Here is a 57671-nt window from a genome sequence, read left to right as displayed (position 1 = left end):
ACGATGAATCCGCTGCCTGTAACGCCCGCAGCTCCCTTAGAGGTTAACATTAATATTAATATTACTGTAATTTGTTGTCCTAGTGTTAAGTCGACACCAAACACTTGCGCCAAAAAGACGACCGCCATTGAAAGATAAATAGATGTACCATCAAGATTAAAGGAATAACCTGTCGGGATTACGAGGCCAACAACAGATTTTGATGCTCCGTAACGCTCCATCTTATCCATCATTCTTGGCAGAACAGATTCTGAAGAACTTGTACCTAAGACGATTAGTATTTCTTCCTTGATGAATTTCAGGTAATTCCATAAGCTAAATCCATTCATCTTACAAATGATATTTAATATGACAAAGATGAATAAAAACATTGTAATATAGACTGACATCATTAATTTACCCAGTGGTACCAGTGAAGTCAGCCCGTAATGACCAATTGTATATGCCATCGCTGCAAATGCGCCAATCGGGGCTGCTCTCATGATATAACCTATAATTTTAAAGAAGACGAGCGAGAGTTTATCCATGAACTCTATAACCAATTTGCCCTTCTCGCCAAGAGCGGCAAGGCCTACACCAAATAAAATGGAGAAGAATAACACTTGTAGAATATCGCCTTTTGCAAACGCATCGACCATATTAGAAGGAACAATCTGAGTGACAAACTCAATCCAGTTAATACTTTGTCCACCTTCAGCAGTATATTTTGATACATCGCCTTTTTCAAGTTCATTGTAGTTGAGTCCTGCTCCTGGTTTTACAAGATTAACAACGATTAACCCAATAACAAGCGCTAATGTTGTAACAACCTCGAAGTAAATAAGAGCCTTACCACCAACTTTACCAACCTTTTTCATATCTCCCATTTTCGCGATCCCAAGTACAATCGTTAAGAATATAATAGGGGCTATGACCATTTTCACAGCATTTATAAAAGTATCTCCTAGTGGCTTCATTTCTTTTCCGACGTTTGGCCACACGAGCCCCACTACTACCCCAATCACAATTGCGATTACTACTTGAACGGTTAAATTCTTAAATATTCTCACCTTTAATCCCCCTTTAAACTGAATACTTCATCATTACTAATTAATACAAATGATAGCGCTTTCAGTAGGGTGTGAGAAGTTTATGGTCATAACGGCTATTTTGGTCTTTTTGGTCTTACTTTTTTTGCTGATTGGATACATAACGATTTATAGGTCTTCCAACCCCTCCGTATTGGACATCGAGGGTAATGCCACCGCTTTTTTCCAGGTAATCTAAATAGCGGCGAGCAGTCACTCTAGCTATTCCGATTGCACCTGCCACCTCTTCGGCGGAGCGCGGACCGTCTTGGTTCTGAACATACATCGTAATTTCATTTAAGGTGAATTCATTCAAACCTTTTGGTAAATTGTTGCCTGTGATTTTCTTTGAATGCTCGGAGTAAATCAGTAAATCAAGCTGTTCTTGTGAGATCACTTCAGATGCATTCAAGCTTGTCCTGTATTTCCGATATTTCTCCAATGCCTGCTGAATTCGCTGAATTTTAAATGGCTTAATAATATAATCCATCGCACCATTTTGAAGCATAAGCTTAATTGTTTCGCTGTCTTTAGCGGCAGATACGACAATCACATCTGCCTCCAATTTTTGTTTTCTGAACTCTTGTAATGTCTTGATCCCGTCTTTTTTGGGCATATAAATATCTAATACTACAAGATCTGGACTTAATTCTTTCAAAAGTCTAATTCCCTCTTCGCCATTACTAGCGACGGCCACTACTCGGAATCCTTTTATACTTTCAATAAACTCTCTATTTACTTCTTGAACCATTGGATCGTCTTCAATCAGTAGTACCTTTATTTCTTCTTTACACGTCATACAACTCATCCTCCACTTCCATTGGGAAGGTAATAATGATTGAAGTTCCTTCACCCTGTTGGGATGAAAGGTCAATTTTGCCTCTCCCTTTATCAACGATCTGTTTTATCAAAAAAAGCCCGTAACCGGTACCTTCAGATTTGTTCATCGTAAATCCTTTTTCATAAAGTCTTGGTAGGTATTCTTCGCTCATGCCAGATCCATTATCCTCAACCAATACGGCACACACGTAAGCTGACTGTTCAAAACTAATATCAATTCTTTTATCCTCAGTCTCAATTTGATCGAACGCCCCAAAAGCATTTTCTAGTAGATTACCTAATAACACAACAAAGTCATGTTGGTCTAGTTGATTGGGAAAGGCGGCAAAATAACTATTTTGATCAACCTCAACAGTAATCCCTAATTCTTTTCCCCTTCTTACTTTGCTTAAAAGGAGACCTGCAACTGCATCATTTTTAATTTTTTCATTCAGAAAACTTGTTACATTTTCTTGCTCTTCCGATGTATTAAAAGCAAGTTGCAACGCTTTTTCAGGTTTCCCGAGCTGAATTAGACCAGCTATCGTATGAAGTTTGTTCATATGTTCATGGCTTTGAACCCGCAATGCCTCTACAAAGTTTTTGACACCTGTTAATTCTTCGGCAAGCTTAGTCACTTCTGTACGATCCTGAAAGATTGCTACAGCACCAATTAATTCGTTATCCTTTTTAATCGGTATACGATTACTTACGATCACTTTTCCGCTTACCTTTATCTCCTCATTATATACCGCCTTATTTCTTTCAACAATTTCAGGAAGCCTTGTGTCCTTCAGTACATCGCGAATTGGTTGACCTATAAAATTTCCTTTTACATTAAATATCATCTTTGCTTTCTCATTAAATATCGTAATAATTTCTTTATTGTCGATTGCAATAACGCCTTCATTCATTGAATGAAAAGTAGCTGTTCTTTCTTCATGCATTCTCTTAATTTCATATGGCTCCAACTGAAACATTTGTTTTTTAATATGATTAGCAAGCATTGCTGAACCTATCAAGCCAAATAATAATGTTAATACAACAATTATAAGAATGTCTGTTGTTAAATCGCCCATAATTTCAATAAAACTCGGGATTTTATTGCCAACGACGACAACACCGATTTGGTTTAAGTCTGAATCCTTAATCGGTACAAATGCCCGAATAACGGTACCAATCTCTCCTTCTGCCTTCGAAAAATAGATATGCTCCGCAAAAGCCGGCTTTTCATCCTCACCTGTCGAGGGTTTTCCTAGCATTTCCTTTACAGGATGAGAATACCGAATTCCATCCATATTCATGACAACAACATAATCCGTATTATTAATGAGTCTTATTTCATCGACAACGGGGTTCACTATTTTCCACCCTATTGGTTCTTGGACTGCTTTTCTTATATCTGATAGTTCAGCTACAGTTCGTGCCGTGTTCATAGATCTGATTCTTAATTCTTTTTCCTCTTTTTGTTGAATGTTAGCAATGATGACAATTCCGCCGATCAACAATGAAAAGATAACTACCGCATAAGATAAAGTCATAATTTTCCAACGTATAGGTAATTGTCTCATTTTCAGTCCCCCTTTCCTACTATTCATCTTTACGAATCGCAATTTTCTGAGTATGCTTACACTAACGAAGTAATAGGAGGCTTACGGTGAAAAACATATTTGTTTATATGCTCCTTTTAGGCACTGGTATTGCTATTGTTTTAGGATACTATAATCTATTTCCTCAGAAAGAACTGGTTTATGACGACGATCAGGAAGGACTCAGTGATCAAATCATTTTTAAATTTAGCCATGTCGTTGCCGAGAATACGCCGAAAGGACGTGCGGCAGACAAGTTTGCTGAGCTCGTTAATGAGAAATCAAATGGTCATATAAAGATCGTCGTCTTCCCAAACGGAAGTTTGTTTTCTGATATAGATGATATTAATGCCTTAAAAGAAGGGCAAGTACATATAATAGCTACCTCCACCTCAAAACTTGGAGTACTTTCTCCTGAATGGGGTGTTCTCGATCTACCATTCGCCTTCCCTAATCATGAAGCTATTCACAAAGGAATACATGGGCCTATCGGTGAACACCTGCTAAACTCATTACAAAAAAATGGCATTATTGGACTCGCCCATTGGTCCAATGGTTTTAAACAAATCACATCAAACAAAGGCCCTATTGTTACACCACAAGATCTAAAAGGGCAAAAAATCAGGATTATGAAAAGTGATGTCATTCAAGCCCAATATGATCTATTAGGCGCTAAGGCGCAACAAGAATCATTTAATTCCACCTATAACTTAATCGAAGCCGGACATGTTGATGGCGAAGAGAATACGATTTCAAATATCCATTCTAAAAAGTTCTATAACGTTCAAAAACATTTGACGATCAGTAATCATGGATACCTAGGTTACGTCGTGATGATGGATCAAAAAGTCTGGGATCAGCAAACAAAAAACACTCAGCAAATCCTACTTGAAGCTATGGATGAGACAACTGCCTGGAACGACCGGCATTCTATACTAATGAACGAAGAGCAACTTGAACTTATCAAACGTAACTCATCTATTCAGATTCATGAACTAAGTGATTTTGAAAAACAGGAATGGATAAAGGAACTGTACCCTGTATACGATATTCTTTCAACTACAATTGGCAGTAAATTGGTTGAAGATATAAAAGAATTAAGAGCTACTTATAGAGGAGCGGATTGAATGAAAACTAAGTCAGTAGGGGCGTCTATCACTTTACTAGCGGGATTTCAGTGGCTGTTCTTTATGTTTGCCAATACAGTCGTTATTCCTATTTCTGTCGGCAGTGCTTTTCAGTTGGAATCCATTGAAATTGTATCCGCCATTCAACGCTCCTTCATCTTCACAGGAGTGGCCTGTATGCTGCAAGGGCTTATCGGGCATCGTTTAGCACTAATGGAGGGTCAATCTGGACTGTGGTGGGGCGTCATCCTAAGCTTGGCTGCTACGGCCAGTACGATGAATCTCGAACTAACTACGATTGGTGGCAGCATTGCAGTTGGGGTTATAATTTCGGGCATTATTGTCGCAGTTTTCGGTATTTTGGGTATGGGAGAAGTGTTAAAGAAATGGTTTACACCAATCGTAATGTTTGTTTTTCTCCTATTACTAGCTAATCAGCTCATCACTATTTTTCTAAAAGGAATGATTGGCCTCAATATAGGTGATTCTATAGATGTAAAAGTCGCCTGTTTTTCATTTACTCTCGCCGCACTGACAATCCTTATCCATGTAAAAGGAAAAGGAATTATTAGCAGCTTGAATTTGCTCATCGGAATGACAGTCGGATGGATTGCTGCCGCCCTGCTGTTTCCTGCGGAAGTAACAGAGACAATTAAAACGACCCCTTTCCTTACCTGGTTTCCTTGGGGGCAACCCGCTTTTGAGTGGGGCATCGTCATTACGGTGGTCATTACTGGATTATTAAACACTACGAATACGATTGCCACATTGAAAGGGGCAGAAGATGTTTTTGAACAGGAGACAACTCCCAAGCAGTACCGTGCCTCCTTCTTCCTAACAGGGATGTTGTCGACAGCTTCAGGCGTGCTTGGACTCGTCCCCTATGCACCCTACGCTTCATCATTAGGATTTTTGCAGTCAACTGGAATTCGCGAAAGAGCACCGTTTTTTGTAGGATCCATGTTATTCATCCTCTTGGGATCGGTTCCACAGTTAAGTGCCTTTTTCTCAACAATTCCGCATAGCGTTGGTAACACAGTACTGTTTGTTGCTTATTTACAGCTGTTCCGCTCAGCAATTCGCAACATAGAAGGCCTGAGATTCGAACCCACTACAGTCTATCGCATCGCTTTACCGGTGTTATTAGGACTATCGATTATGACATTACCGGCAACGGCCTTTACAACGATTCCACAGCTTATACGCCCAATCCTTTCGAACGGCATGCTAATGGGGATTTTGGCTGCACTTTTTATGGAGCTTTTGCATTATCTCGGTCAACAGAAGCGAGTGATGTCGTGATTAGGACTATTTCCGTTATATCAGAAGTTCCAATCTAACCGTTAATAAATGTGGGTACCGGGTATTGGTGAAAAGTAATTTACAGCTGTTTGCCTTCTACAATCTCAACGAATTTTGTTGAGGCTCGTGATAATGGTACACTTTTTAAAAAGCATACGCCTATACTTCTCGTCGGTATCTTTTCATTTAGTTGTACTTCATATAACAATCCTTTATTTAAATACTCTTGAGAAAACTCTTTTGTTACACACGCTATCCCTAAATTTATTTTAGCAAACTCTAATAATAAGTCATGTGAACCTAATTCAAATTCCGGTGAAATCTTTATACCTTTAGAAATCATATAATCCTCTACATACTTTCTCGAGTTTGATTTCGATTCAAGAAAAATTAATGGAAGCTTTACTAATTCATTTAGGCTTAAGGGTTTAGCCAATATTTTCTTAAACCTTTCCCCATAAACAAATGTATCCTGGATATCAATACATGGCTTCAGTTCTAATGTAGGATCGTCAATCGGGAAATTACAAACAGCAACATCTACTCCACCTGATTTTAAAATCGAACAGAGTTCCAATGTCGTACCATTTACAATCGTAAATTTTATATTTGGATATCTAATGTGAAAAGCCTCCAAATAGGGAAGTAGAAAATACCTTGAAATTGTATCTCCTACACCTATCTTTAATTCACCTGTCGTTAAGTTTTTAAACTCTAAAATCTTTTCTTCTCCGACATGAATTAAATTAATAGCCGAATTGGCGTATTCAAATAGCAGACTACCTTCATTTGTCAGAGATACGCCTTTTGGACTTCTATAAAAAAGACGTGTATCTAATTCCCTTTCCAACTGCATGATTGCCTGACTAACTGCTGGTTGCGTCATATAAAGATCTTTTGCAGCCTTGGAAAAACTCTCGCTTTTTCCTACTTGACAAAATATTTTATATAAATCTAATTTACTAACCATATAAGCACCCCTTATACCGACCATTTGTTATATTAATTTTACTTATACCACTAATGCGTTGTATAGTACAGATAGAAAGTTAGTTAATATAAATATACTTTGTAATATTAAGGAGCGATTCCATTGGAAAGAATAGTTGGAACAGTTGCAAGAGGCCTCCGTTGCCCAATAATAAATCGTGGAGATAATATTGAGGATATAGTAGTAGAAAGTGTGTTAAAAGCTTCCGAAGTTGAAGGCTTTACATTTAATGATAAAGATATTGTTTCTATAACAGAATCCATTGTTGCTCGAGCTCAAGGGAATTATGCAACGATTGATCATATTGCTAAAGACGTTAGTTCAAAGTTTGGAGAAGAAACTGTTGGAGTAATATTCCCTATTTTAAGTCGTAATCGTTTTGCAATCTGCCTTCGAGGTATTGCAAAAGGCGTTAAAAAAGTTGTTTTAATGCTTAGCTACCCTTCTGATGAAGTTGGGAATCACCTTGTGGATCTGGACATGCTTGATGAAAAAGGAATTAACCCTTGGACAGACGTTTTAACGGAAGAACAGTTCCGCGGCCATTTTGGTTATAATAAACATGCTTTTACTGGTATTGACTATATTGATTACTATAAATCATTAGTTGAAGAATACGGCATTGAATGTGAAGTTATATTCTCAAACAGTCCAAAAACGATTTTAGATTACACAAAACATGTTCTTACTTGTGATATACACACGAGATTTAGAACGAAAAAAATATTAAAAGCAAATGGTGGCATTAGCGTTTATAGCCTCGATGACATATTAGCCGAGTCTATGGATGGTAGCGGTTATAACGAAGATTATGGCTTGCTTGGGTCAAATAAATCAACTGAAGATGATGTAAAACTGTTCCCACGTAATTGCCAACCTGTCGTTGATAACATACAGCATATACTCAAAGAAAAGACTGGCAAAGATATTGAAGTCATGATTTACGGAGATGGAGCGTTTAAAGATCCAGTCGGTAAGATATGGGAACTTGCGGATCCAGTCGTATCACCAGCTTACACACCAGGGCTTGACGGTACACCTAATGAAATAAAATTAAAATATCTTGCCGACAATAACTTTGCCGATTTAAGAGGCGATGACCTTAAACAAGCTATATCACAATTCATTACCGATAAAGACGATGATCTTGTAGGAGCAATGGAAGCACAAGGTACTACACCAAGAAAACTTACCGACCTTATTGGCTCTCTATCTGATTTAACATCAGGAAGCGGAGATAAAGGTACACCTATCGTCTTTATACAAGGCTATTTCGATAACTTCACAAAATAAAAATTACTCAAACACTAAGCGTCCTGAGTACAGTTGCTTTTAGATCTCTTTGGATTGAACGACTCCTATACCAGTACCGAGATATCTTGCTCAATAGGGATGCGACTTCGTCGCATCCCTATTGAGCTTTTTCGGTAATCAGTATGGTGGTCGTTCATCAGTCGCTCCCCAAAGGATATGGCTACCTTACCAGTATCTTGTGCAAGAAAATAGTCAATCAACAGATGTGATAAATGATAAAAAAAAGCTAGGCAATGAAAGCCTAGCTTTTTCTATGTGTACAGCCAAGTATTTTGAAGTGAAAGTAGCTTATAGCTTTTTAACAAATTCCGTTTTTAATTTCATAGCTCCAATACCATCAATTTTACAATCAATGTCATGGTCCTCGTCAATTAACCGTATTCCTTTTACTTTTGTACCTTTTTTAACGACTAATGAACTTCCTTTTACTTTAAGGTCTTTGATGACTGTTACAGAATCACCATCGTTCAAGACATTTCCATTTGAGTCTTTATAAACTTTTGTTTCCTCACTATTTTCAGCTTCTGCTCCTAAAGACCATTCATGGGCACATTCTGGGCAAACAAAAAGATTACCATATTCGTATGTATATTCAGAATTACATTTTGGACAATTTGGTAAATTAGGCATAATTTCATTTCCTCCATTCGTTATATGCTTATATCCTCTCACAGTCTTCCCGTATTGACAAACCTTCCTTGAAGCTCTTTATTTAAACCTGTCCTATCTAGAATGCTTGGTAAACATTTTGCTCACAGTTGCGAATGCACGACAAGAATAGCCCCTTACTATCTTTCCTGCCAAACCTTTGCAAGTAATTGAATTCCACGAGTAATGTCCTCATTAGAAAGCCCACCATATCCGAGTAAAACTAAATTAGTTGATTTTACATTGACGTAAGAATTTGAAACTGGATAAATACGAATATGAATTACTTTCGCTAATTCAATAGCATCTTCTTCCGTTAAATCAGCAGGTAACTTTAAAACGATATGCAGACCAGAGCTCTCCCCGATAACTTCATATTCGGGCGATAAATAGTGATGAATTGCCTTTAAAATCGTCCTCTGTTTTTGTCGATAAATCGTCCGCATTTTATCGAGATGTCGTCTCCAATAATCTTCCCTCATAAAGTCAGCAAGGGTAAGTTGTTCCATTCGAGAAACCGTTGATTTTTGAAGAGCAAACTTCTGCTCAAATGGCTCAACAAGCTTGATAGGCAAAACAAAGTAACTCATACGAAGAGATGGAATAAGTGTCTTTGAAAATGTACCAAAATAAATGACTCTCTTCATTTCATCAAGCTCAGCAAGTGAGGGTATAGGCTTTCCTTTATAGCGAAATTCGCCGTCATAATCATCCTCAATGATGTAAGCATTGTTTTGATGGGCCCAATTAATTAACTCAATTCTTCGTTGTATCGGTAAAATCATCCCCAGTGGAAATTGATGTGCTGGCGTTGTGTAGAGAAACTGATGTGATTTACTCGGAACAGTCACTCCTAATTCATCTACAGGAATCGCTTCATAAGGTATTCGCTGTTGTTCAAAAACCGCTTTAGCTCGAATAAATCCCGGGTCTTCAATAGCAACAGACGCTGCTTCATAGAAAAACTGACAAATCATATGCAATTGTGTCTGTGTACCACTACAAACGAAGACTTGATTCGGCACGCATGATACACCACGGGATTGTTGAACATAGGCAGCAATTTCTTGGCGTAGGCGCCATTCACCTTGCCAAGGACTCATGGTAAATGAGGCATCTCCTATATGTCGACTCAATAGCTTTTTCCAAGTCTTAAAAGGAAAAACATCCTTCGCTACATGGCCTGAGTGAAAGTCGATGTCGATTTCAGCAATTTCGGGGGGTGAACTATATAGTTGCTGATGTTTCGAAACAAGGCGCTCATAATCATAAGCAGCAACAAAGTAACCAGATCGCTCTTTACTTTCGATATAGCCTTCAGCTATTAGTTGAGCATATGCTTCCTGAATTGTATGCACACTAACACCTAAATCCCTTGCAAGTTGCCGTTTTGAAGGTAACTTCGTATGTAGGAGAAGATGATGCTGTATGATTTTTTCTCGAATTTGCCTATATATTTGAAGATAATACGGGGCATCTCCATTGAATGACAACTCCATAAAAATCTCTCCTCTGGTATGGTTGCTTTTATACTATTTGGTACTTCTAATCATATCAAAGTTAAGGTGTAATGAAATAAAGGAGTGATGGTTCATGGAAACTATTCAATTATACGGAGATGCTGTTGTTTTAAGACCAATGACCAAAAATGATGTAGATGGCATATATGCACATTGCCAAGACGAGCGTATTTGGACGCATATGTTGGATACATTAAAAACGAAAGAAGACGTACAGACCTATATTGAACAGGCATTAGTTAATCGGGAAACAGGAACGGAATACCCTTTTGTCATTGTGCTTCGAGCAACAAATGAAATAATTGGCTCTACGCGATTTTTCGATATTTCCACTGCACATAAACGGTTAGAAATCGGTCATACTTGGCTGCATCCGTCATTTTGGCGCACAAACATCAATACAGAGTGTAAATACTTGCTACTATTTTACTGCTTTAATCAACTACAGTTTCAACGAGTACAACTTAAAACAGGTCATGAAAATAGCCAATCTCAAAAAGCTATTGAACGGATTGGTGCTAAAAAAGAAGGGGTTTTACGTAATCATATGATTAGACCTAATGGAACGGTGCGACATACGGTTATGTATAGCGTAATAGAAGAGGATTGGCCTGAAGTAAAACAGCGTATAGAAGACTTAATGGAGAGTTATCAAAAATAAACCGGTACTTTATCAAGTAGGAGACACCACATAATTCTCTCAAGGTTTAAACAAATACAAAAACGACTAAGAAGTATGTTCTAAGTCGTTTTTGCACTTATTTTTTCATTAGTCAGAAGCTCACTTTCTTTCCAAAACCGCAAAGTAATTTCCTTCATTATCCGCAAAATTAAATACTCTGCCAGAAGGCATCGTTACCATGTCTCCAACTGTGATCTGTTTATCCTTAAAGTCTCTGTATAATTCATCAAGATTCTCTGAGAAAAGCAGTAATGAAGGTGTTTGAAGATTTAATTCCGGCTGCATTTTAGCAATGAGTTCCTTATTGTGAAGTATGATAGTTGTTTCCGCATCCTTTGTTGGAGCGATTTCAATCCACCTCATTCCTTGGCCATTATCTTCTTCTGAAATGACGCTAAATCCTGCTTTTTCCGTCCAAAACTTCACTGTCTCATCTTGGTTATTGACATATAACATAATTTGACCGATTTTTGTAATCATATTGTTCACTCCCTATGAGTAGTTTGTTTTGTGTACTTACGACAAAGGTCTCCGTGACCATCTAGCTAAAGGGTCTTGAAAAAAGAACCTTCAATCCAAAGACAGATCAAAGGTTCTATATTATAGTTCATCTCGATTGTTTCTATATCCAAAGAATTAGCTTTGGTCCGACAAGTTTTCGCTTAGACCAAGCGCCTGCGCTGTTGAAGTATGCATTTCGTGCAAAAGCTCTGGATTTTCCATTAGCGACATGCCATACGAGGGAACCATTTCTTTCAATTTTGGTTCCCATTCTTCGATATATTGCGGGAAGCATTTTTTAATGACATCAAACATAACGTGTACGGCAGTAGAAGCACCCGGAGAAGCGCCTAGCAAAGCTGCAATCGATCCATCTGCAGCAGTGATAACTTCCGTACCAAATTGAAGTGTTCCTTTACCGCCCGCCTCAGTATCTTTGATAACTTGTACACGTTGGCCCGCTACTACAAAATCCCATTCTTCAATTTTGGCATTCGGGATAAACTCTTGTAACTCTTTCATACGCTGTTCTTTCGATAACATAAGTTGCTGGATGAGGTACTTTGTCAATGACATTTCTTTTGCGCCTGCGGCTAACATCGTCAACACATTATTTGGTTTGACAGAAGTTATTAAATCTAACATTGAACCCGTCTTTAAGAACTTTGGTGAAAAGCCGGCAAATGGTCCAAATAGCAATGACTTTTTATTGTCGATAAATCTTGTGTCCAGATGCGGAACAGACATTGGTGGAGCGCCAACCTGCGCTTTTCCATATACTTTTGCGTGATGCTGCGCCACAACATCCGGATTATTACATACCATGAAGATTCCGCTTACTGGGAATCCACCAATATGTTTTCCTTCAGGAATACCGGTTTTTTGTAGTAGATGCAGACTTCCTCCGCCGCCTCCGATAAAGACAAATTTTGCAGTATGGCGTTCGATGCTACCGCTATCGACATTCTTCACTTTCAATTCCCATGCGCCATCATTTGTTCGCTTAATAGCATCAACACTATGTTTGTAATTGATATCGACATTTTTATTCTGTAAGTGGTCAAACAACATGCGCGTTAAAGCACCGAAGTTGACGTCCGTTCCAGTGTCGATTTTTGTTGCTGCTATGGCATCATTTGATGGGCGGCCTTGCATAATTAGCGGAATCCATTCCATCAATTTTTCTGGGTCAGCGGAAAATTCCATCCCTTTGAACAACGGGTTATTTGACATCGCTTCAAAACGTTTCTTTAAAAATGCTACATTTTGTTCCCCTTGTACCATGCTCATATGAGGCAATGACATGATAAAGTCCTGCGGATTGTTGATCAGCTTATTGTTTACAAGATATGACCAAAACTGCATTGAAAGCTGAAACTGTTCATTGATTTTTATAGCTTTGCTAATATCTACAGATCCGTCTGGTTTTTCACTGGTGTAGTTAAGCTCACACAGTGCCGCATGGCCAGTTCCTGCATTATTCCATTCGTTAGAGCTTTCCTCCCCCGCATTTGCGAGCTTCTCAAACACTTTAATATTCCATTCTGGTACTAATTCTTTTAGCATTGTCCCCAAAGTCGCACTCATAACTCCGGCACCAATTAAGATAACGTCTGTTTTAGTTTTTTGGTTACTCATTTTTACCATCCTTTATACCCTAGTATTCGCAGAAAGGATGTAGGCGCTCCTGCTTAGGCGTTATAGCAAGCTAAGGAGTGACCTAGACACATATCTTTTCTGTCTCAATTTTTACAATTATTCATGGATCGGAATAACTTCTATTATATAGTAGTTATAGTCGATTTAAAAGATAGTAAAGCCGAACGTCTATAGGAACACTCAAAAATCCACGGCTTTACCCTAGCTTCTTGCAAAGGGTAAAGCTCTTGTGTGCCGTTACCATTGGATCGACACTTCAAATTTTACTTCCACGACAAATCTAAAGTAGTTTTTTATGATTAACTTTAATTTAATCTTGAACAAATGAATACCTCTATAATCTGAGTGAAGGCATCTCCTAACACCATAGCGAATTCAACGGAGTCCTATGTAGGTGTCAAATTTAACAAAAAAAGTAGTTCCTTCAGATCCTGTTTGAATTTCAATTTTTGCGTTATGACGGGCAACAATGGCATAACATATACCTAAACCCAATCCAGTACCATTATCCTTAGTTGTGTAGAATGGAGTACCCAATTTCTCTACTGTCTGAGGACTGATACCTTCTCCTTGATCCCGTATTGCAAGAACTACACAATTTCCATCTTCCTTGTAGGTGCTGATGGATAGAACTTTCCCTGTGCTCATTGCTTCAAGGCCATTACGATATAGGTTTATTATTAATTGTCGGATCTCATTAGGATTTAAAAGTAGTTCTGGGATGTCTTTAATATCGAATTGAATAAGTTTATTTTGATTACATGTATCGATTTTTATCAAAGGAGTAATATCACGAATAATTGAATTTAAATCTAACATCTCTAAATCAGATGTCCTTGTATTACCTATTGAAAGAAATTCAGTAATAATAGAATTTGCCCGGTCAAGTTCTTCAATCATTAAATTAAAGTAACCATTATGTTTTTCAAATTCGCCTTCTTTTTTTAATAACTGTAAAAACCCTCGTACTGTTGTCATTGGATTTCTAATCTCATGACTAATACCTGCCGCCATTTGCCCTATTAAGTCTAAATTTGATAACCTTTTCAATTCTTGCTCATATTTCTTTTTTTCCGTTATATTTTTTAAAAGACAGCAGATCCCCTCGTCATACGGATAAGCGACTACTTCGTACCAATAATCATCAGAGGTTGAGAGATATTCGAAATGTACTGATACTCGCTCTGACATTGCACGATGAAATTCTTTATACATGACTGTATCCACACTCTTCGGGAAGACATTCCAAATATTCTTACCTAATACATCTTCTGCTGTTTTCTTTTGTGGTATATATTGATGTTTATTTAAGTAGATAAATTCCCATTCTTTATTCAATGCAAAGAATCCATCTGTAATACTTTCAATAACACTCGTGACTTTTTCATTAGCAGTAGCTAATTCGCTTGTTCGCTCTTCCACCATGTTTTCAAGTTGGTCCATATATAACAAGTTTGAAAACGTAGGGGCTGTGGCGTCAACTATAGATTTTGCTAGTTGAATTTGAGATTTATCGTAATTATTAGCTTTCCCTTCTACATTAACAACTGCTATTACCCCTAATACTTCTCCCATTGAAACCAACGGAATCATAAGTAGATACTTACTTTCTTCATTCGGGCCGGAAATTACACTTTTTGTTTTAATAACCTTTTGCATCAGGGTTTCAAAGCTTTGATTCATTCTTATGCTTTTAAGGTTCTCAATCCAATCTGCCTGTGTCCACTCACAGTCTTTACTTAACTTCGTTAATCTAATTGCTGTATTTTCTAACGGATCTAGAAGATATGCAGCAATACTTTTGCTATCTAAAACTTTTCCTAAGTAATAAAAACATTTATCGAGACATTCTTCTACAGAAGAACACATCGATAAGTCACGTGTAACATTAAGTAATAATTGCTTTTCAGCAATAAGGCTTTCTTTTTGTTTTAAATTATTTGCGTTTTGAATTGCGACTGCAGCCATATTCACATAAGCTTCAACACTTTGAATTTCTGACTCTGTTAAGTTCATTGGTGTTCCATAATCAAATAAAAAAACCAGACCAAACAACTCGTGCCCAAATGCAATAGGCAGAGCTAATAAGGATTTAATTTGGAAGGCTTCAACTGATCTCGGATCCGGTCGATTATCCTTTGAGGTATCAGGGATGTAGATGGTTTTTTGAGTTTCAATAACTTCTTTGGCTAGTAAGTCTATTTCAACATCTATTACCTGCGTATCAAGCGTTATACCATTTATAACTTCTGGTTTTCCTGCAAACCCTCTGAATGTTCCATCCTTCTGGGGTAAATAAATACCAACAGAGTTACATTGAACAACCTCTTCGGATATTGCCATTGTTACCCGCTGTAATACTTCGCGTAGTTCTAACTTTGTATTTATTATTTTGGTTATGTTCGCAAGCCTAGAATATCTCGTCTGTTCACTTAACATTCACACGGTCCCCAATCATAGGCATTATAAATTTCAGTTAAAAATCAGGATCTATACGTTACGTTATTTTTTATCTCTCATTTCATATTAAAAATCTCTTTTACTTATGATACGGTTCATTCTTCATTATCCTGAAAGCCCTATATACCTGCTCCAACAATATCAGCTTCATCATCTGATGTGGAAACGTCATTTTCGAAAAGGACAGTAATTCATCCGCGCGTTTTATCACACTGTCATGCAGTCCTAGTGATCCACCAATAACAAATGCCACCTTACTACGTCCGTACGTCATCAACGACTCTAAATCCGCCGCTAGCTCTTCTGACGTCTTCATCTTACCTTCAATCGCAAGTGCAATCACATACGTATCCGACCCAAATTTCGCCAGAATTCGCTCCGCTTCTTTTTTCTTCACAATTTCCATATCGGCGTCGCTTAATGATTCAGGTGCTTTCTCATCCGCTACTTCGACTATATTAACTTTTGCATACGCGCCTAATCGTTTTGAGAATTCCTCAATGCCCATTTTTAAATACTTCTCTTTTAATTTACCTACTGTCACAATCGTTATATTCACAAGTTATCCACCCTTTTTTATTTATTACAAACAAAACTTATGCACATATCCACAACACTTATCTACATCTTGTGTCCGACTATTTGTTCGCCACAACATATATCGAAGGCTCTTCACAGTAGTTGCACTTTGTGGATAACTTTTCTTCCTCCGATACAACTTCCATGATTGGAAACTTTCCTTGCTCCGCTACAAAAACGTCTAAAGCATGGTTTATATGAGTTTCACAGCTATAAGTATTCATTTCTATCCCAACTTTCAGCTTTTTTATTTCACACAAAGTTATTCACAAATATTTAGATTTATCCACAAACAGCGAATACAATAAAAAAACGGGTATAATAGCTAGCTGTTAGCTATTATACCCGTTGTGGATAAGTTTTTCATGGTAATCTGTGTATAATTTTTATTACTAGAATGAGTTACCGTCTTTTAACACCATTTCAATTTCAAGCAATTGACCATCGCGATACACTTTCATTTGCATTGTGTCGCCTACTTCTTTCGAATTATACAGATGTTTACGCAAGGTGACCATGTCCTCAATTTTTTCGCCATCCATTTCAACGATGACATCATACTGCTTTACACCAGCAAGTTGGGCAGGAGAATTGCTCATTACTTCATTGATGACAACCCCGTCTGTTACATCCACCGGTAACTTTAGCATTTCCCGTTGTTGTTGAGCTGGTATACTTCGAAGATCGAGTAATGTAACCCCCATTGTCGGACGGTTTACTTCACCATGTTCTTCAAGTTGATCAATAATCGGCATTGCAAGATTGATGGGGATCGCAAGTCCGATTCCTTCAACCGTTGCCTCCGATACTTTCATGGAATTGATGCCAATAAGCTGGCCAGCAAGGTTAATTAACGCGCCTCCCGAGTTACCAGGATTAATGGCGGCATCGGTTTGTAAGGCATCTGCAAACCAATCTACTGTGCCATTTTCATCAAAATCAATTGGAATCGAACGATCTTTTCCGGATACAACGCCAACGGTTACCGAACCTGAAAAACCGAGACCGAGCGGATTACCAATTGCAATGACCGTTTCACCGCGTTTCAAAGCATCTGAATCCCCAAAATCAATAACTGTTTTAACAAGTTTAGCGTCAATTTCAATGACAGCTAAGTCAGTCCACATATCGCTACCAACGATTTTTCCGTCTGTCTTCGAACCATCATCGAAAGTAATTTCAAGTTCTTGTGCACCTTCTATAACGTGATGATTCGTTACGATATATGCTTTGTCCCCTTGTTTTTTATAAATGAGACCCGAACCTGAACCTGTTTCCCTTGTCGTTTCTACAGGCGACCAAGGATCACTAATTGTCTTCAAATTCGTTACGCCAACGACTGAATCCGCCACTTTCTCGACAATATCAGTAACGTCGTTATTTACATCAAGAGATATGCGTTCTGTTTGCATAGCATCGACCTTCTGCTCCGAGCCATTAACCAGCGACTGTTCCTTTGTACTACTTTCGCCTTGCATGATGAACCATACAAGTAATGCACCGATTACAACTCCAATGAAGCCGGATATGAATCCGCCTCTTCTTTTTGGCGGCTTTTGACTATGTCGCGCTGTACTTTCCGGCATAGGAGCAGAAGGTTGCGGCTCTCCATTCGCCTGATTCTGATTTAGTTCGTCCATACGCCTCTCCCTCTCTAATGATGATGTCATTGTAGTTAACATTACCCTATTTCAACCGTTTCAAAATAAAAAACCTTACCTTAGCAAGGTTTTTATACAATCCCCTGAAGGTAAGGCTAGAGACATTACTCTATACTGTGACAAGTTCAGTCGGCTGATCTGCATCTGTATCATAGAGATGAACAAATTCACCTGTCCTGATACCGCATGTTTCCAGCGTCTGTGTAACACTCATCCTTGCAAGATCTTTCATATTATTATCTTTACTTAAATGTGATAGATAGATTCTCGTATCTTTTTGATCGACAACTTCACTCATTGCAACCGCAGCATCTTCGTTAGATACATGTCCAACATCACTCAGAATTCGTCGTTTGACGGACCAAGGATAGCGTCCTACCTGCAGCATACTAACATCATGATTGCTTTCAAAGACAAAAGCATCTGCACCGCGGATGAACCCTTTCATCCTATCACTCACATAACCTGTATCTGTAATGACCGCCAATTTTCGGCCATTCTCATGGAAAACATAAAACATCGGATCAGCTGCATCATGCGAGACAGCAAATGACTGAACATCGAGTGAACCAAATGATTTTACCGTTTCCATATCAAATTGAAAGCGCTGCTCGAGCGGAATATTGCCAACAAGACCGTCCATCGCCTGCCATGTTTTTTCATTCGCATAAATTGGTGTGCCATATTTCCGTGCGACAACACCAATCCCTTTTATATGGTCACTATGCTCGTGCGTTACAAAGATACCGTCAACTTTTTTCATAGAACGATCAATGCCAGCCATTAAACTGTCCATCTTCTTCGCACTAAATCCCGCATCCACGAGAAAGGTATGTTCATCACTCTCTATAAATACCGCATTGCCGCTACTGCCGCTTGCGAGGACACTAAAACGCATTGCAAAAACCCCTTATTCATTCTCTTCTTCCAACGGTTCTTGCTGGAATTCTATAATCATACCTTCAATTGCATTGATGAAGTAATCTTCTTTTACCCCATCCTTCAATTCTACACGTACATGCCATGTCGGAGCAAACACTTGGGTTTCCGATACTTGAACATGTGTCGAATAACCGAGCTTCATAGACTTTACCTTGGAATCTTGTTTCAAGTGCCCGTTTGAATACAAATTACCGATTGCCTCTATAGGGGAAAGAAGATCTTTTTTACGATTAAAGGTACCGAATTCATGCAGCATACTTTGCTCATAGTTTGTAACTTCCCCCTTGTCATTCCAATGCAATACCAGCTTCGCATTACTACTGAAATAAATGGGATTGTCCATCACTTTCTGAAAAAGCAATGCTTCCTGCGCCTCTTCATCTACGTCCCAAAGTTCGTACTCAGCACCGTTTAATACATACTTAGCGAGAATCTCCGTAAAATCAAAATCGCCTTTCGTATTCATCACACTGACAGGATCGTCCAATTTTGATTGAAGAAATGTTTCGTCTGAGATTTCGACTTTTTGATTTTCAAGTTTGTTTATCTGTTCATCTATAAATATCATAGACTTTGCGGACACATAAGACGGATCGTTTTTATAGGGCGGTAGTTGATCATACGTAACGTTGTCCATCTTCAGCAATTCCTCGATTGGTGTTTTCCCCATCACCTGAACATTTTGGGCATCTGTAACCTTGTCCACATAAAGTAAGTAAAGAAAAACGTTCACGATTGAAAATACGATAATAAATATCGTTTTCGACTTATTCCAATCCAATCAGTTCACCTCCTAAAATTTCAGGTGAAAAGCGGTTCCAATTACCATTAATCAAGTAAAACCAGGCCGGCTCCATGATGAAAAGTCCTGGCTTATATTTCATAAAGTAACCCGGAGTAATTTCCTCGACAGCACCAATATCCAACTTATCCGATTCTCTAAGACTTTCGGCAATATCAATGCCTGGTGGAAGAAGTTCAATTTCTGATTTTGCTGGATTTGAAGAATTGAGTCTATAGTACGGTCTTGCATAACTATATATCCGATTTTTTCCCCACTTCGGCAGAATTTCAGCAGAAGAACTGGAATCTGTATAGACAGGTAATCCGTGCAGATATAACCGGAATCTTACTGATCGGGTCTCGGCATCCATGTACGTAAATCTAAATTCGTCTGTCCATCCGCCGTGTTCATTAACAAAGTTGACTGTATTTATCAGTAACTCTGAGGGTATTGCAAGTTCTTGACTTTCTGCACTTGGTGAAACATAGTTCAGTGTTTTCTTCTCCGTATAAACATTCATCATTGCATGATCGTCAGCAAGTTCTTCAACATGAATTCCCACTTGGCTGTTCCGTACTGCATTTACATCACTGAACAATGCATCACGGAATTTATTAATGGAGACTTCATCCTCCAGAAAAGTGTACTTAATCGTTTCCACGGGCTCTACTGAGACTACGAGATAGGAAGAACTATCAGGGTTTACTTCTCTGTATTCTTGAAGTTCTCGCCCGACTGTTAATATTGAATTATCGAGACTTTGATAATCCTCTGCCTTCACTTTTGCGCTATAAAGCTTCTTGTTTTCTTTGCTCACGAAGTAGACAGTCATCGCAGTATTGTCCGGCTTCCATTCAACCACAATCTGGTTAAATGAAATCTCGGGCGTCGGTGCTTCAATTTTCAAAACGCTGTCATAGACAGACAAAGGAATTTCACTTTGAAAGAACACTGTAAACCGGTTAGGCTTCCGTAGCAAAGTACTTATATCCTCTGAAGTAAAGTTTTCTTCCACTGTGGTGATTTCTGTTATTTTCCAGTCCGTTATCTCTTCCATAATACGATCGATTTTATCTGAATCAGTTGTTCCTTTCAAAGCATCGTCAAAATTAAAGACCATTTTATATGGTTTTATAATTTCATCAATTCTCTTTTTATCGCCTATAGAAATATCTACGGGCGGGAACTGCTCAATGGTTTCATAACGCGGTGAGTACGTCCAAATAGAAAATGTTAGTATGATACTGAGAGCGACAAGTAGGATAAGTACAATCGATTTGACAGTTTCAACATATTTCAACCCCACTCACCGTCCTCCTGAAGTTCAAACGGCAACGTAAAGAATATTGTCGTTCCTTTTCCTTCTTCGCTTTCTGCCCATATTTCTCCTCCGTGCGCCAAAATCATTTCACGGGCAATTGCAAGACCTAGTCCTGTACCGCCCATCGCACGGGATCTTGCTCGATCTGCTCGATAGAATCTGTCAAAAATACGTTTAACGTTTGCCTGTGGTATTCCCATACCATCATCCGAAATCATTACTTTAATAAAGTCTCCGGACATTGTAATGCCAAAACGGATATCTCCGCCGTCTGGTGAGTATTTTAACGCATTTGAAATTATATTATCGAGCACCTGGGTCATCTTATCCGTATCGATTTCAACAAACAGTTCGGAGGAAGAGAGAAGGCGTATAAACTGGACTTCTTGAGACTTCGAAAATTCAAAGCGACCAATGATTGATTTGAAAAAATAATTGAATTCAACCCATTCTTTATTCAAGTCATAGTCCCTGCTGTCCATGCGTGATAGCTTCAACAAATCGTTAACAAGCCGAATCATCCGCTCAGTTTCAGTCTGTGTTACGTGAAGGAAGGATGGTGCAATCTCCTCATTCTTCCACGCCCCGTCAGCAAGCGCCTCCAAATAACTGCGCATTGTTGTAAGTGGCGTACGCAATTCATGCGATACATTTGAAACAAACTCACGTCTTTCCATATCGATTTTCTCTTGTTCTGTATTATCGTGTAAGACAACAATAAGACCATTCACAAAACCAGTTTCTCTTTGTGTAACGGAAAAATTCGCTCGTAAAATATAAGGCTGATCTTCCGTACTGAAATCCAGTGCAATGGATTCCTTTACTTGGATTAAATCCTCAAATGCATACTCCTGCTCAAATCCAAGGATGCTAGATATCGGTCGGTTCAAGACCAAATCCCGTGTTAGTCTTAGCATAAGAAGTGCGGAGTCATTAATAAGGCTGACGCGACCTTTTCGATCAGTTGCAATGACGCCATCAGTCATATTCTCTAATACGGAAGCCAGTTTCCGCCGTTCACTTTCAGTCGATGACTGAGACTCTTGTAATTGGTTCGTTAAATGATTGAAGGCTATTGCAAGTTGGCCCATTTCGTCATTTCCATATACGCGAACTTTTCGCGAGAAATTCCCTTTCGCCATCGCTTGAGCCTGGCGCCTCATATCAGATATTGGTCTTGTCATCGTCTGTGCGATTAAAATACCAAGAATGATTGTAATAGACAACGAAACAGCTACCCCGCCGGCTAAAATACGATTTACTTCATCGATTTGTTTAAACACCTTTTCAATGTTTGCCTCAAGATAAAGTATGCCTTTCACTTCATCTCCAACAACAATAGGCGTTGCACGAACCAAAATTCGATTGCCTGTTTTCCGGTCAAGATTAATAATGTCATATGGAGTTTTCGACGCATTTGACTTCCTCACAATGTCGTCCGCCGAACGCTGTCCAACCATAGATATATTATTTAAGGCTGATGTTGCAAGAATAATATTCCCCGCATTAATAACTCGTACTTCATTGATATCTTCCGATTTAAAACTCGAAAGGACGGCCTGAAGACTCTTCTCAAGTGTCATCGGGTCGTCCGCAGCTCGTTTTTTCATCATTTCTTCACGCACACTGAATTCGACCAAACTCATCCTATCATCAATCGATGTTGTGAAGTTAGATTTCATGTTCTGTTCGAGCTCGCGTGCAAAGTACAGCCCGATTATTTCCATTGCAATTAAAATCAGCATCACATAGATTAAGACAAATTTAACGTGGATAGATCGGAAAAAACCAACTTTTTGCATGATAGTTACTCCTGTTCTGGGTCACGTAAGTAATAGCCAACGCCACGTCTTGTCACAATCCACGTTGGATTACTTGGTGCATCTTCAATCTTTTCTCGCAAACGACGGATTGTTACATCTACAGTTCTCACATCTCCAAAGTAATCATAACCCCATACTGTTTGTAAGAGGTGCTCACGCGTCATAACTTGTCCAATATGCTTCGAAAGATAGTGAAGAAGTTCAAACTCCCGATGTGTCAGTTCAATTTTTTCATCTCTTTTTAGAACAAGGTAAGCATCTGGCTGAATAATCAGGTTGCCGACTGTAATGTCATTTGTAGCCCCTTCTTGCTCTTCCTCAACAGATTTCATATGCCTGCGTAAATTTGCTTTCACACGAGCAATGAGCTCACGTGTTCCAAATGGTTTGGTGACGTAATCATCTGCTCCAAGTTCCAAACCAAGTACTTTATCAATTTCCGAGTCTTTCGCTGTTAACATAATAATCGGGAAGTCATATTTTTTTCGGATTTCTCGGCATACTTCCATACCATCCCGCTTCGGTAGCATAATATCAAGAAGTACTAGATCAGGCTTAACTTCTTCTACCTTTTCAAGCGCCTCATCTCCATCGTATGCACAAAAAACAGTGAAACCTTCTTTTTTTAGATTAAATTCAAGTATATCAGCAATTGGTTTTTCATCATCAACAATTAAAATTACTTTGTTTTGCATTTTATCTTCCCCCATCTCGCCCTGTTGGCGCCTCTATCAGTGTCCTTTTACTCTATCATTCTTCGCGACGCTTCGCACGTTTCTACTGTCGCATCAAAGTCGCCATCTTCTCCTAGCACTCTCACTATTTCCCGGGCAATAAACCCCGAATATTGTCGAATGGAACATTCAAAAAAAGTAAGCGCCTCGGTAGACCCGACGAGTAGGAGGAATATAGTTCTATCCCTCGAGTCGCCGGAGTCTAAACGTTAAAAAAAGACGATACAACATGTGTATCGTCTTTGGTTATCTAATTATCTTAACACGCTCATGGGGTTAATATTGGAACCGTTCTTGAATACTTCAAAATGAAGATGGACACCCGTTGAACGACCTGTCGACCCCATTACACCAATTTTTGTTCCCTGTGATACAGTTTGTCCCTCACTGACCTCAATTGAAGAGAGATGGGCATACAAGGTTTCATAGCCATTGTTATGTGTGATGACAACCCGATTTCCATATGTGCTGTGCGATCCTGTAGTTGTAACAACTCCATTATCTGCTGCTACAATTCCATACGAGGATGGACGTGCGATATCAATACCTTGATGCGTCCTACCCCAGCGAGTACCCATTTGACTAGAAACATATCCTCCAGATGCAGGCCAAATGAATGTACCTGATCCTCTTGAAGGAATCACTTTCGTTCCGACAACCGTCACTTTGTCTACTGCTTCAGCAATAATATTTTCCTCAGAAACAGACCTGCCTATCGTTTGACCATTTCGTTTACGAATAAGTTCTGTAACAATTTTTTCCCCGTCAGAACCTTTCTTTGTTACTTTCTTTTCGCCTTTAAATAAGGAACTGTCTTCTTCAGTTAAAGTTGCATATTTAATAGCTTCTTTTGTTTTCGTTTCATAATGAACTTCCACTTCTACGTACGGTTCAATAGCCGTAACATTGAGCTCGTCGCCTAATCTAAGAACCTTATCTACTGTAAATCCTGGATTTATTTCTACCAATTTAGCCGTTGCCATATTGTGAGCGGCAGCAATTGATCCAAGGACATCACCTGAACTTACTACATACTTCTTCTCCTCAAGTGTCCCTTTATTAAGGAGAACCATGGCTTCTTCTGTACTTCTTACCTCTTTTGGAGATACATTCCCCGGTACCGCCTGCATCTCACCGCTAATTAAGATGTTTACGATACGCGTTTCATCTTCTTTCAAAGGGGGTATTGGTTCAGAAGAAGCTTTGCGGGCTTCGAATTCATTAAGCTTCTTCTCAGAAACAGATTGTAATTTCAACTCGCGAATCACTTCATTATACGTGGCCATATCATTAACGTAGAATGCCAGTTCTTCGTCAATTAAAACGCCGATTGCTTCCGCTTCCACGGACAGCATTCCATGAAGTTTTTCTAGGACAATGTCATCGTCTGTTTCTGCTGTAAATACCCGCTCTGGAATCACCGATAAATCTGTTCCTATTGTAAGCGGAAGATTCTTAAATTCAGAGGCTGCTTTTTTCAGCTCTTCTTCTTTCAATTCTTCCAGCTTTTCTTGATCAGCTATAACACCCACATATTCCCCTTTTGAATAGATATGGAATATGGTCGAGAGGTCCTTACTCTCCTCTTCATTCGCAAAACCTGAATTTACCCCAAGTCCCGCTAAGATCATTGTCATAACGAGGATCTTTTGAGTCTTTTTGAAAGGACGAATAAATTTTGGTAATGCCTTTTTTGTTTCGTCCTGTTTATTACTTTTGAAAAACATATATGAAACTCCCTCCATATTTCAATCAGAAGACTGATATAGATCATTTACAGTATGCAAATTTTCACGCCTCTCTAATTTAACATATCCGGTACCATTCTTGTAGTATTATAGGACTTTGTAATGAGAATGTAGAATAGCATCCATTTATTAACTATTAATTTTGTAATGATAGAGGGTTCTCTCAACTTTCTTTTCTATCACATTACTCGACTATTACCTTGCTATTTATACATTTAGCGTTCTATTCGACAATTTATTTTTCATTGTTTCGACTTTGCTACGTCACTTTCAGGTATTTTTCGATAAAAAAGAAAGACGTCTTGTCTACCGGGAAACCTCGGTATCACAAGACGTCTTTCTCTATTTGATGGTGTTATTTCCAAAGACCCGAAATAATGTTTGTGTTTATCAATAATCCGGAGATTCGTGCTGACTCCAGTCAATATTGACAAATTTGTTGTATTCCTTTGCAAAAGCAAGGGTTACTGTACCTGTTGGACCATTCCGTTGTTTGGCTATGATAATTTCAATCATATTCTGATTTTCTGTTTCTTTATCATAATAGTCCTCACGGTATAGGAATGAAACGATATCCGCATCTTGCTCAATACTCCCTGATTCCCGGAGATCGGACATCATCGGGCGCTTATCCACGCGTTGCTCAACACCACGTGACAGCTGAGACAGTGCAATAACCGGTACTTTCAATTCCCTCGCAAGTGATTTCAACGAACGGGAGATTTCTGAAACTTCCTGCTGCCGGTTTTCACCGGGCTTAGTGCCGCTTCCTGCAATCAGTTGCATATAGTCAATCATTATCATGCCCAAGCCGTGCTCCTGTTGCAAGCGACGGCATTTAGAACGAATGTCATTGACACGGATACCCGGCGAATCATCGATGAAAATACCGGCATTTGAAAGGCTACCCATTGCCATCGTAAGTTTACGCCAGTCTTCCGCTTCAAGAGCACCTGTACGAAGCACTTGTGCATCAATATTACCTTCCGCACAAAGCATCCGCATAACGAGCTGCTCCGCACCCATCTCCAAACTAAAGATTGCGACGTTTTCATCGGTTTTAGTCGCAACATTTTGCGCCACGTTCAATGCGAATGCGGTCTTACCAACAGACGGACGCGCGGCAACAATGATTAAGTCATTGCGCTGAAAACCGGCTGTGATTTTATCTAAATCCCGGAAACCTGTTGGAATACCTGTAACATCACCTTTTTGCGTATGAAGAAGTTCGATACTGTCATACGTTTCAACGAGGACGTCTTTAATATGACGAAAATCCCCAGCATTTTTCCGGTTGGATACTTCCATCATTTTCTTTTCCGCTTCAGCTAAAAGTGCCTCTACTTCGTCCTCCCGCGCGTAACCGTCTTCAACGATTGAAGTAGCCACACGGATAAGCCGCCGTAAAAGTGCTTTCTCTTCAACGATACGGGCATAATGCACAATGTTAGCTGCTGTTGGAACGGAGTTGGCGATCTCCATCAAATACGAAATACCGCCGACATCTTCCAGTTCTTTTTTAGCAGATAGTTCTTCCGTGACCGTGACAACGTCAATTGCCTGACCTTTGTCACTTAGAATAATCATCGTTTGGAAGATTTTCTCATGCGCCATCCTATAGAAATCTTCTGGCATAAGAAGTTCTGCCGCTGTAATGAGCGCTTGTGGTTCAAGGAAAATTGCCCCGATAACCGACTGCTCCGCTTCATTATTATGTGGTGGGACGCGATCAATCATCTGATTCATCTACCCAATCTCTCCTTATCCTTCTTCCACTACATGTACTTTAAGTGTTGCCGTCACGTCTGGATGAATTCTGATTGGAACATTCGTGAAGCCAAGTGCACGGATTGCATCCGGTAATTCCATTTTACGACGGTCCACTTTTATACCTTCAGTTTTATTTAATGCTTCAGCAATTTGTTTTGTTGTAATTGAACCAAATAGCCTTCCACCTTCACCAGATTTAGCTTTCATTTCTACCGTAATTTTATCAATTTGCTCTTTTAGCTCTTTTGCTTCTGCTAATTCTTCTGCTGCATCTTTAGCGACCCGATTTTTTTGACCTTCAAGTCTGCTAATATTCCCTGGCGTTGCTTCAACCGCCAATTTATTTTTCAGTAGGAAGTTTTGTGCGTACCCCACAGATACCTCTTTCACATCACCTTTTGCTCCAATACTTTTTACGTCTTTCAATAAGATTACTTTCATTATGAATTTCCCCTTTCCATCTTTGTATTCAGTACAGCCGTTAACATTTCTTTTGCTGCTTCCACAGACTCAACATCGAGCTGGCATGCTGCGTTCGTCAAATGGCCGCCGCCTCCAAGTTCTTCCATGATGAGTTGAACATTCAATTCACCGAGAGAACGAGCGCTTATTCCTATTTTACCATCTGCACGGGATGCAATGACGAATGAAGCTGCGACGCCTTGCATTGTAAGAAGAATATCAGCCGTTTGAGCTATCAAAACAGAACCATAAACGACTTGGTTCTCTCCTTTTGCAATGGCAATCCCCGCGTCGGACAATTCAACAGTTTCAATCAGTTTAGACCTCAGGACATAAGTAGCGATATCCTCTTTTAACAGGCGCTGAACGAGTATTGTATCTGCTCCATTGGTTCGCAGATACGATGCTGCTTCGAACGTCCTTGCCCCTGTGCGGAGTGTGAAGCTTTTCGTATCGACGATAATACCCGCTAGAAGGGCTGTCGATTCAAGCATCGTAAGTTTTTCTTGTTTAGGCTGGTATTCAATTAATTCGGTTACGAGCTCCGCAGTGGATGACGCATATGGTTCCATGTAGACAAGCATCGTGTTCTTGATAAACTCTTCTCCACGTCGATGGTGATCAATGACGACAACCTTCTCTGCTTTATCGATAACTCGTTCATCAATGACCATACTCGGTTTATGCGTATCAACAACAATGATCAATGATTTCTCTGTAATCATCGAAAGCGCCTCATCGGGCGTGATGAATTGATTGAACAGATCCGTATCACGTCTAATTTCGTCCATAAGCCGTGTGACGCTTCCATCAAGTTCATTGAAATTGACGACTACATATCCCTCAATATTATTCTTGCGGGCCATTTTTCGAACACCAATTGCTGCACCGATTGCGTCCATGTCAGGCATTTTGTGACCCATGATAAATACTTTATCACTGCCTTGAATAAGATCTCGCAACGCATGTGAGATGACTCTTGCACGAACACGGGTCCTTTTTTCAACGGGATTTGTTTTACCGCCATAAAATTTCAACTTCCCGTCAGAACGTTTGATGGCCACTTGGTCACCGCCGCGTCCCAGTACAAGATCTAAACTCGACTGTGCCAGTTCGCCCAATTCGATTAATGAAGTAGATCCCACACCCACACCTATACTTAGTGTCAGTGCCGTACTCTGCTTAGCAGTTGTTTCACGAATGTCATCTAAAATCGAGAATTTTGTTTTTTCCAAATCAGCCAATGTTGCCTCGTTAAAGACAGCCAAGAAACGATCAGTCGCAATTCGTTTTACAAATATCCCATTTGTTGTTCCCCAGCTATTTACAAGTGAGGTTACCAATGAATTAAGCTGACTTCTTGTCTGATCGTCCATTGCCTGTGATACCTCATCATAATTATCGACAAGAATAATACCGAGAACTGTACGGTCTGCATAATAAAGAGTCTCCATCACTAGTTGCTCCGTAATATCAAATAAATAAATAAGTTTTTCTTCTGCTTTATAAAAAACCTTATACGATTGTTCTCCAATCGTCAAAACATTATTTTCTATCTTTTCATTTTTTAAGATCGCATGAAACTGTCCAGATAGATCGAACAAGTCATCTCCGATAAGGGTTTCCTGATGTGCAAATACTTTTGCTGCGTACGGGTTAGCCCACTCAACAATATTTTTTTCATTAATAAGGATAATTCCAATCGGCAATTCAAGAAGTGCTTCTTCTCCGACTTTCTTCATCCTGTACGATAATGTTTCGATATGTTTCTCTGTTTCGATATAAGTCTGTTCTTCCATTTTCCATGTAAATCCCATTGTAACTATAAATAAGACGGAGAAAAGAAGTCCAGGCCAAAACTGGAATAAGAGCAGGAGCACTGCCGCCATCACGCCCAGAATCGACAATACCGTCAACGGATAGCGTATTGCTCTTTTTCTAAAAAATGACGTCATTGTCCCATCCCCTTATTTTGACTTGTCTTTTCTAAGCCAGGCACGTAGATTCACTCCCGTATCAAGTATCCCGAGCATCGTCGTTATCGGAGCCAGCATTAGTGCAAAAATCGTGGCCACAACTGTCGCTACTTTCGGTAACTTCATTTCATTTACATAGTAATGGATAAGTGAAACACCTTGCAGTAGAAACAAGAATCTCAAAACAGTAGTTGCGTTGACGGTAATCAGATATAGATTAGTGCCCGGCTTCACACCTGCAAAGAGCGTAATAAGAAGAATTGCTCCGTACAAAATCACCGCAATCATTGGTAGTTTCATTTCACGGAATGGTGGAAACTTGGGTACTTCAAATCCCAGTCGCTTGGCAACTCCAAGGTTTAGCGTGAGAAGAATGAAAGCTAACATGAAAATACTTATGATGAAGATAGATGGAATTGTGTACTCGTACATCTGAAACGTTGATGTAACGACTTCATCATAGCCATCCGGTACGCCGCCATAGTTAGCCATGAACGACTTCATCTGCTCTTTAGTATCCTCCATAACCGTCATTAATGCATCAATCATATTGAATCCGAAGAAAAGGACAGCCCCAACATAAACGCCCATCCCCGTGATAAGTAGAGTGAGTCCAGAAGCCATGAAGATATATAACTTTGATTTGCCCCTCACAATGGTTTCTCCGATAATGAATCCAAGAATTCCATGGACGAAAGCGATTGGAACGAGTAGAATACCTCCGATTAATAATGACAACACGATACCGGCCGCCAATGTAAGAAGGGACGAGTTCCTGTCGTATTTCAATCTGTACAAAATAATCGGTAACGCAATAAAGAACATAGTGACATTTCCGAGAAATGGCGTATATAACGATACCGCAAGCAAGATTGCAAATAGCGCAATCATCATTGCTCCGTACGTAATTTTCCTTGCATTGTCTTGCATAATATAGATTCCTCCGGTCTTTCGCTGGACGACTAATTCTATCCATACTTCTAACTTCCAATTACTATGGATAGTTGCTTCAATTGTATCATGATTATTGTTTTTAAACCAAACCAAGAACATATGTACTTCTTTTACCCGAATAAAAAGACCGCCCCCATACCGGTTGTGTCGGTCTGACGAGGCGGTCTATCTAAATAAAATTATCTTTCTTCCGAACTGAATGGAAGAAGTGCCATGATACGTGAGCGTTTGATTGCAAGTGTCAGTTTACGCTGATACTTCGCGCTTGTACCAGTTACCCGGCGAGGCAAGATTTTTCCACGCTCAGAAATAAATTTCTTAAGCATATCTGTATCTTTATAATCGATTTTAGTAATGTTGTTTGATGTGAAATAACAAACTTTACGGCGTCTCTTTCCTCCACGACGTGGTGCCATAGTTGTTCCCCTCCTTACTTAATTCATAATGACGGGTAGATTCTTAGAACGGCAGGTCGTCGTCCGATACTTCTATCGGACCTCCGCCTGTCGAGAATGGATCATCGTCAGTACGTGTGTAATTTTGCTGATTAGGCTGTTGAGATTGCTGGTTAGATTGTTTGTATTGTTGGTTTGACTGCTGATTCTGATAGCTCGGTTGTTCGCTTTGTTGAGAACCTTGGTAAGGTGCCCCACCGCCAGCTCCCGATCTATTTTCGCCAGATGCATTGCGCGGTTCGAGAAATTGCGTGCTGTCTGCTACAACTTCTGTAGTATAAACACGCTTTCCATCTTGTCCTTCAAAGCTGCCCGTCTGAATACGGCCATCTACTCCGACAAGACTTCCCTTTTTCAAGAAGTTTGCAACGTTTTCAGCCTGTTTTCTCCAAGCAACACAACTGATGAAATCAGCTTCTCTTTCGCCTGAAGCGCTTTGAAAAGCTCGGTTTACTGCTAACGTAAAACGTGTAACAGCAATACCGGTTTGTGTATACTTGAGTTCAGGATCTTTTGTCAATCGCCCTACTAAAACAACTCGGTTAATCATTAGAATTCAACCTCCCTCATCATTTTGTAAGTTTCACCTGTTCATTATTCATATATGGATTAATCTTCAATGCGGACAGTCATATGACGAAGAATATCTTCGTTGATGTTCGCAAGACGTGTAAATTCATCGATTGCTTTAGTTTCTGCATTCAACTTAATTAGTTGATAGAAACCTTCACGTAGATCGTCGATTTCGTAAGCAAGACGGCGCTTGCCCCACTCTTTCGACTCGATGTTTTCTGCACCATTAGAAAGAAGAACTTCGTCAAAACGTTCAATCAACGCTTTTTTCGCTTCATCTTCTACTGTTGGGCGGATAATGTACATAATTTCGTACTTTCTCATCTGTAGTCACCTCCTTATGGACTTGGGCCCTGCTGATTTCAGCGGGCAAGGAGTAAGTAATTATATTACTCACATCAGTACATATTAGCACAGTTCCATTCATCTTTCAACTATTTTCTTGTATACTTTTGAATAGAGGTGATTTTCATTGAATGAATTTCCTGTACCCGACAAAATAATTGAGATTGATTTACCAAAAGTGGCTAAGAGCAGCCTAGTTTTAACCGCAAGTGCTTTCCTTTTATTATGGTTTCTTAAAATTGTTATTGAAAGAGATTTTTCGTTTTCACTTAGCTTATGGACAATTGTTTTTTTCATTATAGGCTATATCCTGCTGATCATTCTGCATGAACTATTTCACCTGCTTGGCTTCCGTGTATTTGGTGATGTCCCATGGAAAAAGATGATTGTTGGAGTTAATCTAAAAATGGGCATCGCGTATGCGACAACCGATCAACTTATGACAAACCGTGCTATACGAAAAGCGCTACTGCTCCCTTTTTGGACGACAGGTATTCTTCCAGCCGTTATCGGTCTTTATATTGGAAGTGGTTTGCTAGTCAGCCTGTCTGCTTTATTGATAGGCGGGGCAGCTGGCGACTTCGCTATGTATAAGGAGTTGAAAGAACTGCCCAACGATTGGGTTGTGAAAGACGATCCTGAATTACCTAAACTTTATGTCTATTCACCTGACAAAAGGATTGAGTTGGAGAACTATATTGAAAAATAAAAATGCCACTCTGGAATGTTAGGTCTGTCGATTAGCCATTTTTTTACATAAAATACTGGTGATATCCTCTATTTTCACTGGACTATTTTCGGCTCGCTTTCGGGGAACTATTCATATCAGATTTACTGAGGTGTCCTAGTATGGCTAGTTGCCTGTCGCGTACCTACAATGTTCAAGTGTAAAATGCAGTTGTTTTGGAAGAAAAGAGTAGATGACATTCTATGGCGAGTGTAAGTGCCCGAAGATGCAATTTCGGGCACTCTTGCACGTTGTATAATGTGCTTCTTGCTTACTTTTAACAAAAAGTATACATCTAATCATGTGATACATACTTGAGAGTGACACTTCTTTAATAAAAAATGAAAAAACTATATAGAAAGCATCAGCCGCCAAAATTGCATCTTTGGCGGCTTTTCTCCTGGTAAGAAGCCAGCTATTCTTTCGTCCCAAAAAGCTTCAGAACTACGTATACTTATTAATTTGGAGCGCGACGGAAGAAGGACCACCATACGATTACCGAAAAAAAATGTGTAGGGATGCGACCAAGTCGCATCCCTACACATCCAGACATCTCGATAATGATAGAGTAGTCGTTCAAACCAAAGCAATCCAAGTACAACGTTGCACGTAGCACCCAGTGTGATCAAGTTATTTTCTGGTTACTTTTGGCTAAGCAACAGACGTACTGGAATGTAACATTCCAAAGTAGCATTTATTGGTACTTAAACGTTAAAACGGAACAGCATAACGTCGCCGTCTTTAACAATGTATTCTTTTCCTTCAAGACGAACTTTTCCTGCCTCTTTTGCAGCAGCCATTGAACCTGTTGCAACTAGGTCATCATATGCTACTGTTTCAGCACGGATGAAGCCGCGTTCGAAGTCAGTGTGAATGATTCCAGCACATTGCGGTGCTTTCATCCCTTTACGGAATGTCCACGCACGAACTTCTTGTACGCCCGCTGTGAAGTATGTTGCAAAGCCAAGAAGCTTATAAGATGCTTTGATAAGTTGATCGAGGCCCGATTCCTTGATGCCCAACTCTTCAAGGAACATCGCTTTTTCATCATCTTCAAGTTCAGCCATTTCTTCTTCGATTTTTGCACAAACAACAATTACTTGTGCACTATCTTTTTCCGCAAATGCGCGGACAGCTTTAACATTCTCATTATTGTCTGCATCTGCAACTTCATCTTCCGCAACGTTTGCTACATAGAGCATCGGTTTAATCGTCAAAAGGTTCATCCCTTTTGCAAGGATAAGTTCCTCGTCAGTAAACTCAACAGAACGAGCAGGTTTTTCATTTTCAAATGCTTCTCTTAATCTAATCAAGATTGGCTCTTCTGCCATTGCCACTTTATCTTTCTGTTTCACCATTTTGGTAACACGTGCCAATCGTTTTTCAACGGCTTCCATATCTGCAAGAATCAATTCAAGATTGATGATTTCGATATCATCGATTGGATCAACTTTACCAGCTACATGTGTTATATTTTCGTCTACGAAGCAACGGACAACCTGACAGATTGCATCCACTTCACGGATGTGCATAAGGAATTTATTCCCTAGCCCCTCACCTTTGCTTGCTCCTTCAACAATTCCTGCGATGTCTGTAAACTCAAATGCAGTCGGTACTGTTTTTTTCGGTGTTACTAATTCTGTAAGTTTATCTAGTCTTTCATCAGGTACTTCAACGATTCCAACGTTCGGATCAATTGTACAGAACGGATAGTTTGCCGCCTCTGCCCCCGCTTTTGTAATCGCATTGAATAGTGTAGATTTACCTACGTTTGGTAGACCGACGATTCCAGCTGTTAATGCCATTCGTTCCACAACCTTTCATTTAGCTTTTTAAGCGGTACTTTCGCTTAAAGAAGCCTCCATTATATGTTAATTCTTTTACTCATACATTCCATATGCAACTCTTCCATTATAAGGACAGCAGGCCTAGTTGTCCATCTGCTAGCGGAACGCCTGGAATCTGAACAGCTTAAGATTCAGCCTTTACAAGCAGCTTTTTCATCTTCTTCGCAAATTCATTACGTGGAATCATTACGCTGTGACCACATCCCTCGCACTTAATGCGGATATCCGCCCCCATCCGGATGATTTTCCATGCGTTCGTTCCGCATGGATGCTGCTTTTTCATTTCAACAATGTCATTTAACCCAAAGATTTTTTCCACCATCTATTTACACCTCATTTTTCGGTTGATACATAACCATTTTCGGGTACGGTATTTCAATACCGTTCTGATCCAGGAATATTTTCAAATCCTTGCGTAATTTCCTCGCAATTTCGTATTGCATAACAGGCTGGGTTTCTGCTGTGATTCTCATAATAATTTCAGATGCTCCCAAATCTTGTACGCCTACGATAGTTGGCTGTGATATCAGCGCTTCATATCCAACAGATAAATTTGCAAGATACTCTTCCAACAGTTTTTCCGTTTTCGCGATGTCTGTTTCATATCCAAGTCTAATATCCACTATAGCCAGTGAATTATTAATTGAGTAGTTCACGACCTCTGAAATATTTCCGTTCGGGATGATATGTACTTCCCCGCCATACGCACTAATTTTTGTCGTACGTAAACCAATTTCTTCAACCGTTCCAACTGTTAAACCAATTTGTACATAATCACCCACAGAAAATTGATCTTCAAAAATGATGAAGAAACCGCTGATAATATCCTTCACAAGACTTTGGGCACCAAAACCGACTGCCAGACCTAACACTCCAGCCCCTGCAAGAATTCCTGTAACATTGATTGTAAATGCAGAAAGGATTGCTAGAATTGCTGCGAAATAGACGACATATGACAATGTATTTTGAAGCAGCTTAACCAATGTTGTTTCACGGCGCTCTGTATGACGTAAAGCGCCTTTCAGTCTCACCTTGAATGCGCGGCGAATAACGCTTTTACCTATTTTCACTACAATAATGGATAGCAAGATAATGAAGATTACTTTAAGTCCTAGCATGCCAAGATCAAACCAAGTTTTCGAACTAAATAGTATGTTACCTACTTCTTCAGCATCTTCTTTCAACTTTTCAAAGTCTTCATTTATAGTTACTGCCACAATCCTCTTCCTTTCGTATAATAAATCACTTGCAAGCGTAGACTGAGTTATAAAAAAAAGAAATGGAGTTTTTTCATGCGATCTACTCTTTCTACACCATATGATTATCGCATTCACCATAAGGAGACAGGTGCCGTTTGGAAACTCAGTTCATTATTCCTCCAGCACATTCCATTCGAAACCCAAGATCTCACTTTTTTCTGCATCGGAACCGATCGATCTACCGGTGACTCGCTAGGGCCACTTACTGGTTCTTTCCTATCCGAGTCTCCCCTGTTCCCATTCACTGTAATCGGGACATTGGAAAGTCCATTACATGCCTTAAATCTACAACAGCATATTGATGAAACCAGACTCACTAATCCCACTGCTTTCATCGTAGCAATTGATGCATGCCTAGGACAAGTAAGTTCTATCGGACAATTACTTTTCAATAGTGGACCTATACACCCTGGCAAGGCAGTCGGTAAGGAGCTACCCCCAGTTGGGGACGTATCCATTAAAGGCATAGTCAATATCGCCGGGTTCATGGAACATGCCGTTTTGCAAAGTACTCGCCTCTACCTTCCATACGAGATGAGCCGCACTATTGCTCGGGCATTGCAACTTGCACACGGGCGTCTTAAATCAAAAGAAGTGTACGATAGTAACAGCAACTCCAACAACAAGGATACCTGGAATCAGGTTGGCAACTCTCACTTTAGTCAAACCAATTAAATTCAAACCGATAGCCAAAATCATTAATCCACCTGTCGCTGTCATTTCAGAGATGAAGAAGTTCAGTAAATCATCCGGAACGAAGCGACTTATTTGAGTAGAAAATAACGTGATAATTCCTTGATAAAAAAATACAGGAATTGCAGCAAACGCGACACCAATACCTAGCGTTGAGCTTAAAATGATAGCAGTGAAACCATCAATAATCCCTTTCATGACCAGGACATCATGATCATTTCTCAGACCGCTATCGATAGCACCGATAATGGCCATCGATCCAACAACAAAAATCAACGTAGCTGTAACAAACCCTTGCGCAATGCCCGGACCTTTATCACTTGCCGGTATCTTGCTCTCCATCCAGTGTCCCAGATCATTCACTTTCTTATCGAGATCCATCCACTCACCAATTACTGCACCAACGACAATACTGATAATAACAATCAGTATTTGCGTACTTTCAAAAGTCATTTGTATGCCAATAACAGCAACCGCAAGCCCAATTCCATACATGACAGTCTCTTTCATCCGCTCGGGTATATTATGTAGAAATCTTCCTATGAACGCACCTGCAACTATTAAAAGAACATTCACAACTGTTCCAAATAAAATCACTTTTTCACTTCCTCTCAATCAAATACGTCGAGGCGTATTTGCGTCCAGATTTTTAATTGAGCTTGCTCAATTAACTCCCTTCAAAATCTGTGACATCCGCCGGAGGCTTTAACTTCATTCAGCGGGGTTGGATTCCCGCTGAGTAAAGTTAAAAATAAAACCTATTTTGCACAGTCGGCAAAATAGGTGCATCCTTATTCGTTCAATAATTCAAGAATACGTTCGAGATCATCTTCAGAGAAGAATTCGATTTCAATTTTACCTTTATTCTTTGTTTTCTTTATTGATACGTTTGTCCCGAAATAATCACGCAGATTTGACTCCCGCTCGGCAAGGAATAAGTCTTTACGCTTTTCTGGTTTAGTTTCACGTGGAACATCCTCATTCATTTTTTGAACCAGCTTTTCTAATTGGCGGACGTTAAGTCCTTCTCTTAGTAGCCGTTCTGCCACTAAAGCGATTTGTTCTTTCTTACGTAGACCAAGTAATGTTCGACCATGCCCCATAGAAATTTTACCTACAGTAATATAATTTCTTACTTTTTCAGGCAATGAAAGTAAACGGACATGGTTTGCGATGTGAGGTCTACTTTTACCGAGTCTAAATGCTAGTTGTTCCTGTGTAAGACCTAGATTTTCCATGAGGCTTTGATAAGCTTCAGCCTCTTCTATTGGCGTTAGGTCTTCCCGCTGTAAGTTTTCAAGAATCGCAAACTCCATTGTTTCTTCGTCCGTCAAGATACGGACAACCGCTGGAACTTCAGTTAGACCTGCCATTTGTGCTGCACGGAATCGTCTCTCACCTACAACAATTTCGTAGGCCGTTCCCATTTTCCGAAGAATAATTGGCTGAAGAATACCGTGTTCTTTAATGGAAGCACTCAACTCTTGAATAGCATTTTCATCAAATACTTTCCTTGGTTGGTACGGATTGGCCTTAATACTTTTCACATGAATGTGTTCGACAGACTCTACTTTCGCTAGTGACTCTCCAGGAAATAAAGCATTTAATCCTTTCCCAAGACCTTTAGCCATTGCGAACCACTTCCTTTGCCAGATCTAAATATACTTCTGCACCACGTGATCTTGAATCATAAATGATAATCGGTTCTCCATGACTCGGTGCCTCACTCAATCGTACATTTCTTGGAATAATCGTTTTGTATACTTTATCTTGAAAATACTTTTTCACTTCATCTATAACTTGAATCCCTAAATTTGTTCTTGCATCGAACATCGTAAGTAAGACGCCATCAATCATTAAGTCTTCATTTAAATGTTTTTGAACAAGCCGGATCGTACTTAGTAGTTGACTTAAACCTTCAAGCGCATAGTACTCACACTGGACTGGGATGATAATTGAATCAGCCGCGGTCAGTGCATTTATTGTTAGTAAACCAAGTGACGGTGGACAGTCGATAATGATGTAGTCATACAGATCTTTTGCTTCCTGAATAGCATGTTTCATCCGTACTTCTCTGGATATAGTTGAAACTAGCTCAATTTCTGCGCCTGCTAGGGATATAGTTGCCGGCACGATATCAAGGTTTTCTACTTTAGTCGAACGAATGACATCTTTTATATTAACATCATCTATTAGAATATCATAAATGCATTGTTGGACTTCCCCCTTGTTAACGCCTACCCCGCTCGTTGCATTCCCTTGCGGATCGGTATCAATCAAAAGAACTTTTTTGCCTATATGAGCAAGGCAAGCACTTAGATTTACGGATGTTGTCGTTTTTCCGACGCCTCCCTTTTGATTGGCTATCGCTATAATTCTGCCCACACCTGCACCTGCTTTCCTGCACTTTTATTATTCTTTTATTCTTTCAATTTTGTAACTTCTTCTAGTTTAACAAAAAAAACATTTTTTGTAGAGAAATATGTAGAAAAAAGACTCTTGCTATGTGAAGCAAGAGTCTTTTGTTAAAAAATAAGAAAGTATAAGTTTTTCAGGTCTATCAAGGCACTTGGACATTTCTTATTTCTTTTTCGGTATTTTAACAGTGATTATATAAAAATCATCTGAATCTTCTTCTTCTGTTTTTACATCTATCCCACTTTTAGTAACGAGAACTAGTGATTGTCTAATAGTATTAAGAGCAATTCGTACATCTTTACTTACCGATTTTCTCCGAGGTGCTGTCTTTTTATCTTTTACATTCTCTGGAGGGTGTAAAACCTGAAAGATTCTGGCTTCTAGTTGTTTGACATTCAACTGCTGTTCAATTACTTCCTTAAAAAGTTGTGACTGTAATTCGCTGTCCTTAATTGGAATAAGTGCTCTTGCATGTCGCTCCGATATTTCTTTTGTTAATATTCCATTCTTGATTTCATCGGGTAATTTCAGTAAACGCAATTTATTAGCAACAGTTGACTGACCTTTTCCTAGTCTTTGCGCTAACGCTTCCTGTGTTAAGGAATGAAGTTCAAGAAGTTTTTCATAGGCATATGCCTCTTCAATTGCAGTCAATTCTTCACGCTGTAAGTTTTCAATAAGTGCAATGGATGCAGTTTCTTTATCATCAAGGTTTCGAATGATCGCCGGTACTTCCGACCATCCCAATTTTTTCATTGCTCGATATCTACGCTCTCCAGCGATGATTTCATAATTTTCTTCACCCATTTTCCGAATGACGATTGGTTGAATGACACCATGCGTATGGATTGTCCTCGCAAGTTCTTCAATCTTATCTTCAGAAAATATTGTACGCGGTTGAAATTTATTTGGATTTATTAACTCGATTTTCACCTGTTCAATTACTTCGTGATGAACCTCTTCCACTACTAGTGGATCTAATTCTTTATCTCCACTCCCAAAAAATCGTGAAAACGGACTTTTCATTCCCGGCACCACCTTTTCAATACTGCTCCCTAATTCTACTAATTCGGCATGGCGATAGTATATCCTCTTTACTCATTGTTCCACGTGAAACAGTTCACTGAATTGGCATTTTATTCGGAATGCCTGGTTTACGAGGATATTTTTTAGGAGTGATTTTCTCTTTATCAAAAACAAAGATATTTCGTTCACTATTTTCAATTGGCAAAATAAATGAGTATTGTTTTTTAATGGTAGCCCCGAGAACAGAAAGTGCTTTTTTTGCATCTAAAAGTTCGTCTTCTGCGGCTGCTCCCTTCATCGCAATGAAGATTCCACCTTTTTTAGCTAGTGGTATACATAATTCAGCTAAGACAGACAGACGTGCAACCGCACGAGCAGTGACGATATCGAACTTTTCACGATACTTGGAGTCTTGTCCGAAGTCCTCAGCTCTTGCATGAACGAAATGCACATTTTCTAGCTGAAGTTCTTCAGCTAATACTTTCAGAAAACCAATTCTTTTATTTAATGAATCCACAATAGTCACGTCTAAGTTTGGAAAACAAATTTTCAAAGGAATACTTGGAAATCCGGCTCCCGCGCCTACGTCACAAATTGTTTTTGGTTCATTCAAATTAATATAAAAAGCCGCGGATATAGAATCATAGAAGTGTTTTAAATAAACTGAGGGCGCATCTGTAATCGCTGTCAAGTTCATCTTTTCATTCCACTCTACCAAGAGTTTAAAATACTGGTTAAACTGAGCTATTTGCGTTTCACTCAATTCAATACCTTGTTCTTTTAAAGCTTGTATAAATTGTGCAACATTCATCAATATTCCCCCTTAAGAAAAGCGTAAGGCGTCGTTCAGCCCCGACAGGCACAAGACTGTTTACGTAGGAGGCGTACTACAGCCGCCGTAGTAAAAAGACTTGTGCCCCCGAGGAGCTGACGCCTGGAGCCTAGACAATAAGAAAAGCGTAAGCGGCTTGTATTAACTAACATAACACAAGACCGCATTAGCTAATTTAACCCGAAATTTTGGCTATTCTTCCTTGTTCGATATAGACAAGAAGAATTGAAATATCGGCTGGATTAACGCCGGATATACGAGATGCTTGTGCAATGGATAATGGTCTTACTTCGCTTAGTACACTTTTAGCTTCCGTCGCGATTCCGGATATTGCATTATAGTCGATATTATCGGGTATTTTTTTGTTTTCTAGTTTTTTCATTTTATCTACTTGTTGCAATGATTTCTCAATATACCCTTCATACTTAATGAAGATTTCAACTTGCTCTTCTACTTCTTTTGATTTCTTTTCTTCTGGTGGAACCATTCTTTCTATCTGGCTATATTTTATTTCAGGACGTTTTAGAAGGTCTGCTGCTTTCATCGGCTCTCTAAGTTCTGAGCCGCCTGTTTCACGTATGATGTCTTGAACATCACTATTAGGCTTAATCGTCACTTTTCGCAGTCTGGCAATTTCTTCTTCAATCTGTTGCTTTTTAATAATATGCGCATCATGTCGTTCTTCACTAATCATCCCTATTTGGTACCCAATTTCAGTCAGGCGCATATCCGCATTATCATGACGCAACAACAGTCGGTATTCGGCACGTGATGTCAGAAGTCTATATGGCTCGCTTGTCCCTTTTGTAACAAGATCATCAATAAGAACACCTATATATGCGTCAGCACGTCCGAGGACACGTTCTTCTTTCCCGAGTGCACGGGAAGCTGCATTTATACCCGCCATGATTCCTTGACCTGCTGCCTCTTCATAGCCAGATGTACCGTTAAGCTGACCAGCTGTATATAAATTACGAATTCTTTTTGTTTCAAGTGTAGGCCATAGTTGCGTAGGGACAATTGCATCATACTCAATTGCATAACCTGCACGCATCATTTCCGCATTTTCAAGTCCTGGTACGCTTGCAATCAATTGTTTTTGAACGTGTTCCGGCAAACTCGTCGATAATCCTTGGACATACACTTCTTGCGTATTACGGCCTTCGGGCTCAAGGAAAATCTGATGACGTGATTTATCAGCAAATCGTACAATTTTATCTTCAATTGATGGGCAATAGCGGGGCCCTTTCCCTTTAATCATCCCGGAATACATCGGTGACAAGTGAAGGTTTTCATTAATAAGTTCATGTGTTCTTGGCGATGTATATGTCAGCCAACATGGTAGTTGATCAGTGATAAATTCAGTCGTTTCATAACTGAATGCCCACGCTGTATCATCTCCCGGTTGGATTTCAGTTTTGCTATAATCAATTGTTCTGCTATTCACACGGGGTGGTGTCCCTGTTTTGAATCGCACCATGTCAAAGCCAAGTTCGCGAATATTGTCTGCAAGTTTAATTGAAGGCATTTGGTTATTCGGTCCACTTGAATATTTCAGGTTACCAATAATAACTTCACCGCGCAGGAATGTCCCCGTTGTAATGATGACTGTCTTCGCACGGTAAATTGCACCGACTTGCGTAAGTACACCTTTTATTTCATCGTCTTCCACGATTAGTTCTTCTACAACACCTTGGTGAAGTAGTAGATTTTCCTGTTCTTCCAGGAGACGTTTCATTTCCGACTGGTAAAGGACTTTATCAGCTTGCGCACGAAGCGCTCGTACTGCTGGTCCTTTGCCTGTATTCAACATCCGCATTTGAATGTGTGTTTTATCAATTACTTTCCCCATTGCACCGCCCAGTGCATCAATTTCACGGACGACAATCCCTTTAGCGGGACCACCGAGTGACGGATTACATGGCATAAAGGCGATCATGTCGAGGTTCATTGTAAGTACGAGCGTTGTTGCACCCATTTTGGCAGCGGAAAGTGCCGCCTCAACTCCCGCATGGCCAGCTCCAATAACAATAACATCGAACGTGCCTGCTTCAAATTTGGGCATGTTCTTTTCCTTCTTTCTATTAAAGTCATTCAAAAAGCTCGATGAAAAGTAGAAGCGGGCTACTGCGCTAGGCAGGCCCCCTCTTTCCATTCACTCTTGTTGAACACTTATCTTATTTTATTTTCCGAGGCAGAATTGAGAAAATAGTTCATTGAGTAGACCGTCTTGGACCGTGTCTCCGATAATTTCACCAAGAATTTCCCACGTCCGTGTAACGTCAATTTGAATCATATCGACTGGAACACCTGCTTCAGCAGCCGCGAGTGCGTCTTCAATCGTGGCACGCGCATTGTGTAATAGTGCGATATGTCGTGCATTCGATACATATGTGAAATCGCCTGATTCAAGATTTCCTTCGAAAAAGAGTCCGGCAATTGCTTCTTCCAGTTCATCTACCCCTTCGTCTTTCACGAGAGAGGTCGTGACAACTTTGCCCGTTCCGGCATGTTCCATCACTTTTTGCATGTCAATTTTTTGTGGAAGATCGGTTTTATTGATAACAAAGATTGTATCCATTCCCGATACCACTTCAAATAGTCGTTCGTCTTCTATCGATAACTCTTCAGAACTGTTAAGGACGAGTAGAATTAAATCCGCTTCCTTCAACACTTTCCTCGATTTTTCGACGCCGATTCGTTCCACAATATCTTCTGTTTCTCTGATTCCAGCTGTATCGACAAGACGAAGTGGAACACCTCGCACATTAACGTACTCTTCAATAATATCACGCGTCGTCCCCGCAATGTCGGTTACGATTGCTTTATTTTCTTGAATGATGCTATTTAGTAAGGAAGACTTCCCTACATTGGGTCTACCAATAATAACAGTAGATAGACCTTCTCGCAGAATTTTCCCTTGAGATGAAGTTTTCAACAACTTATCAATTTCATTTCTCACCCACATACTTTTTTCAATCATTAGCGGGATTGTCATTTCTTCGACGTCGTCGTACTCCGGATAATCGATATTTACTTCAACTTGCGCCAACGTTTCAATAAGCGCTTGTCGCAATCCCCCGATTAACCGAGAAAGTTTTCCTTCCATCTGATTGAGTGCAACATTCATGGCACGGTCTGTCTTCGCACGAATAAGATCCATGACCGCTTCGGCTTGAGACAAATCAATTCGTCCATTAAGGAATGCACGTTTTGTGAATTCACCGGGTTCTGCAAGACGCGCCCCTTGCTTGAGCACTAATTGAAGAACACGGGTGACCGCAACAATTCCTCCATGACAGTTCACTTCTACGACGTCTTCACGTGTAAATGTTTTTGGTGCTTTCATGAGAGAAACCATTACTTCTTCGACAGTTTCCTCAGTTGATGGATCTATTAAATGACCATAATGGATTGTATGTGATTGTTCTTCATTTAGCCTCTTACCAGACGGTGAACGGAAAATACGATCCGCTATTTGGACAGCTTCGTCCCCACTTAACCTGACGATGGCAATTGCACCTTCCCCCATTGGAGTAGAGATGGCAGCTATTGTATCAAAATGCACGTTTTTCACCTTCCTGACTTGGTTACTCACATGTGGATAACCTATTTCCGACACGACTATCTAACATAATATATTATCACAAATCCATCCATCCTCCTAGTGTCGCAATTTAAATAATGTGGATAAGTTAAGATATCTTTACAATATAATACAAAAAAGTCCCGCAGAGACAGCGTTCGTCTTTGCGGGACTTTTTTTCACCTAACAGATTCAATGACTAAATACCTGAATGGATCAGAGCCCTCTGAATATGTTTCAATATCCATGCGCCGTGATAAAGCATTATGGATGACTTTCCTTTCATAGGAAGCCATCGGTTCTAACTGGATTCTTTTCCCTGTACGAACTGCTTTATCAGCCATTCGTTCTGCTAATTGTTCCAAAGATTGTTCGCGACGCTCCCGATAATCACCGATATCTACCCGGACGACCTTGAATTGACTCGCCAATTTGTTTGTTACAAGTTGCGATAATTGCTGGAGTGCATTTAACGTTTGTCCTCGTTTTCCAATCAGTAATGCAGCTTTTGCACTTTCCATTTGGAAAGTAACATATTTACCTTTGATTTCATGGCTGATTTGAATGTCATCGACACCCATTCCAATTGCAATCATTTTTAAATAGTTTTCTGTTTCTTCTATCGCAGTTTCATCAGACAATCCTTCAATTTGGACTTCCTCTTTCTCCACAGGAGGTTTAACAGATTCACTAATAACTTCAATCTCAGTTGGCTGTATCTCCATTAGAGGTTTTGCTTCTTCAAGGACGGAAGGTTCTTCAAAGTTCATAATAGTTACGGTTACTTCAGCTTCTTTTGCACCGAAACCTAGAAATCCTTTTCTCCCTTGATTGATCACTTCGACTTTTACTTCATCACGCGTAACGCCAAGTACTGTCAATGCTGATGAAATCGCTAATTCAACCGTGGTTCCCCTTCGCGTCGTCCTTGTCATTTCCGTTTCCCTCCCACTTTTACAAGTTCCACTTCCTTTTTCTTAAATGGTTTGTAAATGAAGATGTTTTGGATAATTGAAATGATATTACCGATTACCCAGTAAAGTGAAAGTGCTGCTGGTAAGAATGAACCGAAGATCATAATCATAAACGGCATGATATACATCATTACTTTCATCTGTGGGTTGTCCATTGCAGGACCTGTACGTAAAACGATAAACTGCATAGCTCCTGCTAAAACTGCAAGTGTAATACTTGGCGCTGCAAGTTCAAACCATAAGAAGTTTCCAATATCGTATGTGACATTCATTCGGCTGATCGCATGATAGAAACCGAATAGAATTGGCATTTGGATTAAGACTGGTAAACAGCCTGCCGCCGGATTGATTTTTCGTTCCGACATAATTTTTTGCATTTCTTCACGGTACTTTTGTTGTGTAACTGCGTCTTTTGATTTGTATTTCTCTTTGAGTGCTTTCAGTTCAGGTTGGATTTCCTGCATCCGTTTTGAACTTTTTGTCTGTTTGATCATTAATGGAAGCAAGACAAGTCGAATGATGATTGTAACTGCAACAATACCGTACCCGTATGTACCGAGTATGTCTTTAAATGTCGTTATTAGGGAAACTAACGGCCAGACGACAAATTTGTTCCAAAATCCTTCACTGTCCTCGTAAATCGGTTGTTGGAATTCCGAACATCCCGCAAGAAATACCGACAATGCCGTCAGTATAAGGATTAATGCTAACTTCTTTTTCAAATCAGTTCCCCCAAATCTTATCTTATTCAATTAATTCTCTTCAAAATCTGTGACATCCGCTGGAGGCTTTTGGCCAACAGGATGTTGGTTACTCAGGCGTTGCCGCAGTACGCGGCGATTTTAGCCAGAGTTCCTTAATTTTCAGTAGGGGTTTCGCCCCCTGCCGAGTGAAGTTAAAAGGCCCTATCGACCGATACTAACAGTTTATCACGTTCATATACTTCCTTCTACTTCTTTAAGACACGAGAAATACGCAGGACGTGCTGCAAACTTTTTTTTGTTTCATGAAAATCTAATGTGGCCGCCTGATGTCTGGCGATGATGACATAATCCATATCGTTGCGCAGTTCGTCTTTCAATTCCAGGAAGGACTGTCGTAAATACCGTTTGATCCTATTCCGCACAACTGCATTACCTACTTTTTTGCTGACAGACAGACCAATCCTGAATTCTGGCTGGTCTTCCTTCCTATAGGAATACACAACAAATTGCCGATTAGCAAACGACTTCCCTTTTTTGAATACTTCTTGGAATTCCTCATTCGTCTTTATCCGTTGACGTCTGTTCATCTCATGCACCTGCTCCGTCATCTATGATTATAGTTCTTCATTAATAAACAAGAAAAAAGACCACTGAAATGTCAGTGGCCTTATGCTGATAGGACTTTTCTTCCTTTACGACGACGAGCTGCTAGAATTCTGCGTCCGCTTTTCGTGCTCATTCTTTCACGGAAGCCGTGAACTTTACTACGCTTACGTTTATTTGGTTGGTAAGTACGTTTCATCTTTTAAGACACCTCCTGCATTGATTGTCTATTTATTACTGTGACAGTCTTGAATAGTATATCGGATTTCCAAGGTAAAAGTCAACCCTTTCCTGTTCGACAGTAATTTAGGCCATTTAGTTTCTCTGATTTCGTCCCAATAAGTTATCCACGGTTTCTTCCGCTAATTCCAGATAGTGATGTGGATAGTATTTTCTCAAGTTTTTTTATGCACACTGCTTATCGACATCTTCCTCACATACCAAGGCCTGTGGATAAAGATTTCATCCACAACCACTTGCGCTGTGGATAAGGTTCAGGACTCCTTGTAATCCACAACATATCCTGTTACAATGAGATGAATTTGTTATGCACATAATTTTATAGCATTTTTGTTATCCACAGTTGTTAATACATTGTGGATAATTTTTTCAACACTTTTGCGTAATTGTTATCCACACGACGGAAAACTGTGTATAATACATATCCTCGGGTTTTTTATTTTCATTGTAAAGGAGGCACACGTTTGGACCACTTAGAAGAATTATGGATCGAAGTTTTGTCGAAGGTTGAGCAGAAAATTTCAAGACCTAGTTTTGAAACTTGGCTAAAGTCGACAAAACTGATGTCTTATGGCGAAGAAAATGTCACAATCGCCGCACCGAATTCATTTGCAAAAGATTGGCTTGAAAACCACTATGTACATCTTATTACTGGTATTCTATCCGAATTGACCGGCGAAGACCGAATCATTCAGTTCGTTGTTCCTAAAAACATGGAAGAAAATGATTTCATGCTACCTAAACCGACCGTTAAACCTATAGAAAAAGTTCCATTAACGTCGGCACCTGGCATGCTTAATCTAAAATATACGTTTGACACATTCGTCATTGGTTCAGGAAATCGTTTTGCCCATGCAGCGTCACTTGCCGTTGCTGAAGCACCAGCGAAAGCCTATAATCCGCTGTTTATCTATGGGGGTGTTGGGCTTGGAAAGACACACTTAATGCACGCAATTGGACATTATGTACTCGAACAGAACCCCTCAGCAAAAGTCATGTATCTTTCATCTGAGAAGTTTACAAATGAATTCATTAACTCTATTCGTGATAATAAAGCTGTCGAGTTCCGTAATCGTTATCGGAATGTAGACGTGCTCTTAATAGATGATATTCAATTCCTTGCGGGAAAAGAACAAACACAAGAAGAATTTTTCCATACATTCAACACACTCCATGAGGAGTCAAAACAGATTGTTATTTCAAGTGACCGACCTCCAAAAGAAATTCCAACACTTGAGGACAGACTTAGATCCCGCTTTGAATGGGGTCTTATCACAGACATAGCACCTCCAGACCTGGAAACACGCATCGCAATTTTGCGCAAAAAGGCAAAGGCTGATGGGCTTGTTGATATTCCAAATGAAGTCATGCTGTACATTGCCAACCAAATTGACTCAAACATACGTGAGCTTGAGGGGGCTCTTATACGCGTTGTCGCCTACTCATCACTCGTCAATTCGGATATCAATACGGATCTTGCTGCGGAAGCCTTGAAAGATATTATTCCTAATTCAAGACCGCGTACTGTAACGATTCTTGATATCCAAAAAGCAGTTGGAGAGCACTTTGACATACGTCTAGAGGATTTTACTGCGAAGAAAAGAACGAGGGCGATTGCATTTCCCCGACAGATTGCCATGTTTTTATCCAGAGAACTTACGGATTTCTCCCTACCTAAGATTGGATCTGAATTCGGAGGACGAGATCATTCAACTGTCATTCACGCACACGAGAAGATTAGGCAAATGTTAAAGGATGATCAAGCTTTGCAACAAGACGTTCAAGATATTCGTAATGTTCTTGGTAGAGGATGACCTGTGCATAACATATAATAAGTAGTGCACACCTACAAACAGGTTATACACATGTGGAAAACGTTCAGGCTCAAAGGGGAAATAGACTTACCAACATATCCACAGCCCCTACTACTATTACTATTACTTTATTAATAACTAATACTATATATATTAAGCGAGGGTATAGAATGAAATTTGAAATTATGAGAGATAAGTTGCTTGATGGATTAAGCGATGTTATGAAAGCCATCAGTCAAAAAGTTGCGATTCCAATTTTGACAGGAATAAAGATTGAAGTGGACAAAAAAGGAATGACATTAACAGGAAGTGATTCCGATATTACGATCTGTACATTCATACCTGCAGAAGATAACGGAGAACAAATTATTCAAGTTGTAGAAAAAGGAAGCATCGTGCTGCAAGCTAAAGTATTTAGCGAAATCGTACGAAAACTACCTACGAATGAAGTAACAATAGAAGTTGCAAATGGACTTCAAACACATATTCAATCCGGTAAGTCTGAATTCCATCTAATTGGACTAGATCCAGAAGATTACCCGGTTCTACCAGAAGTAAAAGATGACTATCTATTTTCATTGCCAGCGGATCTGATGAAATCAATCATTCGAGAAACGGTCTTTGCCGTGTCTCAACAAGAAACTAGACCAGTATTAACAGGTGTCCTTTGGGAAGTAAAAGATGGGGGACTTGCTTGTATCGCTACTGATAGCCATAGATTGGCAAGAAGACTGACGATACCTGAAGATATGCCAGAAGTTCCATTCAGTGTCGTTATTCCTGGTAAAAGTCTTCAGGAACTAAATAAGATTTTGCCTGATAACGGTGAACTTGTGGATATTGTCATTGCAGATCAACAAGTGTTATTCAAAACACGTGGTGTGTTATTTTACTCACGCCTATTGGAAGGCAATTACCCAGATACATCACGTCTTATCCCGTTAGAATATAAAACATCAGTAACGGTGAATGGCCGACTTCTTCTTCAGGCAATTGATAGAGCATCCCTTCTAGCACGTGAAGAACGGAACAACATTGTTCGCTTCTCTGCCAATGAAGGTAAAGTTATTGAAATCTCTTCAAATTCACCTGAAGTAGGTAAGGTTGAAGAATTGGTTGAAGCTATTGGCGTAACAGGAGAAGAATTGAATATTTCTTTCAGTGCTAAATATATGATGGACGCATTGAAAGCAATCGATGGACAAGACATAACGATTCAATTTACGGGAGCTATGCGACCGTTCATCTTGAAATCAGTTGATGACGATTCAATCTTGCAACTTATTCTCCCTGTACGAACATACTGAATCTTGAAGGATAGTCACTTATTTGACTATCCTTTTTACTTACTGCCGAAAGTCGGCTAAAATAGAAAGACAGACTAACTTGCGAAAGGTTGAGACTCTATGGAAAATCTTACAATCGATACAGAGTTCATAACTCTAGGGCAACTATTAAAAATGACGAATACAATTAGTTCAGGTGGTATGGCTAAATGGTTTCTGGATGAATACATTGTCTACGTCAATGGCGAGGAGGAACAGCGACGAGGTAAAAAACTTCGTGATGGAGATATCGTTAAAATTCCCAATGTCGGCACATATAAAGTAACTGAACTAACAGACGGTCAAACGGATGTATATTGAACGACTTGCATTAATCGATTACCGAAATTATGAATCACTTGACCTTTCATTCTCCCCACAGATCAATGTGTTAATTGGGGAAAATGCCCAGGGTAAAACAAACATCATGGAAGCGATCTATGTACTTTCTATGGCGAAATCGCATAGAACTTCAAATGATCGTGAATTAATACGCTGGGACCAAGAATATGGTAAAATAGAAGGGGACATACAACGTAAATATGGACGGCTGCCATTAGAATTGGTCATTTCGAAAAAAGGCAAAAAAGCGCGTGTCAATCATCTTGAACAAAAACGCCTTAGCTTGTACATTGGCCAATTAAATGTCGTCATGTTTGCTCCTGAAGATTTAAATCTTGTAAAGGGCAGTCCCCAGGTAAGAAGACGGTTTCTAGATATGGAAATCGGTCAAATTTCACCAACCTATTTACATGATCTTTTAACATTTCAAAAAATACTCAAACAGCGCAATGCAATTTTAAAAGACAATCGGGGAAAACAAAGCCTTAACGATGTCATGTTTGATATTTATACAGAGCAGTATATTCAAGTAGCCGTCCAAATTATTCGTAAAAGGTTTTATTTCATGGAACTTTTACAAAAATGGGCAGAACCGATTCATAAAGGAATCTCTCGTGGTATTGAATCCCTTCAAGTTTCTTATGGAACACTAAAAGAACTTGATTCGGGACAGACTGTGGAACAGATGCAGTCGATACTCGGTCAGCGATTGCTTGAGGCAAGACGCCGTGAACTAGATCGCGGTATGACCTTGATTGGGCCACATAGAGACGATCTTCACTTTTTCGTAAACGGCTATGACATCCAAACGTATGGATCGCAGGGACAGCAGCGAACAACAGCGCTGTCCCTTAAACTTGCGGAAATAGAACTTGTAAAGCAAGAAGTCGGAGAAGCACCTGTTCTTCTTTTGGACGATGTCCTGTCTGAACTTGATGATTACCGACAATCCCATCTCTTGAACACAATTCAAGGAGAAGTGCAGACAATTGTCACGACGACGAACGTAGCGGGGATTGACCATGAAACAATTCGTCAGGCAGACATATTCGAAGTTACAGCGGGCGAAGTCGCTAAAAGAGAGGAATGACGATTGAGTCATCCCTTTAAATAAAACAGCAGCAATACAAATGTTAGACGTTCGGAAAGGGAAGGTGAACAGTTTGGCAATGGAAGAGAAAGATATGCAGATGGCTTATGATGAAAATCAAATCCAAGTCTTAGAAGGATTAGAAGCTGTCCGCAAACGTCCAGGTATGTATATCGGGACAACAAGTTCTAGAGGACTTCACCATCTTGTATGGGAAATTGTTGATAATAGTATTGATGAGGCACTTGCAGGTCACTGTGACCATATCGAAGTGACGATGGAAAAAGGCGATTGGATCCGAGTCGATGATAATGGCCGCGGTATTCCAGTAGGTACTCAGGAATCTACAGGTCGACCTGCAGTCGAAGTTATTATGACTGTACTTCATGCCGGTGGTAAATTTGGCGGTGGAGGTTATAAGGTTTCCGGTGGTTTGCACGGAGTTGGTGCATCTGTCGTGAACGCGCTGTCCGAAACGACAGAAGTGTATGTAAGACGTGACGGGGAAGTCCATTTCATCGAATTTGAACGTGGTGCTGTGTCAAAAGAGCTTAGTGTAATCGGTACTACTGATGAAACTGGAACAAGAATCCGCTTCAAAGCAGACCCAGAAATTTTCACGGAAACAACAGTATATGAGTATGATATTCTGGCCAACCGACTTCGTGAGCTTGCTTATCTAAACCGTGGTCTGCGAATCACGATTACCGATGAGCGTGGTGAAGAAGAACGAAGCGACATTTATTACTACGAAGGCGGCATCAAGTCGTACGTTGAACACTTGAATAAAAACAAAGAGCCTATTCATGATGAACCTATATACATTGAAGGCGAAAAAGATGGAATTTCAATCGAAATCGCCATGCAATACAATAGTGGCTATGCAGAAAATCTGTTTTCATTTGCCAATAATATCAATACTTATGAGGGTGGTACGCACGAATCAGGCTTTAAAACAGCACTGACACGCGTTATTAACGACTATTCCCGGAAAAATGGTGTGCTGAAAGAAGCTGATCCAAACTTGTCTGGTGATGATGTACGTGAAGGACTAACGGCCATCATCTCGATTAAACACCCGGATCCGCAATTTGAGGGACAGACGAAAACAAAACTGGGTAACTCAGAAGTTAGTACGATCACTAACTCATTATTTTCAGAAGGATTCCAACGATTCCTGCTTGAAAATCCGACAACATCACGTCAAATCATCGATAAAAGTCTTATGGCAGCACGAGCACGTCTTGCTGCAAAAAATGCGCGTGAATTTACACGCCGGAAATCGGCACTTGAAGTGTCGAGTCTTCCAGGTAAACTGGCAGACTGTTCTTCACGTGACCCAGCTATAAGTGAATTGTATATCGTTGAAGGTGACTCGGCGGGTGGTTCAGCTAAAATGGGACGCGACCGTCACTTCCAAGCAATTCTTCCGCTTCGAGGAAAAATCTTGAACGTCGAAAAGGCACGTCTTGACCGTATTTTAGGTAACTTAGAAATCCGTGCGATGATTACAGCACTTGGTACTGGCATCGGAGAAGAATTCGATCTTTCCAAGGCACGCTATCATAAACTTGTAATTATGACTGATGCAGATGTCGATGGGGCGCATATTCGTACGCTTCTTTTAACCTTCTTCTTCCGCTTTATGCGACCGCTTATCGAAGCAGGGTATGTTTATATTGCTCAGCCGCCACTTTATCGTGTGAAACAAGGGAAGGTTCAGGAGTATTGCTATACTGAAGAAGAACTCCAAGAGATTATTGGACGACTTCCTCCTATGCCGAAACCCGTTATTACCCGGTATAAAGGTCTGGGGGAAATGGATGCAACGCAATTATGGGATACAACAATGGACCCTGATCAGCGTACACTGCTCCAAGTTCACCTTGAAGATGCGTTTGATGCGGATTCAACATTCCAACAGCTTATGGGAGATGAAGTCGAACCACGACGCAAATTCATCGAAGAGAATGCAATGTACGTGAAAAATATAGATACCTGATTGGCTAGTTGAAATGAAAAAAAACTAAATGTATTGAACAAAGGATTGTCCATAATAACTGAGCGAAAGAGCCGAAGCCCTGAGAACGGTGAGGCTGCTTCGCTTAAGGTGTGAGGCATCCCCTAGCGAGTTCAATGGAATATTTTAGATCAGCATATCTAGTCAAGTAGTCGAACTATCTTTTCCTAAGGATTTTTGAGTTGAAAGGAGTCTAACAATAATGGCAGATATGCCGCAACGTGGTGTTAAGGGAATTAACATTAGTACAGAAATGAAGACATCTTTTCTTGATTATGCAATGAGTGTCATCGTTTCACGTGCGCTCCCTGATGTGAGGGATGGTTTAAAGCCGGTCCATCGCCGTATTCTGTATGCAATGCAGGATCTCGGAAATACCGCAGATAAACCGCATAAGAAATCCGCACGTATTGTCGGAGACGTCATCGGTAAGTATCATCCGCATGGCGATAGTGCTGTGTATGACACGATGGTACGGATGGCCCAAGATTTCAACTACCGTTATATGCTCGTTGATGGTCATGGTAACTTTGGTTCTGTCGATGGAGATGGTGCAGCTGCGATGCGGTATACGGAATCTCGTATGTCGCGTATTGCAATGGAACTTCTTCGAGATATTAATAAAGATACTGTTGATTACCAAGATAACTATGATGGACAAGAAAGAGAGCCGATTGTTCTTCCAAGCAGATACCCGAATTTACTCGTTAACGGGACAACCGGTATTGCGGTCGGAATGGCAACAAATATTCCTCCGCATCATCTTGGAGAAACAATTGATGCTGTCCTTGCACTTGCTGACAATCCTGCAATTACAACAGAAGAATTGTTGGAAATTATTCCAGGTCCAGACTTTCCAACTGGTGGGATCATTCTTGGTCGTAGCGGAATCAGAAGAGCTTATGAAACTGGGCGGGGTTCGGTTATCATTCGAGGCAGAGTCGAAATTGAACAGCAGTCGAACGGCAGGGAAACAATCCTTGTACATGAGCTGCCTTTCCAGGTAAACAAGGCACGTCTGATTGAAAAAATTGCTGAGTTGGTACGTGATAAGAAAATCGATGGCATTACTGACCTACGCGATGAATCGGATCGTACCGGAATGCGAATAGTGATGGAAGTACGTCGTGACGCAAATGCCAACGTACTGTTAAATAATCTGTACAAACAAACCGCATTGCAATCTAGTTTTGGTGTCAATATGCTGGCACTCGTTGATGGTCAACCAAAAATCCTTGCATTAAAGGAGATTTTGTTCCATTATCTTGAACACCAAAAAGTTGTAATCCGTAGACGTACTCAGTACGATCTGAAAAAAGCGGAAGATCGCGCACACATTTTAGAAGGACTACGCATAGCACTTGATAATATCGATAGAATCATCACCCTTATCCGTGCATCTAAAACAACAGATGAAGCAAAAACAGGGTTGATGGATCAATTTAATTTATCTGATCGTCAAGCGCAGGCTATCCTTGATATGCGTCTTCAACGTTTGACAGGACTTGAGCGGGACAAAATTGAAAGTGAATACGAAGCGTTGCAACTCCTTATGTCTGAACTCCGTGCAATTCTTGCAGACGAATCAAAATTGCTTGAGATTATTCGTGAGGAATTGCTCGAAGTGAAAATTCGCTTTGAAGATAAACGTAGAACGGAAATTACACTGGGCGGCGCTGAAATGATTGAGGACGAAGATCTTATCCCAGTCGAAAACTCAGTACTGACACTCACACATAATGGTTACATTAAACGTTTGCCTGCTAATACGTACCGTAGCCAGCGTCGTGGAGGTCGCGGTATACAAGGGATGGGTACGAATAACGACGACTTCGTTGAACATTTATTGAATACGTCGACGCACGATACCATCTTGTTCTTCACAAGCAGAGGACGGGTATTCCGTACGAAAGGCTATCAAGTGCCTGAATTTAGCCGGACTGCAAAAGGTTTACCGATCATTAACTTGTTAGGTGTCGATAAAGACGAGAAAGTAACAGCCATGATTCCTGTAGATGCATTCGAGGATGACAAATACTTATTCTTCTCGACTCGTAACGGGGTTGTTAAACGTACACCTGTTTCCGAATTTGCTAATATCCGTTCAAATGGATTGATAGCACTTACCCTTCGAGGCGATGATGAACTTATCGGCGTCAAAATGACTAAAGGCGATGAAAACATTTCCATTGGTACGAAGGATGGCATGTTAATCAAATTCAATGAGACAGATATTCGTTCTATGGGTCGGATAGCAGGTGGAGTCCGTGGTATCCGTCTTCGCGAAGGCGACATTGTAATTGGTATGGATACAGTGAATGAAGGCGATGAAATTCTAGTTGTCACAGAAAAAGGATTCGGAAAACGTACGCCAGAAGATGAATACCGTATTCAAACTCGTGGCGGTTACGGTCTGAAGACATTGAATGTGACAGAACGCAATGGTCTTCTTGTTGCGATGAAGACAGTAGATGGTACTGAAGATCTAATGCTGATTACGATACATGGCATTTTGATCCGTATGGACATTGACGATATTTCTGTTATTGGACGCAGTACGCAGGGAGTACGTTTAATCCGCCTAGGAGAAGATGAACTTGTCGCGACTGTTGCAAAAGTTGTGAAAGAAGAAGAAGAGGAAGAAGAACTCGACGACAATATTGTTGAAGAGAATGAAGTCTCTTCTGAAAATAATGAAGACATCGGGTTATCTACTATTGAGATAGACGATGAAGATACGGAATCTTAAGTAAAAAGGTTATTGAAATGGTCGATATGGCCATTTCAATAACCTTTTTTTTACGCCTATTTATACAATCCCGTCGTTTAATTGAAATATTTAGAGTATGATAGAAAGAACTATAAGGTGAAGGTAGGTAATATTGATGGCTGAAAACTATGTAAAAACAAGTGACCTGCGCCCGGGCATAATTACAAGTGAAGATATATATATAAATACAATCTACCCGATCCTTAGAAAAGATACTGAACTCTCACCGGAGCATATAAAGGTTTTAAATGCATTCAGTGTAAAAAAAGTTAAAGTTCAAGAACGACTCGTTGTAAAAAGAGAAGATGTATATGATGACAACGAGGGTCCAGTGAATCCGGATGATGTGCTTGCAAAAATACCCATGAAACAGGGAGACCTGCAAACACGATATAGCGATGCAGTTCATAACTATAAAAAGGAGTTTCACGGATGGCGTGCAGGTGTGCGTCCGGATATTGCTAAAGTCCGTTCAATAGTGATACCTCTATTAGATGCGTTTATTGAACAGAAAAAGATGGTAACGTTATTAAATGAGTTTTCAAATGTTAAAGACTACATATACCATCATTCAATTGGTGTGGGAATATTGGCTTCTGCTATCAGTAGACAACTTGGATTTCCAAAAGGGCAGACTTTACAACTTGGACTTGCGGGTGTACTCGCCGATTGTGGAATGGCTAAAATTGATACGGCAATTACGGAGAAAGCAGCATTCTTAACAAAAGATCAGTTCAATGAAGTAAAGCAACACACATTGTATAGTTATCAAATGATTCAAGACACGTCCCTTTTACGACAAGAAATGAAGTTAGCAATCTTCCAACATCATGAGCGTCTCGACGGTAGCGGTTACCCACGCGGTGAGAAAGCAAATCAAATTTCCGTGTTTTCACAAGTGCTGGCGGTTGCAGATGTTTTCCATGCGATGACATCAGAACGGATTCATCGTTCAAAGGAATCTTCGTTTAAGGTAATTGAGATGATAAAGGAAGAAGAGTTCGGAAAATTTGATATTAAAGTTGTCCAAGCACTGCATGAACTTGTCGGGAATCTTTCTATTGGAACAAAGGTGCTGCTGACAAACGGCGAAGTAGGAGAAGTTATTTTCGTTCACCGTGATGCAAGATTACGTCCAATGGTGAAGAAGAGTGTGGATGGATCTATTTTAGACCTCACTACGAATAGGCATCTTGCTATAGAAAAGGTATTGGATTAGAAGGATGTTTTAATATGCAATGATGAATAAGGCTTGAGATAGTGCATATCAGTGGTATTGAAATAGAAATGAAAACTATTTTAAAATAAGTCTTGCATTCTATAAGATAGACTGGTATATTTAATAAGTTCCGTTCAAGACATTATTAAAACAACGACAAAAGAAATTGAAATTAGTTGTTGACATGAACGAAACGAAATGTTATGATATAAAAGTTGTCACCAAAACAACGACAACAACTTAAAACGAAGAATGCAAGTTGATTCTTCCGACATGAACCTTGAAAACTGAACAGCAAAACATCAATGAAATACAGCGAGAGTGCTAACGCATTTGAGCAAAACGTTTCTAACTAAATCAGCTTCGGTTGGTTGAA

Annotated in this window: 52 protein-coding genes (1 of these 52 only partly in view); 13 read left to right on the top strand and 39 right to left on the bottom strand. The window is 39.9% G+C overall.

What is annotated here, in order from left to right; translation table 11 throughout:
- From dctP to ACGLYD_RS19445, 3 genes are all read right to left on the bottom strand, one after another.
- Positions 1–1049, bottom strand: partial view of a C4-dicarboxylate transporter DctP gene (gene dctP / locus ACGLYD_RS19455; RefSeq protein ID WP_067204191.1) — the 5' portion only. 247 nt of this gene lie to the left of the window's left edge; only the first 1049 of its 1296 coding nucleotides appear in the window; the start codon lies at positions 1047–1049; its stop codon lies beyond the left edge, outside the window.
- A 115-nt stretch (positions 1050–1164) separates the two neighbouring features.
- Positions 1165–1866: a response regulator gene (locus tag ACGLYD_RS19450; RefSeq protein ID WP_187046300.1), complete on the bottom strand. Its 702-nt coding sequence runs from the start codon at positions 1864–1866 to the stop codon at positions 1165–1167.
- On the bottom strand, positions 1856–3457 hold the full coding sequence (locus ACGLYD_RS19445; protein ID WP_399629970.1) for an ATP-binding protein: 1602 nt from the start codon (positions 3455–3457) through the stop codon (positions 1856–1858). Before ACGLYD_RS19445 ends, ACGLYD_RS19450 begins: the two co-directional genes overlap by 11 nt.
- Before the next feature lie 86 nt (positions 3458–3543).
- Here ACGLYD_RS19445 and ACGLYD_RS19440 point away from each other — a divergent pair, with 86 nt between their 5' ends.
- Both ACGLYD_RS19440 and ACGLYD_RS19435 read left to right on the top strand, forming a co-directional pair.
- Positions 3544–4602 carry a DctP family TRAP transporter solute-binding subunit gene (locus ACGLYD_RS19440; RefSeq protein WP_187046299.1) on the top strand — a complete coding sequence of 353 codons (1059 nt, stop codon included), beginning with the start codon at positions 3544–3546 and terminating at the stop codon, positions 4600–4602.
- On the top strand, positions 4603–5904 hold the full coding sequence (locus tag ACGLYD_RS19435; RefSeq protein ID WP_340741146.1) for a uracil/xanthine transporter: 1302 nt from the start codon (positions 4603–4605) through the stop codon (positions 5902–5904). It begins immediately after the preceding gene.
- 79 nt (positions 5905–5983) lie between these two features.
- Here ACGLYD_RS19435 and ACGLYD_RS19430 read toward each other — a convergent pair whose 3' ends face one another.
- Positions 5984–6874: a LysR family transcriptional regulator gene (locus ACGLYD_RS19430; RefSeq protein WP_399629967.1), complete on the bottom strand. Its 891-nt coding sequence runs from the start codon at positions 6872–6874 to the stop codon at positions 5984–5986.
- 123 nt (positions 6875–6997) lie between these two features.
- Here ACGLYD_RS19430 and ACGLYD_RS19425 point away from each other — a divergent pair, with 123 nt between their 5' ends.
- Entirely contained in the window at positions 6998–8188 is a 1191-nt protein-coding gene (locus tag ACGLYD_RS19425) for a coenzyme F420-0:L-glutamate ligase (protein ID WP_187046297.1), read from the top strand.
- Positions 8189–8497: 309 nt separating this feature from the next.
- On the opposite strand, the gene ACGLYD_RS19420 is transcribed toward ACGLYD_RS19425, so the two are convergent.
- Positions 8498–8839 (bottom strand): zinc ribbon domain-containing protein YjdM, encoded by a 342-nt coding sequence (locus tag ACGLYD_RS19420; RefSeq protein WP_399629964.1) that lies wholly within the window; start codon positions 8837–8839, stop codon positions 8498–8500.
- A 158-nt stretch (positions 8840–8997) separates the two neighbouring features.
- On the bottom strand, positions 8998–10356 hold the full coding sequence (locus ACGLYD_RS19415; RefSeq protein ID WP_399629961.1) for a PLP-dependent aminotransferase family protein: 1359 nt from the start codon (positions 10354–10356) through the stop codon (positions 8998–9000).
- A 94-nt stretch (positions 10357–10450) separates the two neighbouring features.
- Between ACGLYD_RS19415 and ACGLYD_RS19410 the strand changes: the two genes are divergently transcribed.
- Positions 10451–11038, top strand: coding sequence for a GNAT family N-acetyltransferase (locus ACGLYD_RS19410; protein WP_399629959.1), 588 nt, complete (start codon positions 10451–10453; stop codon positions 11036–11038).
- A 120-nt stretch (positions 11039–11158) separates the two neighbouring features.
- Here the strand turns inward: ACGLYD_RS19410 and ACGLYD_RS19405 are convergent, their stop codons facing one another.
- The 19 genes from ACGLYD_RS19405 to rpsF all read right to left on the bottom strand — a co-directional run bounded on the left by ACGLYD_RS19405 (position 11159) and on the right by rpsF (position 31785).
- The gene (locus tag ACGLYD_RS19405) at positions 11159–11539 is read right to left on the bottom strand and encodes a VOC family protein (RefSeq protein WP_338654362.1); all 381 of its coding nucleotides are present in this window, start codon (positions 11537–11539) and stop codon (positions 11159–11161) included.
- Positions 11540–11695: 156 nt separating this feature from the next.
- A complete protein-coding gene (locus ACGLYD_RS19400; protein WP_342539332.1) occupies positions 11696–13198 on the bottom strand; it encodes a malate:quinone oxidoreductase in 1503 nt (500 codons plus the stop codon).
- Positions 13199–13594: 396 nt separating this feature from the next.
- Positions 13595–15658, bottom strand: a complete 2064-nt coding sequence (locus ACGLYD_RS19395) for an ATP-binding protein (RefSeq protein ID WP_399629955.1) — start codon at positions 15656–15658, stop codon at positions 13595–13597.
- 100 nt (positions 15659–15758) lie between these two features.
- Positions 15759–16238, bottom strand: coding sequence for a 23S rRNA (pseudouridine(1915)-N(3))-methyltransferase RlmH (rlmH, locus tag ACGLYD_RS19390; protein WP_067204158.1), 480 nt, complete (start codon positions 16236–16238; stop codon positions 15759–15761).
- Between the two features lie 79 nt (positions 16239–16317).
- On the bottom strand, positions 16318–16482 hold the full coding sequence (locus ACGLYD_RS19385; protein ID WP_082786443.1) for a CxxH/CxxC protein: 165 nt from the start codon (positions 16480–16482) through the stop codon (positions 16318–16320).
- 168 nt (positions 16483–16650) lie between these two features.
- Entirely contained in the window at positions 16651–17898 is a 1248-nt protein-coding gene (locus ACGLYD_RS19380; protein WP_399629951.1) for a S1C family serine protease, read from the bottom strand.
- A 130-nt stretch (positions 17899–18028) separates the two neighbouring features.
- Complete coding sequence (locus tag ACGLYD_RS19375; RefSeq protein WP_067204153.1) at positions 18029–18817, bottom strand: MBL fold metallo-hydrolase; 789 nt, start codon at positions 18815–18817, stop codon at positions 18029–18031.
- A 12-nt stretch (positions 18818–18829) separates the two neighbouring features.
- Positions 18830–19642, bottom strand: a complete 813-nt coding sequence (locus ACGLYD_RS19370) for a two-component system regulatory protein YycI (protein WP_399629948.1) — start codon at positions 19640–19642, stop codon at positions 18830–18832.
- Positions 19629–20951, bottom strand: coding sequence for a YycH family regulatory protein (locus ACGLYD_RS19365; RefSeq protein ID WP_399629945.1), 1323 nt, complete (start codon positions 20949–20951; stop codon positions 19629–19631). Before ACGLYD_RS19365 ends, ACGLYD_RS19370 begins: the two co-directional genes overlap by 14 nt.
- Positions 20942–22768, bottom strand: coding sequence for a cell wall metabolism sensor histidine kinase WalK (gene walK / locus ACGLYD_RS19360; protein ID WP_338654372.1), 1827 nt, complete (start codon positions 22766–22768; stop codon positions 20942–20944). The genes ACGLYD_RS19365 and walK overlap by 10 nt, the downstream gene beginning before the upstream one ends.
- 5 nt (positions 22769–22773) lie before the next feature.
- Positions 22774–23484 carry a response regulator YycF gene (gene yycF / locus ACGLYD_RS19355; RefSeq protein ID WP_067204140.1) on the bottom strand — a complete coding sequence of 237 codons (711 nt, stop codon included), beginning with the start codon at positions 23482–23484 and terminating at the stop codon, positions 22774–22776.
- A 293-nt stretch (positions 23485–23777) separates the two neighbouring features.
- Positions 23778–25250, bottom strand: coding sequence for a M23 family metallopeptidase (locus tag ACGLYD_RS19350; RefSeq protein WP_342539329.1), 1473 nt, complete (start codon positions 25248–25250; stop codon positions 23778–23780).
- A 411-nt stretch (positions 25251–25661) separates the two neighbouring features.
- Positions 25662–27017, bottom strand: a complete 1356-nt coding sequence (dnaB, locus tag ACGLYD_RS19345) for a replicative DNA helicase (protein ID WP_067204134.1) — start codon at positions 27015–27017, stop codon at positions 25662–25664.
- Between the two features lie 15 nt (positions 27018–27032).
- Positions 27033–27482 (bottom strand): 50S ribosomal protein L9, encoded by a 450-nt coding sequence (gene rplI, locus ACGLYD_RS19340; protein WP_187046287.1) that lies wholly within the window; start codon positions 27480–27482, stop codon positions 27033–27035.
- A complete protein-coding gene (locus ACGLYD_RS19335; RefSeq protein WP_067204127.1) occupies positions 27482–29458 on the bottom strand; it encodes a DHH family phosphoesterase in 1977 nt (658 codons plus the stop codon). Before ACGLYD_RS19335 ends, rplI begins: the two co-directional genes overlap by 1 nt.
- Positions 29459–29470: 12 nt before the next feature.
- Complete coding sequence (locus ACGLYD_RS19330; RefSeq protein WP_197485349.1) at positions 29471–30526, bottom strand: YybS family protein; 1056 nt, start codon at positions 30524–30526, stop codon at positions 29471–29473.
- Between the two features lie 86 nt (positions 30527–30612).
- Complete coding sequence (gene rpsR, locus ACGLYD_RS19325; protein ID WP_067204122.1) at positions 30613–30849, bottom strand: 30S ribosomal protein S18; 237 nt, start codon at positions 30847–30849, stop codon at positions 30613–30615.
- 43 nt (positions 30850–30892) lie between these two features.
- Positions 30893–31438: a single-stranded DNA-binding protein gene (ssb, locus tag ACGLYD_RS19320; RefSeq protein ID WP_067204120.1), complete on the bottom strand. Its 546-nt coding sequence runs from the start codon at positions 31436–31438 to the stop codon at positions 30893–30895.
- A gap of 59 nt (positions 31439–31497) precedes the next feature.
- Positions 31498–31785, bottom strand: a complete 288-nt coding sequence (gene rpsF, locus ACGLYD_RS19315) for a 30S ribosomal protein S6 (RefSeq protein ID WP_067204117.1) — start codon at positions 31783–31785, stop codon at positions 31498–31500.
- 148 nt (positions 31786–31933) lie between these two features.
- Between rpsF and ACGLYD_RS19310 the strand changes: the two genes are divergently transcribed.
- Positions 31934–32515, top strand: a complete 582-nt coding sequence (locus tag ACGLYD_RS19310; RefSeq protein ID WP_354313459.1) for a DUF3267 domain-containing protein — start codon at positions 31934–31936, stop codon at positions 32513–32515.
- Positions 32516–33237: 722 nt separating this feature from the next.
- Here the strand turns inward: ACGLYD_RS19310 and ychF are convergent.
- From ychF to ACGLYD_RS19295, 3 genes are all read right to left on the bottom strand, one after another.
- The gene (gene ychF / locus ACGLYD_RS19305) at positions 33238–34338 is read right to left on the bottom strand and encodes a redox-regulated ATPase YchF (RefSeq protein WP_067204112.1); all 1101 of its coding nucleotides are present in this window, start codon (positions 34336–34338) and stop codon (positions 33238–33240) included.
- 166 nt (positions 34339–34504) lie between these two features.
- Positions 34505–34702 carry a DUF951 domain-containing protein gene (locus tag ACGLYD_RS19300; protein WP_067204109.1) on the bottom strand — a complete coding sequence of 66 codons (198 nt, stop codon included), beginning with the start codon at positions 34700–34702 and terminating at the stop codon, positions 34505–34507.
- A 4-nt stretch (positions 34703–34706) separates the two neighbouring features.
- Complete coding sequence (locus tag ACGLYD_RS19295; protein ID WP_231885745.1) at positions 34707–35597, bottom strand: mechanosensitive ion channel family protein; 891 nt, start codon at positions 35595–35597, stop codon at positions 34707–34709.
- A gap of 75 nt (positions 35598–35672) precedes the next feature.
- Here ACGLYD_RS19295 and yyaC point away from each other — a divergent pair, with 75 nt between their 5' ends.
- Positions 35673–36314 carry a spore protease YyaC gene (gene yyaC, locus ACGLYD_RS19290; RefSeq protein ID WP_187046284.1) on the top strand — a complete coding sequence of 214 codons (642 nt, stop codon included), beginning with the start codon at positions 35673–35675 and terminating at the stop codon, positions 36312–36314.
- On the opposite strand, the gene ACGLYD_RS19285 is transcribed toward yyaC, so the two are convergent.
- From ACGLYD_RS19285 to rpmH, 11 genes are all read right to left on the bottom strand, one after another.
- On the bottom strand, positions 36225–36929 hold the full coding sequence (locus tag ACGLYD_RS19285; RefSeq protein WP_187046283.1) for a DUF554 domain-containing protein: 705 nt from the start codon (positions 36927–36929) through the stop codon (positions 36225–36227). The genes yyaC and ACGLYD_RS19285 overlap by 90 nt on opposite strands.
- A 194-nt stretch (positions 36930–37123) precedes the next feature.
- Positions 37124–37963, bottom strand: a complete 840-nt coding sequence (locus ACGLYD_RS19280; RefSeq protein WP_067204104.1) for a ParB/RepB/Spo0J family partition protein — start codon at positions 37961–37963, stop codon at positions 37124–37126.
- Positions 37956–38717 (bottom strand): ParA family protein, encoded by a 762-nt coding sequence (locus tag ACGLYD_RS19275; protein WP_067204101.1) that lies wholly within the window; start codon positions 38715–38717, stop codon positions 37956–37958. The genes ACGLYD_RS19280 and ACGLYD_RS19275 overlap by 8 nt, the downstream gene beginning before the upstream one ends.
- Positions 38718–38912: 195 nt before the next feature.
- Positions 38913–39776 (bottom strand): nucleoid occlusion protein, encoded by an 864-nt coding sequence (gene noc / locus ACGLYD_RS19270; RefSeq protein WP_067204099.1) that lies wholly within the window; start codon positions 39774–39776, stop codon positions 38913–38915.
- A gap of 94 nt (positions 39777–39870) precedes the next feature.
- Positions 39871–40587, bottom strand: coding sequence for a 16S rRNA (guanine(527)-N(7))-methyltransferase RsmG (gene rsmG, locus ACGLYD_RS19265; protein WP_067204096.1), 717 nt, complete (start codon positions 40585–40587; stop codon positions 39871–39873).
- Positions 40588–40783: 196 nt separating this feature from the next.
- Positions 40784–42673 (bottom strand): tRNA uridine-5-carboxymethylaminomethyl(34) synthesis enzyme MnmG, encoded by a 1890-nt coding sequence (mnmG, locus tag ACGLYD_RS19260; RefSeq protein ID WP_067204093.1) that lies wholly within the window; start codon positions 42671–42673, stop codon positions 40784–40786.
- 117 nt (positions 42674–42790) lie between these two features.
- On the bottom strand, positions 42791–44176 hold the full coding sequence (gene mnmE, locus ACGLYD_RS19255) for a tRNA uridine-5-carboxymethylaminomethyl(34) synthesis GTPase MnmE (protein WP_067204090.1): 1386 nt from the start codon (positions 44174–44176) through the stop codon (positions 42791–42793).
- A gap of 197 nt (positions 44177–44373) precedes the next feature.
- Positions 44374–45129 carry an RNA-binding cell elongation regulator Jag/EloR gene (gene jag, locus ACGLYD_RS19250; RefSeq protein WP_067204087.1) on the bottom strand — a complete coding sequence of 252 codons (756 nt, stop codon included), beginning with the start codon at positions 45127–45129 and terminating at the stop codon, positions 44374–44376.
- Complete coding sequence (yidC, locus tag ACGLYD_RS19245; RefSeq protein WP_067204084.1) at positions 45126–45890, bottom strand: membrane protein insertase YidC; 765 nt, start codon at positions 45888–45890, stop codon at positions 45126–45128. Before yidC ends, jag begins: the two co-directional genes overlap by 4 nt.
- A gap of 227 nt (positions 45891–46117) precedes the next feature.
- Positions 46118–46459 carry a ribonuclease P protein component gene (rnpA, locus tag ACGLYD_RS19240; RefSeq protein WP_187046280.1) on the bottom strand — a complete coding sequence of 114 codons (342 nt, stop codon included), beginning with the start codon at positions 46457–46459 and terminating at the stop codon, positions 46118–46120.
- A gap of 80 nt (positions 46460–46539) precedes the next feature.
- A complete protein-coding gene (gene rpmH / locus ACGLYD_RS19235; protein ID WP_067204080.1) occupies positions 46540–46674 on the bottom strand; it encodes a 50S ribosomal protein L34 in 135 nt (44 codons plus the stop codon).
- Between the two features lie 505 nt (positions 46675–47179).
- Between rpmH and dnaA the strand changes: the two genes are divergently transcribed.
- The 7 genes from dnaA to ACGLYD_RS19200 all read left to right on the top strand — a co-directional run bounded on the left by dnaA (position 47180) and on the right by ACGLYD_RS19200 (position 57295).
- Entirely contained in the window at positions 47180–48529 is a 1350-nt protein-coding gene (gene dnaA, locus ACGLYD_RS19230) for a chromosomal replication initiator protein DnaA (RefSeq protein WP_067204077.1), read from the top strand.
- Between the two features lie 170 nt (positions 48530–48699).
- The gene (gene dnaN, locus ACGLYD_RS19225) at positions 48700–49836 is read left to right on the top strand and encodes a DNA polymerase III subunit beta (RefSeq protein ID WP_399629928.1); all 1137 of its coding nucleotides are present in this window, start codon (positions 48700–48702) and stop codon (positions 49834–49836) included.
- A 99-nt stretch (positions 49837–49935) separates the two neighbouring features.
- Positions 49936–50175 (top strand): S4 domain-containing protein YaaA, encoded by a 240-nt coding sequence (gene yaaA, locus ACGLYD_RS19220; RefSeq protein WP_067204071.1) that lies wholly within the window; start codon positions 49936–49938, stop codon positions 50173–50175.
- Positions 50165–51286, top strand: coding sequence for a DNA replication/repair protein RecF (gene recF, locus ACGLYD_RS19215; protein WP_067204068.1), 1122 nt, complete (start codon positions 50165–50167; stop codon positions 51284–51286). The genes yaaA and recF overlap by 11 nt, the downstream gene beginning before the upstream one ends.
- Positions 51287–51365: 79 nt before the next feature.
- Positions 51366–53288, top strand: coding sequence for a DNA topoisomerase (ATP-hydrolyzing) subunit B (gene gyrB / locus ACGLYD_RS19210; RefSeq protein ID WP_067213784.1), 1923 nt, complete (start codon positions 51366–51368; stop codon positions 53286–53288).
- Between the two features lie 220 nt (positions 53289–53508).
- Entirely contained in the window at positions 53509–56055 is a 2547-nt protein-coding gene (gyrA, locus tag ACGLYD_RS19205; protein ID WP_399629924.1) for a DNA gyrase subunit A, read from the top strand.
- Positions 56056–56191: 136 nt separating this feature from the next.
- Positions 56192–57295, top strand: a complete 1104-nt coding sequence (locus ACGLYD_RS19200) for an HD-GYP domain-containing protein (RefSeq protein WP_338654418.1) — start codon at positions 56192–56194, stop codon at positions 57293–57295.
- Positions 57296–57671: the final 376 nt, after the last annotated feature.

The sequence above is a fragment of the Sporosarcina sp. SG10008 genome (assembly GCF_044569405.1).
Taxonomy (GTDB): domain Bacteria; phylum Bacillota; class Bacilli; order Bacillales_A; family Planococcaceae; genus Sporosarcina; species Sporosarcina psychrophila.
Note: the sequence above shows the minus strand (reverse complement) of the source record. Positions and strands in the feature narration are given on the sequence as shown.

Excerpts from the sequence above, each read along its gene's own strand:
- ACGLYD_RS19400 (WP_342539332.1), bottom strand. The coding sequence starts at position 13,198 with ATGAGTAACCAAAAAACTAAAACAGACGTTATCTTAATTGGTGCCGGA.
- mnmG (WP_067204093.1), bottom strand. The coding sequence starts at position 42,673 with ATGCCCAAATTTGAAGCAGGCACGTTCGATGTTATTGTTATTGGAGCT.
- yycF (WP_067204140.1), bottom strand. The coding sequence starts at position 23,484 with ATGCAAAACAAAGTAATTTTAATTGTTGATGATGAAAAACCAATTGCT.
- ACGLYD_RS19445 (WP_399629970.1), bottom strand. The coding sequence starts at position 3,457 with ATGAGACAATTACCTATACGTTGGAAAATTATGACTTTATCTTATGCG.
- rpmH (WP_067204080.1), bottom strand. The coding sequence starts at position 46,674 with ATGAAACGTACTTACCAACCAAATAAACGTAAGCGTAGTAAAGTTCAC.
- ACGLYD_RS19405 (WP_338654362.1), bottom strand. The coding sequence starts at position 11,539 with ATGATTACAAAAATCGGTCAAATTATGTTATATGTCAATAACCAAGAT.
- ACGLYD_RS19450 (WP_187046300.1), bottom strand. The coding sequence starts at position 1,866 with ATGACGTGTAAAGAAGAAATAAAGGTACTACTGATTGAAGACGATCCA.
- ychF (WP_067204112.1), bottom strand. The coding sequence starts at position 34,338 with ATGGCATTAACAGCTGGAATCGTCGGTCTACCAAACGTAGGTAAATCT.
- recF (WP_067204068.1), top strand. The coding sequence starts at position 50,165 with ATGTATATTGAACGACTTGCATTAATCGATTACCGAAATTATGAATCA.
- dnaB (WP_067204134.1), bottom strand. The coding sequence starts at position 27,017 with ATGAATCAGATGATTGATCGCGTCCCACCACATAATAATGAAGCGGAG.
- rpsR (WP_067204122.1), bottom strand. The coding sequence starts at position 30,849 with ATGGCACCACGTCGTGGAGGAAAGAGACGCCGTAAAGTTTGTTATTTC.
- ACGLYD_RS19395 (WP_399629955.1), bottom strand. The coding sequence starts at position 15,658 with ATGTTAAGTGAACAGACGAGATATTCTAGGCTTGCGAACATAACCAAA.
- gyrA (WP_399629924.1), top strand. The coding sequence starts at position 53,509 with ATGGCAGATATGCCGCAACGTGGTGTTAAGGGAATTAACATTAGTACA.
- noc (WP_067204099.1), bottom strand. The coding sequence starts at position 39,776 with ATGAAAAGTCCGTTTTCACGATTTTTTGGGAGTGGAGATAAAGAATTA.
- ACGLYD_RS19200 (WP_338654418.1), top strand. The coding sequence starts at position 56,192 with ATGGCTGAAAACTATGTAAAAACAAGTGACCTGCGCCCGGGCATAATT.
- ACGLYD_RS19335 (WP_067204127.1), bottom strand. The coding sequence starts at position 29,458 with ATGACGTCATTTTTTAGAAAAAGAGCAATACGCTATCCGTTGACGGTA.
- dnaN (WP_399629928.1), top strand. The coding sequence starts at position 48,700 with ATGAAATTTGAAATTATGAGAGATAAGTTGCTTGATGGATTAAGCGAT.
- ACGLYD_RS19300 (WP_067204109.1), bottom strand. The coding sequence starts at position 34,702 with ATGGTGGAAAAAATCTTTGGGTTAAATGACATTGTTGAAATGAAAAAG.
- ACGLYD_RS19435 (WP_340741146.1), top strand. The coding sequence starts at position 4,603 with ATGAAAACTAAGTCAGTAGGGGCGTCTATCACTTTACTAGCGGGATTT.
- rnpA (WP_187046280.1), bottom strand. The coding sequence starts at position 46,459 with ATGAACAGACGTCAACGGATAAAGACGAATGAGGAATTCCAAGAAGTA.
- ACGLYD_RS19410 (WP_399629959.1), top strand. The coding sequence starts at position 10,451 with ATGGAAACTATTCAATTATACGGAGATGCTGTTGTTTTAAGACCAATG.
- yaaA (WP_067204071.1), top strand. The coding sequence starts at position 49,936 with ATGGAAAATCTTACAATCGATACAGAGTTCATAACTCTAGGGCAACTA.
- ACGLYD_RS19280 (WP_067204104.1), bottom strand. The coding sequence starts at position 37,963 with ATGGCTAAAGGTCTTGGGAAAGGATTAAATGCTTTATTTCCTGGAGAG.
- ACGLYD_RS19385 (WP_082786443.1), bottom strand. The coding sequence starts at position 16,482 with ATGAATACTTATAGCTGTGAAACTCATATAAACCATGCTTTAGACGTT.
- ACGLYD_RS19375 (WP_067204153.1), bottom strand. The coding sequence starts at position 18,817 with ATGCGTTTTAGTGTCCTCGCAAGCGGCAGTAGCGGCAATGCGGTATTT.
- ACGLYD_RS19380 (WP_399629951.1), bottom strand. The coding sequence starts at position 17,898 with ATGGACGAACTAAATCAGAATCAGGCGAATGGAGAGCCGCAACCTTCT.
- rpsF (WP_067204117.1), bottom strand. The coding sequence starts at position 31,785 with ATGAGAAAGTACGAAATTATGTACATTATCCGCCCAACAGTAGAAGAT.
- ACGLYD_RS19430 (WP_399629967.1), bottom strand. The coding sequence starts at position 6,874 with ATGGTTAGTAAATTAGATTTATATAAAATATTTTGTCAAGTAGGAAAA.
- jag (WP_067204087.1), bottom strand. The coding sequence starts at position 45,129 with ATGACAAGGACGACGCGAAGGGGAACCACGGTTGAATTAGCGATTTCA.
- ssb (WP_067204120.1), bottom strand. The coding sequence starts at position 31,438 with ATGATTAACCGAGTTGTTTTAGTAGGGCGATTGACAAAAGATCCTGAA.
- ACGLYD_RS19415 (WP_399629961.1), bottom strand. The coding sequence starts at position 10,356 with ATGGAGTTGTCATTCAATGGAGATGCCCCGTATTATCTTCAAATATAT.
- ACGLYD_RS19420 (WP_399629964.1), bottom strand. The coding sequence starts at position 8,839 with ATGCCTAATTTACCAAATTGTCCAAAATGTAATTCTGAATATACATAC.
- ACGLYD_RS19350 (WP_342539329.1), bottom strand. The coding sequence starts at position 25,250 with ATGTTTTTCAAAAGTAATAAACAGGACGAAACAAAAAAGGCATTACCA.
- rplI (WP_187046287.1), bottom strand. The coding sequence starts at position 27,482 with ATGAAAGTAATCTTATTGAAAGACGTAAAAAGTATTGGAGCAAAAGGT.
- walK (WP_338654372.1), bottom strand. The coding sequence starts at position 22,768 with ATGCAAAAAGTTGGTTTTTTCCGATCTATCCACGTTAAATTTGTCTTA.
- gyrB (WP_067213784.1), top strand. The coding sequence starts at position 51,366 with ATGGAAGAGAAAGATATGCAGATGGCTTATGATGAAAATCAAATCCAA.
- yyaC (WP_187046284.1), top strand. The coding sequence starts at position 35,673 with ATGCGATCTACTCTTTCTACACCATATGATTATCGCATTCACCATAAG.
- rsmG (WP_067204096.1), bottom strand. The coding sequence starts at position 40,587 with ATGAATGTTGCACAATTTATACAAGCTTTAAAAGAACAAGGTATTGAA.